This is a genomic window from Halomonas sp. NCCP-2165 (genome assembly GCF_023708045.1).
Lineage (GTDB): Bacteria > Pseudomonadota > Gammaproteobacteria > Pseudomonadales > Halomonadaceae > Bisbaumannia > Bisbaumannia pacifica.
Genome location: NZ_BRCY01000001.1, coordinates 169,278 through 216,851 on the forward strand (window position 1 = coordinate 169,278; position 47,574 = coordinate 216,851).

At 61.9% G+C, this 47,574-nt stretch carries 40 protein-coding genes, 2 tRNA genes, 1 rRNA gene, 1 other RNA gene, 1 pseudogene and 1 other annotated feature (1 of these 46 cut by a window edge); of the genes and pseudogenes, 23 read left to right on the forward strand and 22 right to left on the reverse strand.

Annotated features, from left to right (window positions below; genetic code table 11):
- From NFU04_RS00785 to NFU04_RS00820, 8 genes are all read left to right on the forward strand, one after another.
- A protein-coding gene (locus NFU04_RS00785; RefSeq protein ID WP_251307635.1) for a DoxX family protein crosses the window boundary here: on the forward strand, positions 1 to 7 show its end. 440 nt of this gene lie to the left of the window's left edge; only the last 7 of its 447 coding nucleotides appear in the window; its start codon lies off the left edge, out of view; its stop codon occupies positions 5 to 7.
- A gap of 103 nt (positions 8 to 110) precedes the next feature.
- On the forward strand, positions 111 to 716 hold the full coding sequence (gene wrbA / locus NFU04_RS00790) for an NAD(P)H:quinone oxidoreductase (RefSeq protein WP_251307677.1): 606 nt from the start codon (positions 111 to 113) through the stop codon (positions 714 to 716).
- Between the two features lie 166 nt (positions 717 to 882).
- Entirely contained in the window at positions 883 to 1,572 is a 690-nt protein-coding gene (locus NFU04_RS00795; RefSeq protein WP_251307636.1) for a pirin family protein, read from the forward strand.
- Positions 1,573 to 1,857: 285 nt separating this feature from the next.
- A complete protein-coding gene (gene fae, locus NFU04_RS00800; RefSeq protein WP_251307637.1) occupies positions 1,858 to 2,370 on the forward strand; it encodes a formaldehyde-activating enzyme in 513 nt (170 codons plus the stop codon).
- Positions 2,371 to 2,423: 53 nt separating this feature from the next.
- The gene (locus tag NFU04_RS00805) at positions 2,424 to 3,443 is read left to right on the forward strand and encodes an aldo/keto reductase (RefSeq protein WP_251307638.1); all 1,020 of its coding nucleotides are present in this window, start codon (positions 2,424 to 2,426) and stop codon (positions 3,441 to 3,443) included.
- Between the two features lie 22 nt (positions 3,444 to 3,465).
- Entirely contained in the window at positions 3,466 to 4,911 is a 1,446-nt protein-coding gene (locus NFU04_RS00810) for an NAD-dependent succinate-semialdehyde dehydrogenase (protein ID WP_251307639.1), read from the forward strand.
- A 56-nt stretch (positions 4,912 to 4,967) separates the two neighbouring features.
- On the forward strand, positions 4,968 to 6,314 hold the full coding sequence (gene dddP, locus NFU04_RS00815; protein WP_251307640.1) for a dimethylsulfonioproprionate lyase DddP: 1,347 nt from the start codon (positions 4,968 to 4,970) through the stop codon (positions 6,312 to 6,314).
- A gap of 74 nt (positions 6,315 to 6,388) precedes the next feature.
- Positions 6,389 to 7,960 carry a BCCT family transporter gene (locus tag NFU04_RS00820; RefSeq protein ID WP_251307641.1) on the forward strand — a complete coding sequence of 524 codons (1,572 nt, stop codon included), beginning with the start codon at positions 6,389 to 6,391 and terminating at the stop codon, positions 7,958 to 7,960.
- Positions 7,961 to 8,044: 84 nt separating this feature from the next.
- Here the strand turns inward: NFU04_RS00820 and NFU04_RS00825 are convergent, their stop codons facing one another.
- Complete coding sequence (locus NFU04_RS00825; RefSeq protein ID WP_251307642.1) at positions 8,045 to 8,908, reverse strand: LysR substrate-binding domain-containing protein; 864 nt, start codon at positions 8,906 to 8,908, stop codon at positions 8,045 to 8,047.
- Between the two features lie 526 nt (positions 8,909 to 9,434).
- Here NFU04_RS00825 and NFU04_RS00830 point away from each other — a divergent pair.
- A protein-coding gene (locus NFU04_RS00830; RefSeq protein WP_251307643.1) for an IS3 family transposase occupies positions 9,435 to 10,660 on the forward strand; the annotation gives its coding sequence in 2 pieces (ribosomal slippage) (positions 9,435 to 9,720 and positions 9,720 to 10,660; 1,227 coding nt in all).
- Positions 9,713 to 9,829: a sequence feature (AL1L pseudoknot), on the forward strand. It overlaps the preceding gene by 117 nt.
- 132 nt (positions 10,661 to 10,792) lie before the next feature.
- Here the strand turns inward: NFU04_RS00830 and NFU04_RS00835 are convergent.
- From NFU04_RS00835 to NFU04_RS00850, 4 genes are all read right to left on the reverse strand, one after another.
- On the reverse strand, positions 10,793 to 11,542 hold the full coding sequence (locus tag NFU04_RS00835) for a transporter substrate-binding domain-containing protein (RefSeq protein ID WP_251307644.1): 750 nt from the start codon (positions 11,540 to 11,542) through the stop codon (positions 10,793 to 10,795).
- Positions 11,543 to 11,635: 93 nt separating this feature from the next.
- Positions 11,636 to 13,036, reverse strand: a complete 1,401-nt coding sequence (locus NFU04_RS00840; RefSeq protein ID WP_251307645.1) for an FAD/NAD(P)-dependent oxidoreductase — start codon at positions 13,034 to 13,036, stop codon at positions 11,636 to 11,638.
- Complete coding sequence (locus tag NFU04_RS00845; RefSeq protein ID WP_146803621.1) at positions 13,033 to 13,320, reverse strand: (2Fe-2S)-binding protein; 288 nt, start codon at positions 13,318 to 13,320, stop codon at positions 13,033 to 13,035. The genes NFU04_RS00840 and NFU04_RS00845 overlap by 4 nt, the downstream gene beginning before the upstream one ends.
- Positions 13,301 to 14,416 carry an NAD(P)/FAD-dependent oxidoreductase gene (locus tag NFU04_RS00850; RefSeq protein ID WP_251307646.1) on the reverse strand — a complete coding sequence of 372 codons (1,116 nt, stop codon included), beginning with the start codon at positions 14,414 to 14,416 and terminating at the stop codon, positions 13,301 to 13,303. The genes NFU04_RS00845 and NFU04_RS00850 overlap by 20 nt, the downstream gene beginning before the upstream one ends.
- A 94-nt stretch (positions 14,417 to 14,510) precedes the next feature.
- Here NFU04_RS00850 and NFU04_RS00855 point away from each other — a divergent pair, with 94 nt between their 5' ends.
- Positions 14,511 to 15,413: a LysR substrate-binding domain-containing protein gene (locus tag NFU04_RS00855; RefSeq protein ID WP_285835097.1), complete on the forward strand. Its 903-nt coding sequence runs from the start codon at positions 14,511 to 14,513 to the stop codon at positions 15,411 to 15,413.
- A 146-nt stretch (positions 15,414 to 15,559) separates the two neighbouring features.
- Here the strand turns inward: NFU04_RS00855 and nhaC are convergent, their stop codons facing one another.
- The 7 genes from nhaC to NFU04_RS00890 form a co-directional block, all read right to left on the reverse strand.
- Complete coding sequence (gene nhaC / locus NFU04_RS00860; RefSeq protein ID WP_251307647.1) at positions 15,560 to 16,966, reverse strand: Na+/H+ antiporter NhaC; 1,407 nt, start codon at positions 16,964 to 16,966, stop codon at positions 15,560 to 15,562.
- Positions 16,967 to 17,031: 65 nt separating this feature from the next.
- Complete coding sequence (locus NFU04_RS00865; protein WP_251307648.1) at positions 17,032 to 18,351, reverse strand: NAD(P)/FAD-dependent oxidoreductase; 1,320 nt, start codon at positions 18,349 to 18,351, stop codon at positions 17,032 to 17,034.
- Positions 18,352 to 18,978: 627 nt separating this feature from the next.
- Positions 18,979 to 19,650 (reverse strand): GntR family transcriptional regulator, encoded by a 672-nt coding sequence (locus tag NFU04_RS00870; RefSeq protein WP_146803626.1) that lies wholly within the window; start codon positions 19,648 to 19,650, stop codon positions 18,979 to 18,981.
- Positions 19,651 to 19,759: 109 nt separating this feature from the next.
- Positions 19,760 to 21,337 carry an aldehyde dehydrogenase (NADP(+)) gene (locus NFU04_RS00875; RefSeq protein ID WP_251307649.1) on the reverse strand — a complete coding sequence of 526 codons (1,578 nt, stop codon included), beginning with the start codon at positions 21,335 to 21,337 and terminating at the stop codon, positions 19,760 to 19,762.
- Between the two features lie 70 nt (positions 21,338 to 21,407).
- Positions 21,408 to 22,412: an Ldh family oxidoreductase gene (locus NFU04_RS00880; RefSeq protein ID WP_251307650.1), complete on the reverse strand. Its 1,005-nt coding sequence runs from the start codon at positions 22,410 to 22,412 to the stop codon at positions 21,408 to 21,410.
- Between the two features lie 124 nt (positions 22,413 to 22,536).
- On the reverse strand, positions 22,537 to 23,484 hold the full coding sequence (locus NFU04_RS00885; RefSeq protein WP_251307651.1) for a dihydrodipicolinate synthase family protein: 948 nt from the start codon (positions 23,482 to 23,484) through the stop codon (positions 22,537 to 22,539).
- A 120-nt stretch (positions 23,485 to 23,604) separates the two neighbouring features.
- Positions 23,605 to 24,540, reverse strand: coding sequence for a 4-hydroxyproline epimerase (locus NFU04_RS00890; RefSeq protein WP_251307652.1), 936 nt, complete (start codon positions 24,538 to 24,540; stop codon positions 23,605 to 23,607).
- A gap of 387 nt (positions 24,541 to 24,927) precedes the next feature.
- Between NFU04_RS00890 and NFU04_RS00895 the strand changes: the two genes are divergently transcribed.
- The 5 genes and pseudogenes from NFU04_RS00895 to NFU04_RS16460 all read left to right on the forward strand — a co-directional run.
- Positions 24,928 to 25,962 (forward strand): Ldh family oxidoreductase, encoded by a 1,035-nt coding sequence (locus tag NFU04_RS00895; protein WP_251307653.1) that lies wholly within the window; start codon positions 24,928 to 24,930, stop codon positions 25,960 to 25,962.
- Between the two features lie 375 nt (positions 25,963 to 26,337).
- Positions 26,338 to 27,390, forward strand: coding sequence for a TRAP transporter substrate-binding protein DctP (gene dctP, locus NFU04_RS00900; RefSeq protein ID WP_251307654.1), 1,053 nt, complete (start codon positions 26,338 to 26,340; stop codon positions 27,388 to 27,390).
- 58 nt (positions 27,391 to 27,448) lie between these two features.
- Positions 27,449 to 27,958: a TRAP transporter small permease subunit gene (locus NFU04_RS00905; protein WP_251307655.1), complete on the forward strand. Its 510-nt coding sequence runs from the start codon at positions 27,449 to 27,451 to the stop codon at positions 27,956 to 27,958.
- Positions 27,958 to 29,277 (forward strand): TRAP transporter large permease, encoded by a 1,320-nt coding sequence (locus tag NFU04_RS00910; RefSeq protein WP_251307656.1) that lies wholly within the window; start codon positions 27,958 to 27,960, stop codon positions 29,275 to 29,277. The genes NFU04_RS00905 and NFU04_RS00910 overlap by 1 nt, the downstream gene beginning before the upstream one ends.
- A 199-nt stretch (positions 29,278 to 29,476) precedes the next feature.
- A pseudogene (locus NFU04_RS16460) lies at positions 29,477 to 29,609 on the forward strand (IS481 family transposase); the annotation flags it as partial.
- Positions 29,610 to 29,711: 102 nt separating this feature from the next.
- Here the strand turns inward: NFU04_RS16460 and NFU04_RS00915 are convergent.
- The gene (locus NFU04_RS00915) at positions 29,712 to 31,202 is read right to left on the reverse strand and encodes a CoA-acylating methylmalonate-semialdehyde dehydrogenase (RefSeq protein ID WP_251307657.1); all 1,491 of its coding nucleotides are present in this window, start codon (positions 31,200 to 31,202) and stop codon (positions 29,712 to 29,714) included.
- Positions 31,203 to 31,238: 36 nt separating this feature from the next.
- The gene (gene aptA, locus NFU04_RS00920; protein ID WP_251307658.1) at positions 31,239 to 32,573 is read right to left on the reverse strand and encodes an omega-aminotransferase AptA; all 1,335 of its coding nucleotides are present in this window, start codon (positions 32,571 to 32,573) and stop codon (positions 31,239 to 31,241) included.
- Between the two features lie 161 nt (positions 32,574 to 32,734).
- Between aptA and NFU04_RS00925 the strand changes: the two genes are divergently transcribed.
- Together NFU04_RS00925 and NFU04_RS00930 are read left to right on the forward strand one after the other, a co-directional pair.
- Complete coding sequence (locus tag NFU04_RS00925) at positions 32,735 to 33,658, forward strand: LysR family transcriptional regulator (RefSeq protein ID WP_251307659.1); 924 nt, start codon at positions 32,735 to 32,737, stop codon at positions 33,656 to 33,658.
- 71 nt (positions 33,659 to 33,729) lie between these two features.
- Positions 33,730 to 34,155, forward strand: coding sequence for a DUF3617 domain-containing protein (locus NFU04_RS00930; RefSeq protein ID WP_251307660.1), 426 nt, complete (start codon positions 33,730 to 33,732; stop codon positions 34,153 to 34,155).
- A 249-nt stretch (positions 34,156 to 34,404) separates the two neighbouring features.
- On the opposite strand, the gene NFU04_RS00935 is transcribed toward NFU04_RS00930, so the two are convergent.
- Both NFU04_RS00935 and NFU04_RS00940 read right to left on the reverse strand, forming a co-directional pair.
- Positions 34,405 to 37,512, reverse strand: a complete 3,108-nt coding sequence (locus NFU04_RS00935) for an efflux RND transporter permease subunit (RefSeq protein ID WP_251307661.1) — start codon at positions 37,510 to 37,512, stop codon at positions 34,405 to 34,407.
- Positions 37,512 to 38,612: an efflux RND transporter periplasmic adaptor subunit gene (locus tag NFU04_RS00940; protein ID WP_459382054.1), complete on the reverse strand. Its 1,101-nt coding sequence runs from the start codon at positions 38,610 to 38,612 to the stop codon at positions 37,512 to 37,514. The genes NFU04_RS00935 and NFU04_RS00940 overlap by 1 nt, the downstream gene beginning before the upstream one ends.
- A 207-nt stretch (positions 38,613 to 38,819) precedes the next feature.
- On the opposite strand from NFU04_RS00940, the gene NFU04_RS00945 reads away from it, so the two are divergent.
- The gene (locus NFU04_RS00945) at positions 38,820 to 40,001 is read left to right on the forward strand and encodes a BaiN/RdsA family NAD(P)/FAD-dependent oxidoreductase (RefSeq protein WP_251307662.1); all 1,182 of its coding nucleotides are present in this window, start codon (positions 38,820 to 38,822) and stop codon (positions 39,999 to 40,001) included.
- An 80-nt stretch (positions 40,002 to 40,081) separates the two neighbouring features.
- Positions 40,082 to 40,318 carry a GDCCVxC domain-containing (seleno)protein gene (locus NFU04_RS00950; protein WP_251307663.1) on the forward strand — a complete coding sequence of 79 codons (237 nt, stop codon included), beginning with the start codon at positions 40,082 to 40,084 and terminating at the stop codon, positions 40,316 to 40,318.
- Here NFU04_RS00950 and NFU04_RS00955 read toward each other — a convergent pair.
- The 5 genes from NFU04_RS00955 to NFU04_RS00975 form a co-directional block, all read right to left on the reverse strand.
- Positions 40,315 to 40,611: a YqjK family protein gene (locus NFU04_RS00955; protein WP_251307664.1), complete on the reverse strand. Its 297-nt coding sequence runs from the start codon at positions 40,609 to 40,611 to the stop codon at positions 40,315 to 40,317. The genes NFU04_RS00950 and NFU04_RS00955 overlap by 4 nt on opposite strands.
- Positions 40,612 to 40,656: 45 nt before the next feature.
- Positions 40,657 to 41,061 (reverse strand): phage holin family protein, encoded by a 405-nt coding sequence (locus NFU04_RS00960; protein WP_251307665.1) that lies wholly within the window; start codon positions 41,059 to 41,061, stop codon positions 40,657 to 40,659.
- Positions 41,061 to 41,393, reverse strand: coding sequence for an ElaB/YgaM/YqjD family protein (locus NFU04_RS00965; RefSeq protein WP_251307666.1), 333 nt, complete (start codon positions 41,391 to 41,393; stop codon positions 41,061 to 41,063). Before NFU04_RS00965 ends, NFU04_RS00960 begins: the two co-directional genes overlap by 1 nt.
- Positions 41,394 to 41,463: 70 nt before the next feature.
- A complete protein-coding gene (locus tag NFU04_RS00970) occupies positions 41,464 to 42,486 on the reverse strand; it encodes a phospholipase A (RefSeq protein ID WP_251307667.1) in 1,023 nt (340 codons plus the stop codon).
- Positions 42,487 to 42,576: 90 nt separating this feature from the next.
- Positions 42,577 to 43,341 (reverse strand): TlyA family RNA methyltransferase, encoded by a 765-nt coding sequence (locus tag NFU04_RS00975; RefSeq protein WP_251307668.1) that lies wholly within the window; start codon positions 43,339 to 43,341, stop codon positions 42,577 to 42,579.
- 488 nt (positions 43,342 to 43,829) lie between these two features.
- Between NFU04_RS00975 and ffs the strand changes: the two genes are divergently transcribed.
- An RNA gene (gene ffs / locus NFU04_RS00980) (signal recognition particle sRNA small type) lies at positions 43,830 to 43,926 on the forward strand.
- A 106-nt stretch (positions 43,927 to 44,032) separates the two neighbouring features.
- Here the strand turns inward: ffs and NFU04_RS00985 are convergent.
- Complete coding sequence (locus NFU04_RS00985; RefSeq protein ID WP_251307669.1) at positions 44,033 to 44,692, reverse strand: DUF2201 family putative metallopeptidase; 660 nt, start codon at positions 44,690 to 44,692, stop codon at positions 44,033 to 44,035.
- Positions 44,693 to 45,375: 683 nt separating this feature from the next.
- Here NFU04_RS00985 and NFU04_RS00990 point away from each other — a divergent pair.
- From NFU04_RS00990 to NFU04_RS01000, 3 genes are all read left to right on the forward strand, one after another.
- Positions 45,376 to 46,913: ribosomal RNA gene (locus NFU04_RS00990) — 16S ribosomal RNA — on the forward strand.
- Between the two features lie 181 nt (positions 46,914 to 47,094).
- A tRNA-Ile gene (locus tag NFU04_RS00995) sits at positions 47,095 to 47,171 on the forward strand.
- A gap of 91 nt (positions 47,172 to 47,262) precedes the next feature.
- A tRNA-Ala gene (locus tag NFU04_RS01000) sits at positions 47,263 to 47,338 on the forward strand.
- Positions 47,339 to 47,574: the final 236 nt, after the last annotated feature.

Here is a 47,574-nt window from a genome sequence, read left to right on the forward strand (position 1 = left end):
GCGTTAAGCCCCGAACTCTCCGGAGACGCTTCATGACATCACTGATCGAGGCAGTTGCGCGTTGGTTCGGGAGATCGAAAGCCCACAACACCCCACAAGAGGTACAGCCCATAACCAAGGTACTGGTTGTTTATTACTCCATGTACGGCTACATCGAGACGATGGCGAACAGCATTGCCGACGGTGCACGTCAGGTGGAAGGCGTCGAGGTGACCGTGAAGCGCGTACCGGAGACCATGGATCCCGACGCGCTTAAGGCCGCCGGCGGCAAGTCCGAGCAGGCGGCCCCGGAGGCCTCTCCCAAGGCGCTGGCCGACTACGATGCGATCATCTTCGGCACGCCCACGCGTTTCGGCAACATGGCCGGCCAGATGCGCACCTTCCTCGACCAGACCGGTGGCTTGTGGGCCAGTGGCGGCCTGGTGGGCAAGGTGGCCAGTGTCTTTACCTCCACCGGTACCGGAGGGGGCGAGGAAATGACCATTGCCTCGACCTGGACCACTCTGGCCCATCACGGAATGATCATCGTGCCAATCGGCTATGCCACCCCGGAGCTGTTCGATATCTCGCAGGTCGGCGATGGCACGCCCTACGGGGCATCCACCATCGCCGCGGGCGATGGCTCTCGCCAGCCCGATGATCGCGAGCTGACCATTGCCCGCTTCCAGGGCGAAACCGTGGCCAGGGTCGCGGCCCGCCTCAAGACCAACGGCTGAAGCTGTTATCACGCCCCGATAACACGCTGAGCTAACGAATCGGCAAGGCCCTGTCCCGTGATGGGCGTTGCCGATTTTTCTGAACACTCACTTTCTCATCCACCCGTGAGAGCGTGCCTTGTCGTGTCATGGCAAGGCGAAGCCCGCACGCTGGAAAGGAGGCAACATGATCCTGCGACGCGCCAATGAACGTGGCCATGCCGATCACGGCTGGCTGCGCTCCCGCCACACCTTCTCGTTTGCTCACTACTTCGACCCTGAGCACATGGGGTTCAGGAAGCTTCGTGTCATCAACGAAGACCGTGTCCAGGGGGGCGCAGGGTTCGGCACCCACCCGCATCGGGATATGGAGATCATCTCCTATGTCCTGTCGGGCGCTATGGCCCACAAGGACAGCATGGGGCATGGGGCGGTCATGCGTCCTGGCGATGTGCAGCGCATGTCGGCGGAGACCGGTGTCCTGCACAGCGAGTTCAATCACTCCTCCGACGAAGAACTCCACTTCCTGCAGATCTGGATTGAGCCGAAGCTACAGGGCATCGCGCCCAGCTACGAACAGAAGCGCTTTCCGGCAGCACAGCGGCAGGGAGAGTGGCGCCTGGTCGTTTCCGCGGAAGGCCGTGACGGCTCGGTCAGCGTCAACCAGGACGTCAACCTCTATACCGGGCTGTTCGATGCCGGCGAGCAGGCGAAGGTGCCGGCCCTCCGCCATGCCTGGCTGCACGTGGCGCGGGGAGAGGCTAAGGTCAATGGCCAGCGGCTCTCGGCTGGTGATGCGGCTGCCTTCCAGCCGGGTGAGCCCATCGACGTGATCGGCGTCGAGGCCTCGGAGATTCTCTTGTTTGATATGGCTTAAGTGGAGCAGGTATAGCGCAATATCTAGGCTTGGGTGGCCTCAAATTCCGAGTGACCCTTCTTTGCGCCTTTCCTTCGGAACTCGATCCATCGCCGATGTGACCAGCCACGTTTTCAATAAATCCAGTCTCTCTAAAGATTATGAGAGAACGCTGATGTCGCGGTTGGCGATTATTAGATAAACTAATAGAAAAATTAGATTATCTCGCTTTTCTGCCTGCCTATCGTGCTGCCACAGTTGGCTCTGTGATGAGGTCATCATAAATCCAACCATCAGGAGCTAGCGATGAAAGCCATGAATATGTATATCGGCGAAGGTTTCGAAGGGCCCGGGGTCAATGCTGCGCACATCAATATCCTCATCGGTCCCAAGGATGGCCCGGTGGGCAATGCGTGGGCAGGCAGCATCACCTCGCCTACTCGGGGACACAGTCCTTTCATGGTGATTGCTCAACCTAATGTGCCCGTAAAACCGGTCACGCTCTTCACCAATAAGGCGGAAATCGAAGGGGAGCTCCATGGAAAGGCCACTTGGGGCGCAGCCCAGGCAGGTATCGCCAAGGCCGTGACCGAGGCATTGCTGGACGGCACTCTGCCCGAAGAGGCTGCAGAGGAGTGGTGTATCCTGACAGCCAACTGGGTCAACCCGGCGTGCGATGATCTGGATGCCGTTTACGCGAACAACTATCGCGCCTGCACCAATGCCATCAAGGCTGCACTGCAGGGCACGCCTAACAAACAAGATCTGGAGCTCGCTGTCGGTAGCATCAGCAACCCCTTCTACAGCGTAAAGAATTAACGATACCTCAAGATCAATAGCCCGCTCACATAATCTGCTTCAGGAATAACAAAATGCAGTACGTCAAGCTCGGCAATTCCGGATTATCCGTCTCTCGGCTGTGCCTCGGTACCATGAACATGGGCTCTAAGGAATGGAAGCCCTGGATTTTCGATGAAACGGAGAGCGAGCCTATCGTCCGGCATGCTATCGACAACGGAGTCAATTTCATCGACCTGGCGGATTTCTATTCCACCGGTGCGGGTGAGGAGGTGGTCGGGAATATCCTGCGCCGAGTCGCTCGCCGCGACGAGTTAGTGGTCACCACCAAGGTCGGCTATGCCATGAATGGTGACATCAATGGTCAAGGCCACTCGCGCAAGCACATCATGGAAGGTATCGATGCTTCGCTGCGCCGGTTGCAGATGGACTATGTCGATATCTACATGCTGCATTTCTTCGATACTGGCACGCCGGTCGAAGAAACGATGTGTGCGATGAACGACATCGTGCGCTCCGGCAAGGCCCGATACATTGGGGTGTCCACGATGTATACCTGGCAGCTCGCCAAGATCTTGCAAGTCTGCGACAAGCATGGCTGGGTTCGCCCCATCAACATGCAGCTTCAGCTCAACTGTGCATACCGTGAGGAAGAGCGGGAGATGATCCCCTTCTGCATGGATCAAGGCATTGGGGTCTCCGTGTTCAGTCCCCTCGCTCGCGGCATCCTGACCAATGACTTGACCTCGACGCGCAACCAGACCGATTTCTTCACCACCGGCATGTACAGCGACAAGATCTGCAAGGAAATTGCCCATTCGGTGGCCAAGGTTGCCGATGCACGGGGGTGCTCACCGGCCCAAGTGGCTCAGGCCTGGGTGCTGAGAAAGCCGGAAGTCAGCAGCATGCTGGTGGGAGCCGACACCCAGGAGCAGTTCGGCAGCGCCTTGGCGGCTCTGGAGATGCAGCTGAGCGACGAGGAAGTGTACGAGCTAGAGCGCAATTATACCCCTTGCGACGTCATCAATGACTATACCGCCGGTCGACGTATCCCTCGCGAATGTCGGCCGGCTCAGGCGCCCTTCCTGGACTAATCATCTGCCATAGAGACAGATCATGAACTTGAAGAAGACTGCACTGCTCCAGACCGGCTTGTACATCAACGGTCAATGGCAACAAGCGAGTGAGCATTATACGGTCACGAACCCGGCCACTGGATCCGTCATCGCGGATGTCGCCAGAGCCGGAAAAGCCGAGACCCAGTCCGCCATCGATGTCGCCCACGTCGCCTTCAAGACGTGGCGTCGCAAGACGGCCAAGGAACGCAGCAAGGTCGTGCGCCGCTGGGGAGAGCTCATGATGGAGCATCAGCATGACCTGGCGACGATTCTTACCACGGAGCAGGGCAAGCCTTTTACGGAAGCGCTCGGTGAAGTCGCCTATGCCGCCGGTTTCCTGGAGTGGTTCGCCGAGGAAGCCAAGCGCGTCTATGGTGACGTGGTTCCGAGTCATAAGGCCGATGCGCGTATCGTGGTCACGAAGGAAGCCATTGGCGTGGTTGGTGCCATCACGCCCTGGAACTTCCCCTTGGCGATGATCACCCGCAAGGCAGGCCCAGCAATTGCCGCCGGCTGCAGCATGGTATTGAAGCCCTCCGAGGAAACGCCGCTTTCTGCCCTGGCCCTCGCCGTGCTGGCCGAGGAAGCTGGCGTACCTGCTGGCGTCTTCAATGTGGTATCGGGCGATGCGCCTGCTATCGGTGGCGCCATCATGGAGTCCAAGCTGGTTCGCAAGGTTTCCTTCACCGGCTCTACCCGGACCGGCAAGCTTCTCATGCGGCAAGCAGCCGATACGGTCAAGAAGTTGTCGCTGGAGTTGGGGGGCAACGCTCCTTTCATCGTCTTCGATGATGCCGATATCGATGCCGCGGTACAGGGGGCGATGGCATCCAAGTTCCGCAACACCGGCCAGACCTGCGTCTGCGTGAACCGTTTCTATGTTCAGGATAGCGTGTATGAAGAATTTACACGGAAACTGGTCCAAGCCGTTTCGCAGCTCAAGGTGTCGGAAGGTTTCCGTGAGGGAGCGAGCCAGGGTCCGCTGATTAATGCCATGGCCCTCGACAAGGTCGAGACCCATGTTGCCGATGCCGTTGAGAAGGGAGGTGAGATCCTCATAGGAGGCAAGCCAAGCGAGCTCGGCGGCACCTTCTATCAACCCACGGTGATCGGTAATGCCAACGCCGAGATGATGGTCACGGACGAGGAGACCTTCGGGCCTGTGGCCGCCTGCTATCGGTTCAGCAGCGAAGAGGAAGTGTTGAGCATGGCCAATGATACCGATTATGGGCTGTCGGCATACTTCTATTCCCGCGATATCGGCCGAATCTGGCGAGTCGCCGAAGAGCTGGAAGCCGGTATCCTGGGCATCAACGAAGGGATCATCTCTACCGAAGTGGCACCCTTTGGTGGCGTCAAGGAGTCCGGCCTTGGCAGAGAAGGGTCCCGTTACGGGATCGAAGACTATGTCGAAATAAAGTACATGTTGATGGGCGGCATCTGAAGCATTACCAGCGCCACCTTCAGGGTGGCGCGCTTACATTCCTGCGGAGTTGACAAATGCAACAAGCAAATCCTTTTTCCGTTTCGTCATCCAATAGGAAAATTGATCCCAGCCGCAGAAGGGGTGGTCAATATAAACCCGACGGCTCCCCCAATGATAACGACAGAGTCGAAATAGGGCCGACTGACTTGGCCTTTAATGAATGGGAATCGCTTGGTCTGACAACCCCAAACCTCGCCAGGATGCGCGAATTTCGCTTGCAAAGAATTACAAGCGAATTGCAAAAGCGTGATTTGGCTGGCGTCCTACTCTTCGACCCACTAAATATTCGCTATGCGACTGACTCCACCAATATGCAGTTGTGGGTCACGCATAATCATGCTCGTGCCTGCTTCGTCTCGGCAAGTGGCCATATTATTTTGTGGGACTTTCACAACTGCGATCACTTGTCTGCCCACTTACCCTTGGTAAAGGAAGTCAGGGGTGGCGCATCCTTCTTCTATTTCGAGACAGGAAATCGAACTAACGAACACGCTGAACATTTCGCTTCCGAAATTCAGTCCATTCTTCGCCATCACTCGGGTTCTAACAAAAGGTTAGCTGTCGACAAGATTGAGATCGCGGGTCTCAGGGAGCTGGACAAACTCGGTATCTCGACGTTCGATGGCCAGGAAGTAATGGAATTAGCCAGAGCAATCAAAGGGGAAGATGAGATCAATGCGATGCGTTGCTCAATCGCCTCCACCGAGATCGCAATGAAGGCAATGCAGGAGGCCACTCGTCCCGGAGTGACAGAGAATGATATCTGGTCGGTATTGCACGCAGAGAACATTCGCCGTGGTGGAGAATGGATCGAATGCCGTATTTTATCCTCTGGGCCTAGAACCAACCCTTGGTTCCAGGAGTGTGGTCCACGTATCGTGAATGAGGGCGAATTGCTGGCCTTCGATACCGACTTGATTGGACCATATGGAATGTGCGCCGATATTTCCCGGACCTGGATGATTGGCAGCCAACCACCCACCAAGACCCAGAAACATCTTTATCGAGTCGCCTACGAACATATTCATCACAATATGGATATCCTGGCTCCAGGCATGAGTTTTCGTGAGGTTACCGAAAAAGGGATAAGGCTGCCTGAAGAATTCCGTCATCAACGGTATGGCGTCATGATGCATGGTGTCGGACTGTGTGACGAGTATCCGTCCATTCGGTACCCCGAAGATCAAGAGTGTCATGGGTATGACGGAGTGATCGAGCCAGGCATGGTTCTCTGTGTAGAAGCATACGTTGGCGAAGTAGGTGGACAAGAAGGCGTAAAGCTCGAGGATCAGGTGCTAATTACCGAGGATGGATACGAAAACCTGACAAGTTACCCTTTTGAAGAGGACCTTTTGAGCTAACAAACCAGAAAATATTGAGTGGGGAGGTTCCTGGGTTCCCCACTCAATTCCATAAACTACAAAACAAAGGTGGTATGATGTTTTCTTTAGACGCTAGCTCCAAAAGCCACAAGAGAAGAGTGGGCCTGCTATCAATAGCAATATTGTCGATGTTCATAACTTTTGTGTTCATAAACCCAGAGGGAAGCACTAGCAGCCTAGAGGCAGCAAAGAACTGGATATCCATCAACTTCAGCTGGTTTTATATGTCGGCTGTCGTTGTCTTCGTTCTAATCCTTGCTTATTCGGCCTTGAGTCGGGCAGGCAACCTTCGCTTGGGAAAGGAGCACGACCGGCCTGAATTCAGCCACTTCGCCTGGGGGGCCATGCTGTTTTGCACAGGCATGGGCATCGGACTTGTTTTCTTCGGCGTTGCCGAACCTGTCATGCATTACACATCACCTCCGGTCGGTGGAGGAGAAACCGATGCGGCAGTTCGAAATGCGATGGAAATTACTTTCTTTCATTGGGGAATCAGTGCTTGGGCAATCTATGCGATAGTTGCACTTGTTATCTCATATGCCGCTTACCGTAAGGGCCTTCCCATCGAAATGCGGTCTGCTCTCTACCCCATCTTCAAAGAACGTATCTATGGCCCCGTCGGAGACATGATCGACACCTTTGCGGTCCTGGCAACGATTGTCGGAATCGTCACTCCTCTGGGCTTTGGTGTGATGCAAATCAACTCGGGGTTAAGCTATCTTTTCAACATCCCCGACAGTACAATTGTGCAAATCGCACTCGTACTGGGCATCAGCGGTGTCACTTGCACTTCGCTGCTTCTCGGCCTCAAGAAAGGCATCAAGCGGCTCTCCTTGATCAATATGGCCGTGGCTATCGGCCTTATGGTCTTCGTCTTCCTTTTCGGAAAGAGTGCATACATCCTGAATGCCACCGTCGAGAATATTGGGGATTATGCATCTAGCCTGGTTCCGTTGAGCTTTGAAACCTATTCTTTCACCAACCCGGAGTGGTTTCGAGGCTGGACGCTCTTCTATTGGGCATGGTGGATTGCCTTCGCTGCTCCGACCGGGATCTTTATCGCTCGTATTTCCAAAGGCCGCACGATTCGAGAATTCGTATTCGGAGTGCTTGTCATTCCTGTCGGTTTCTCCTTTGCCTGGCTTTCTGTGTTCGGAAACACGGCTCTCGACTTGATTCATAATAGTGGCCTTGAAAGTCTTCAGGCGGCTGTCATGGCCGATTCATCTACAGCTTTGTTCCAGTTCTTTGATATCTTCTCAGAATGGAAGATTCTCAGCTACATTGCTCTTTTCTGTATTTTCGTGTTCTTTATCACGACAGCTGACTCAGGGACGATGGTGGTCAACATCCTGACTTCTCCAAAAGAGGATCAAGCCCCCGGCCATGAAAGGGTTTTCTGGGTGCTAGTAGAGGCCGGCATCACCTCTCTTCTTCTTCTGATCGGGGGGATGGCAGCAATTCAGTCCACCTTGATAATTCTTGGCTTTCCGTTTGCCTGGATGATTGCAGTCATGTGCGCCGGCTTTGTAAAATCCATCTCCGAAGAACTAAAGGATCCTCGCATCGGAAGAACCAAGGAATCCGATCTCTCCACCAGCAGCCTCCGTGAAAGCATCCAGTAATCTTAATTCCTATATTACAGTGTCTTTCAGCCCTGTCTGAGACAGGGCTTTTTCTGGCCAATAACGACTAGCGACTGTAGGTCTTCATCTCACAATTTCTCGAAGCCATTCAACGAAGTGAACAACTTTGGCAAGCCCCTGCTTATCCGTGGAGATGTCCAGCCAGTAGCCATAAGGGCCTTGTACTTCCACGTCACTGAAGATCATGAGTGCTTGAGCTTCCAGCTCTCGCTTAATCATTCGACGGTCGATCAGGGCAACCCCAGCGCCCGAGACCGCCGCATTGATGACTTGGTCAAGCGTACTGAACTCCGTCCCTTGACGCGGATCGATAGATGCGTTCGTTTCCCGAACCCAGTCGTCCCAGACGGGGAGTCGTTTACCATGGTGCAGGATATGCAAGAGATTCTGATCGGAAATATTCAGATTCCCCGAAGGAGGCAGCAACTCAGGTGCACAGACGGCAACGTGCTTCTCCAGCATCAACATTTCACTAAAGTAGCGGGCCCGAGCGGTGCGCCCAAAACGGATGGAACAGTCATAGCTTACCCCCTCCGCCTCATGATCGTTGATCGTGAGCTGTAATTCGGGAAAACGCTTTCTGAAATCGGTTAGACGAGGCACCAGCCATCGAGTCGAGAAGGTGGGGGGGGCCAGAATACTCAGCTTCTGGCGCTGGTTAGGATCTCGCACTCCTTCAATCGACATCTCCAGGAGATTAAAAGCCTGATGCAGCTGTGGTAGTAGCTGGCGTCCTGCATCACTCAACTCAAGGCGTCGGCTTGTCCTAACGAACAACGGTGTACCCAGATAATCTTCCAACAGCTTGATCTGTTGGCTCACGGCTCCCTGAGTCACGTGTAGCGTTTCGGCTGCTTTGGTGAAGCTCAAGTGGTTACCAGCTTCTTCGAATACTCTTAATGATTTGAGTGGAGGGAGGAGGCGCATGTTGATGGCATTCTCTTGTTAACGGCTGTTCTCAGATTAGGTCTGGATAAGTTCCAAATTTAATGCTATCGAAGGGTGCTCAGGCCACCGACGAATTTCTTGAGGATCATGGCGTCAACGTGCAGTGGCGTTTGCCATTCCAGTATCTTCCGCTTCCGCGAGCTGCAGTTAACCGGTTGTCTTGTCAAGTCCTTCCTGCCGAGGACTGCTAGGTTTGTTCCCCCGGCAGGCACTGTCGCGACAGCCCGTGGGTTTTCTCGTCAGAGCCTCGCTGCCAAGGGCTATACGGGCCAGCAAAGTAGAGCGTCGTAACGGTATTCTGAGTCATCTCGGCATGCTTCACCATATGCCTACCTTGATCGTAGCTCATGGGCCGGCGTTGCCGCTGGTAAGGGCGAGCCGTGTGGAGAGCCAGCTTAGGAAACGCTGCACAAATCCCGCCGCAGCTGCCTGATCGCCACCGGCCGGGTAGAATCTGAACCGTACCAGGATTCCCGGAGGCTCCAAACCTTGAGAGGATGGAGCCATGAATACTTCCAAACGATATGCCCCTGAGGTCCGTCAGCGGGCCGTCCGCATGGTCTTCGACCATGAGGCCGACTACCTCTCCCAATGGGCGGCTATCGGCGCCATTGCCCCCAAGATCGGCTGCACACCGGAGACGCTGCGTAGCTGGATCCGTCAGGCCGAACGTGATGCAGGGCGTCGGGAAGGCGCGACCACTACTGAACGCGAGCGAATCAAGGCCCTGGAGCGCGAGAACCGCGAGCTGAAGCAGGCCAACGAGATCCTGCGCAAGGCCTCCGCGTATTTTGCCCAGGCGGAGCTCGACCGCCGCGGCAAGTGATGATCGAGTTTATCGATGATCACCGAGAGTCGTACGGGGTCGAGCCGATCTGCCGTATCCTGCCGATCGTCCCGTCGACGTATTACGAGCACAAGGCCCGTGAAATCCGGCCCGACCGAGCGCCACCTCGTATTCAGCGTGATCACTGGCTGAGTGCCGAGATCCAGCGTGTCTGGCACGAGAACTTCGGCGTCTACGGCATCCGCAAGGTATGGCGGCAGCTACACCGCGAAACCATCCCGGCAGCTCGGTGCACGGTCGAGCGGTTGATGCGCCGGATGGGGTTGCGCGGCGTGGTGAGAGGCAAGCCGGTCCGTACGACCGTGCCAGATCCCAACAAGGCCTCTCCGGCGGACCTGGTGCGACGGCAGTTTCAGCCAGCTCAGCCTAATGCGCTGTGGGTGTCGGATTTCACCTATGTCGCGACTTGGCGGGGTTTCGTGTACGTCGCCTTCGTCATCGATGCCTTTGCCCGCCGGATCATCGGCTGGCGAGTCTCACGCTCTCCCCGCACCGACATGGTGCTCGATGCGCTGGAGCAGGCGCTTCATGAACGCCCTCAGGGAACTGACAGCGACTTGATCCACCATAGCGATAGGGGCGTTCAATATGTCTCGATTCGATACACCGAGCGCTTGGAGGACGCCGGCATCGCCCCGTCTGTCGGGAGTGTCGGCGACTCATATGACAACGCGCTGGCCGAGACGGTGATCGGATTGTTCAAGACGGAGGTAATCCGCCGATGCGGGCCATGGCGGCACCTGGAAGCCGTTGAGTTCGCCACCCTGGAGTGGGTCGACTGGTTCAACCATCGACGACTCCTGGAGCCGATCGGCAACATGCCGCCGGCCGAGCGAGAAGCGCTGTATTATGAGCAACAGGGTCAGGCCAAGAAGGTGGCCTGACTCAAGCCAACGGGTCTCCGAGAAAGCCGGTACGGTTCAGGTCGTTTCCTGCGGGATCGGGGTGCCGGTTATGAAGACGCTTCGATCGGGGCGAGGAGGGCCGGGGCAGCGCCCCGGCGAGACACTCCGGCATCATTCTCCAAAGTATTGCTGTTGCAGTCGCTCGAAGGTGCCGTCGGCCTTGACCTCGGCCATGGCCGCGTTGAATTCCTCGACCAGTTCCTGATCACGGGTGCGGAAGGCAGCACCGACACCAGGGCCATAGATCGATTCCGGCTCGGTGATCAGCGGGCCCCGGCGAGAATAGGCGTCTTCATCCAGGAGGGCCTCTTGGGCCAGCGGGAAGGCAGTGAATACCAGGTCCAGGCGACCGGAGTGCATATCGCTGATCACGCCGCCCGAGTTGCTATAACGGCGTATATCGGCCTCGGGGTGGAACTGGGTGACGTAGCGGTCTTGGATGGTTCCCTGCTGCACCCCTATGGTGACGCCGGCGAGGGTGTCTTCGACGTCCACCTCCTGGTCCGACCGGCCGACCCAGACCGAGGGTACCTGATAGTAGGGCTCGGAGAACTGGACCTGACGGGCGCGGTCCTCGGTGATGTTCATCGCCGAGGCGATGAAGTCGTATTTGCGGGCGAGCAGTCCGGGGATAATGCCGTCCCAATCCTGCTTGATCCATTCACACTCGCGCTGCATCTCGGTGCAAACGGCATTGATCAGTTCGACTTCAAACCCGGTGATGGTGCCGTCGGGCTGCTGATACTGATAGGGCACATAGGGCACGTCCACGCCGATACGCAGCGGACTCTCGTCCGCTATTGCCGGAGACGTCGACAGGGCCGTGGCGATCAGCAGGCCAGAAAACAGGGAAGCACGCATGGGATGACACCTCTTGTGGTTGTGTGATGCAGAAATGGCCGTACAGTCAGGTTGCTGGCGATGCCCGGGTCGGTCATGACGACCGACTCAGGATCAGGGAGCGGGCGGCGCGGCCGAGTCCGCCAGCTCCCCCAGGGTGATCGAGTGCAGCGGCGGACGAACCTGGTAGTAGCCCGCCGCGTTCATGGAGGTGCCCGAGTGTCCCGCCAACAGACGGGTGACGCTCTCGCCGCATAGCCGTCCCTGACAAGGCCCCATGCCGCAGCGGGTGAAGGCCTTGAGCTGGCCGGGACCGGCGGCACCCTGGGCCATGGCGGCGTCGAGCTCACCGAGGGAGACGGCCTCGCAGCGACACACCAGGGTCGTTTCGGGCTGGGCGGCGAGCCATCCATCGGGGACTCGGAACAGCGCCTCGAGCAAGGCTCGGGCACTTAGCTCGCGACGTCGGGCCTGCACAAGTGGTGTGCGCTCGTTCTCTACCGGCTCGCCCTTGGCGGCGAGAATCGATAGGGCCGCGAGATGACCCTCGCGCTCGGCGTTGAGTGCCCCGCCAATACCGGCGCCGTCGCCGGTCAGCCAGATGCCGGGCGCGGCAGCCAGGCTGGCCTCTTCGCGATGGGGGACAAAGGCCTGCTGGCTAGGATGCCAATCAAAGGGCAGGCCTAGGCCCCGGCTCAGTTGGGGCTCCGGCACCACGCCGAAATGCGTCAGCAGCATGGAGGCGTCGACGCTCTGCCAGCGGCCCGCTCGTCGGTAATGCACCGCTTGCAGGTGGGGATTTCCCTCGGCCCTGAGACCTTCGATGCCGTGCACTACTTTCACGCCGGCACGCCGCAGCGTGGTCAGCATGCCGAGTCCCTTGAGCAGGTAGTGGCGGCCATGCCAGGTGCTCAAGGGGCGACGCAGCATGGTCGCGTAACGTGAGCGTGGGGCCGCATCCAGGATCAGGCGAGGCGGACACCCGGCACGCAGATACTGCCAGGCCAGCAGATAGAGCAAGGGCCCGGTCCCGGCCAGTACCGGCGGCACGTCAGGGATCAGGGCGCCCTGCTTGAGGAGAATCTGGCCGGCCCCGGCCTGCATGACGCCGGGCAACTGCCAGCCTGGAAATGGCCAGCCACGCTCCATTGCGCCGCTAGCAACGATCAGTCGCCTTACCTGCCAACTCTCGCTGCGCCTGTCCACCAGCACCCCAAGGGTCGTGCCTTGGCCCTCGCGTTTGGCCCACCACACCCGGCTGCCCGGCCGGTAGTCGATTCGAGCCCGTTCGAAGCGCTCCAGCAGGCGTCGGCCGCGCAAATAGTCGCGGCCCATCACGTCTTCTCCCAACTGGGGGGCGGTGAGCTGACGGTAGATCTGGCCCCCGGGGCTGGGCGCCAGGTCGAAGACCACCGGCACCTGGCCGGCCTCGGCCAGGCGGCTGGCGGCGGCCATGCCGGCGGGACCGGCGCCAATGATCGCCACGTCGGCGTGATGTGTGCTCGCGTCGCTCATGCCGGCCTCCGTTGGCGCTCGAGGCGCATGCCCTCGGCCACCGGTACCAGGCAGCCCTGTCGGTTGGGTTGACCGTCGATCGTGATGAGACAGTCATGGCACACCCCCATCATGCACAGCGGCGCTCGGTGGCCGCCGGCGGCATGGTCGCGATATCCCGTGGCGCCGACGAGCCACAGCACCGCCGCGGCGGCGCTGAGGGTGGCCGGCACTGAATGGGGTTGCCCCTCCAGCCAAATCGTGACCATCGCCGCGGGGGCGGCATTATCCAGTCGTTTGAACATCGAAACGGGCTCCAGAAAAGTCACCGTGGATTGTCGCCAGGCGATCGGTATCGATGGCCTCGGCGAGCTCCCGAGCATGAAAGGCGGCCAGGGTGATGCCACTGTGGCAGCTCAGGTTGTAGGCCCCTGGGCAGCTACGGGAAGCCTCGTAGAGTGGGCTGCCGTCCGGGGTCATGACCCGCAGCGCACCCCAGCTACGCACCAGTCGCGCCTGGGCCAGCTCGGGGTAGATCTGCACCGCCCTCTGGCCAAGGCGATGGATGGTCTCCAGCGTCACTCCGGTGTCGTAGCCGGCGTCTTCCAGCACATCGCCGATCAGGTAGCCGCCGCTGGCGGTCTGGCGAAGCTGGGGAGTCGGTAGCCGCCCGCTCGGAGGGAAGCGCTCGGTGACCAGCACCTGGCCGCGAACCGGGTGTACCTGGCCGGAGAGCCCCAGTGGGGGGGCCAGGGTACGTGCCCCCAGCCCCGCGGCAAGGATCACCCGTTCGGCAGAGAAACTGCCTTGCGGACTATGTGCGGTGAAGCCAGTAGTGGAAGCCTCGATCCCAGTGACAGGCGTGGCAGGGTGATAGTCGACGCCCAGCGTCAGGCAGGCGGCATACAGAGCACGCAGTAGGTAGAGGGGGTTGCACTGGCCGTCGTGGGGCGAAAAGGTGCCGCCATGGACCCTCTCGCCGAGACCTGGAAGTTGCTCGCGAAGCGCCTCTCGGTCGAGATATTCCCAGCGTACGGCCGTCAGCGAAGGGGTGGCAGCATACAGTGTCCTGTATTCGGCCTGACGTGCCTGGGCCTCTTTGGCATCGAAACACAGATCCACGCCGCCGCAATGCTCATACTCGAGGTCGATGCGGGTGCGTTCGGTAAGCTCCTCCGCGAACTCTGGCCAGGCCATGCTCGAGTGCAGCGACAGTTCGGCATAGCGCGGCATGGCAAGCCCCTTGCCTTGCACCCAGACCAGTCCGGCATTGCCCCGCGAGGCGCGCAGTGAATCGTCGTGCCCATCGAGCACGGTGACGCTTCGACCACGGCGAGCCAACCCATAGGCCACGGCCATTCCAACCACGCCGCCGCCGATGATAAGGAAGTCTTGAGGCATCCGCTTCGCTCCGTCACTGCGATATGTCTCGACGATAGATCAGCCAGGTCATACGATCTAATATCAATACTTGGTCATCCCATATGGTAATGTTATGGACTCACCGCGACTAAGCGATCGTCAGTTGCAGGCCTTCCAGCAGGTAATGGACTGCGGGACCGTCTCGGGAGCAGCCCAGCGCATGCTTATCGCGCAGCCCGGCGTGACTCGCCTGCTCAAGCAGCTCGAACATGATCTCGGCTTCGCCCTGTTTGAGAGGCGGCGTGGACGCTTGGTGCCGACCCCCGAGGCACGACTCTTTCACCGCGAGCTGGTTCGCGTATGGAGCGGGCTGGAGGAGTTGCGCACCACGGCCAGGCGCATCAGAGAGCGTGAGATGGGCGGGCTACGCATCAGTGCCATGCCGCTACTGGGCATGACCTTCTTGCCAGATGTGCTTGCGGCTTTCACCAAACAGCACGGAGAGGCCCAGGCCGAACTCGCTACCTTCCGTTCCGAGCAAGTGCTGGAGGATGTGGTGACCCAACGCGCCGATCTTGGCTTTGCCATGCTGGGTGGAGGCGACGAACGCGTGGAGAGTGAGGCGTTTCGCCTCGAGAGTGTCTGTCTGTTGCCCGCGGATCATCCGCTGGTGGCACAGGCGAAAGTGAGTATCAAGGATCTACACGGCCAACCACTGATTTCCTATGAGCCGCGGGATCCGACTCGACAGGCCCTTGATCGGCTGATCGAGGCGGCAGCTGTGCGTCCACAGCGACAGCTGCAAGTGTCTCTGGCCTTGCAGGCGGCTCGCCTGGTGGCGCAGGGTGCTGGCATCGCGATCATTGACCCCCTGAATGCTCGCGGATTCGAGGGCCAAAACATAGCGATCCGTCCCTTCGAGGCCGATCTGGGCGATACGTTTTATCTGCTGACGCCCCGAGAGCAGCCCCTCTCGAGCCTGGCGAAGGATTTTATCGAGGCCTTTCGAGCTCAATTTCTCGCCATGCGCGTCTGAGCCAGCGTGTTCTGTTTCGGTCTTTTGATTTAAAAGGTGAGCCTGAGCTTCGTAAAAAACAAAACTCAGGCGTTGGATTTTCTTGATATAAGGGTTAGTGACGCTCGGTATCGCTGGTTAAGGCCTAGCCGTACGAGTACAGGCTGTTATGTTGCACTCGCATGGCGGCTTTTCGCCAATTCCTGGTCAGCCTTAGCTGTCGGTGGTGTTCTCCAGATGGCGATATTGGCGTAGCCGTAGAAGAGGGCGAGCGCAAGCACCAGCATGTGATACCAGAGGAAGGGCAGGTAGGTCAGCGTCGAGACCCCAAGCGTAGTGGCCATAAAGACGCCGCCATCTGTCCAGGGGACCATCGGGGTCGTGATGGTACCACCGGCCTCGGCGTTGCGCGACAGCACGCGCCGGTCCACGCCCTGGTCGTCATAGTTCTTTTCGGTGATGGTGCTGGCCGTGATCAACGAGACATAGGCGGCACCGCCGAAGAAGTTCCCGAAGAAGCCGCCCAGCATGGTCGAGAGCGTCAGGCGGCCCGAGTTGTTGGCCCAGCGCAGGAAGCCGTTGCTGATAGCCTTGAGAATGCCGACCCTCTCCATCAGGCCACCCAGTCCCAGGGCGAACAGGATGAGGGCGACTACCCCGAGCATGGACTGGATGCCCCCCCGGTTGAGCAAGGTATTGAGGAACTCGACGTCGGATTGCATGGCGTTGCCGACGTAGGCGATCCGGATGGCTTCGATCGGGCTGATATCCTGGGCCCACCAGGCGCAGATGCTCCCCAGCATAGCACCGAAGGTGATAACCGGGATGGCGGGATAGCGTCGTGTCAACAGCAGGATAACGATGGCGGCCGGTAACAGCAGCCAGGGGCTGATGATGAAGTGTGTTTCCAGTGCCTGCATGGCGATGGTCGCACGACTCGTATCCACATCGCCGCTGATATAGAAGAAACCGACGATCAGGAACAGCACCGACGCGATAGCGATAGCCGGCACACTGACCCACATCATGGAACGGATATGATCCACCAGGTTGACCTTGCACAGTGAGGCGGTCATCACCGTAGTGTCGGAAAGCGGTGACATCTTGTCGCCCACATAGGCGCCCGAGATAACGGCGCCGGCCACCAGGGGCAGCGGAATGCCAAAGCTGTGGCCTATGCCCATCATGGCGACACCGGCGGTGCCGACGGTCCCGAAGGAGGTGCCGGTGGCCAGCGAGGTCAGGGCGCAGATGATAAAGGCCGCGAAGAGGAAGATCTGAGGATTCATCACCGACAGGCCGTAGTAGATGATACTGGGCACGATGCCCCCGGCAATCCAGGTGCCAATCAGGGCGCCAACGGTGGTGAGAACCAGTACGGCCTCCATGCCATTATGGATACCGTTGATAAGACCATCCTGCATGGTCTCATAGTCGATCTTTAGCTTGAGCCCCAGGGCCATGACCAGGAACCAGGAGGCAAAAAGCGCGAGCTGTATGGGGAGCTGAAGTACATTGATGCTGAGAAACATGATGGCGATGAAGCCGATCATGATGGCAAGGACCTCGGTCATGCTAGGTAGCCTTGCAGGCGTCATTGCAGTGGACATGATGTTTCCTCTGGAATTGTTCTACCGATTTATTCTGAGGGGTATGAAGAAAAACGGGTGAGTCGATAGGGCTTGTGATCGGGTTGGTAATGCGGGGTCGAAGAAGTGGGGCTGTCTCCTTGTATGGCCAGGTTTGCGATAAGCTCTGCCGTCACCGCCGCTTGGGTGAGGCCGAGGTGGTGATGCCCGAAAGCCAGCAGGACCTTGCCGTCTTTCGCGCTATCGATGATGGGTAGCGAGTCCGGAAGTGACGGCCGAAAGCCCATCCATGGCCTAGCGTCGGCCGTGTCGAGATCGCTCTCGAACAGCCCCTGACTCAGTCGATGCAGCTGCCAGGCTCGCTGCATGTTGGGCGGTCGATGGAGGCCGGCAAACTCGACGGTGCCCGCCAGGCGCAGGCCTTCGTCCATCGGCGTCATGATGAAGCGTCGCTCCAGCGAGGTAATGGCCACCGGCAGGCGCTCTTTCTCGCGGGGCAACATCAGGTGGTAGCCCCGCTCGGTATCGAGAGGCACCCTGGTGCCGGTGAGGGCTGTGGTGAGAGGGGCCGAGTGGGCGCCACATGCCACCAAGACCTTGTCGGCCCGGATAGCGGAAGAGTTCGCCATTTTCAGGTTGACGCCTCGATCGTCGACCTTTCCCGTGAGCACCTCGTCTCGCTGAAACCGCACCCCATTGGCCTTGGCAGCCTTCGTCAGGGTGTCGACTACCTGCCAGGGGTCCACGACATGGGCGGTTTCCGGGAAGAACAGGCCACCCTTGATGCGCTTGGAGAGTTGCGGTGCGATTGTTCGGACGGCGTCTCCCTGCCAGTACTCTGTCGCCACCTGCTGGGCATCCAGGCGTGACTCGAGGACGTCGATCGCCTCCCGAGAGCGCTCGTCTTCATAGATCAAGAAAGAGCCTTCTTTTTTCAGCAAGTGGCCGCCATTCACCGAGTCGAGTAGCCTGTGCCATGCATAAAGACTGGCCTCGTTGAGAGACCGAATGCCGGCCACGCTGGCCTGATAGGGCGCCGGACGAAGGTTCCAGAGCAGTTGAGCAAACCAGGGCAAGGCCTTGGGAAAGTGCCGCCAGTCGAGGCGGAGCGGCCCCATGGGATCCATCAACATCTTGGGAAGGCGCATCAGGATTGATGCATCGGCAATGGGGAAGACCTGCTCGGTTGCCATGTGCCCGGCATTGCCATATGAGGCCCCCATGCCGGGTTCTTGCTTGTCCAGCACCAGCACACGCCAGCCCAGTCGACTCAGGGAAAGGGCACAGGCAATACCGATGATGCCGGCACCAATGACGACGATGTCGCAATCAGGTTTGGCGTTGCCGGCTGCTGGATCCTGTGAGGCCATGGGCATTCCTTACTTCCTCTTTGTCGATTGTATAAAATATAAGTTATGGCGCTGGCACCTGCAATACGGGTGTCGACCAAAGTCTATGGCTCGAGGAAAGAAAATATCGTGGGCGTGCCAAGGGACCATCGACACCATGTCACCGCCGATGGTGGGGCTGACTAAGAGACGGCGGGGCTGAGCCTGCATCGATGCAGGGATGTCGGGTACCCTGAGCCGCTGATCACTGCCCGGCAAGGTGTGGCAAGGAGGGCAGGTTCAGCATGACTAGGGGGGCTTTAGCCAGTCCACTCGAAGGCTGGAAATGGCAAGAAGAACATCACTGAGAGCGGCTTATCGTCTATGGGGAGTAATCACGGCTAGGTTTTGTACGAAAAGTCGGCGAGCGATGGCCAGACAAGGCAAAAATCGGCGAAAAGACGGACCGGGCTCGCGTACGAGTTTACGGGGTGTAAATGAGTACTTTGAGCCGACTTTTAACGCCGTATTGGCGAGCGCAGGCAGTTTTCGTACAGAGCCTAGGTATGCCTTTCTCGGCTTGCATTCATATAAAGCCCTGCTGTTACGAGGGCATCTGGCCGGCATTGTCAGGGGAATCACAAACCATGGAGAAGGCGTCGCCGAGGCTCAGGTCTTCTCGGCGCGTCTCGCTCGCTCCTCGAGCAGTTCGACGATTCCCTCACAGGCTTCCTGGATATGCGTTTTCAGGAGATCGCATGCCTTGTCGGCGTCGCCCTGGCGAGCCAGATCCAGCAGTTTATGGTGCTCTCGTTCGGCTTTTTCGATCTCTTGGGTATAGAGAAGCTGCATGCGGATGTAGCGATCCGACTTGGTATTCAGCTGGCTGATGAGTGAGAGCGTCTCGGGCAGCTCGGCGGGTTCGTAAAGTGCCAGATGGAAGGCGTAGTTGTACTCGCTCCAGTTATCGATTTCTCCGCCAGAATTGAGCGCCTCGTCGTATTTTCGGAGAATCTCCTCGGCTTTTTTGAGGTCTGCGTCGCTGAGCCTGGTAATCGCATGCCTGAGAACATATGTCTCCAGTAGCGTACGTAACTCGAAAAGCTCTCGAATCTTGCTGACGGAAAGTTCCGTGGTGAAGGCACCACGGTGGGCGTAAAACTCTACCAGCCCTTCGGATTCGAGGGTCAGCAAGGCCTCTCGTACGGGGATACGGCTGACATCGTAATCCTTGGCTAGCGCATCTTGTCGCAGCTGAGTGCCGCCCTTGAACTCACCGCCAAGGATTCGCTTGCGCAAATCGTCGGCCACGAATTGGGCGCGTGTCTTGAATGTCGCCATGGCTTGCATTTACCTAACAAGTGTTATCGCACATTTTATACAAGCCACATTGAAAGTCCATGACTGTAGGCCGCTCTCTCACCGAGAGAGCGGCCCGGCCAGCAAGGAATCAGGCTTCGCGCTGCCCATCAACCAGCCGTTTGAGGGCCAGAGGGTTGCTCGCCTTGAGGGCCTCGGGAAGCAGTGCATCCGGCAGGTCCTGATAACAGACGGGGCGCAGGAAGCGCAGGATGGCCGCGGTACCCACGGAGGTGGTGCGGACATCCGACGTCGCCGGGAAGGGACCACCATGAACCATGGTGTCGCAGACTTCGACCCCGGTGGGCCAACCATTGACCAGGATGCGGCCGGCCTTGCGCTCGAGCACCGGCAGCAGGGCGCGTGCGGCATCCAGATCGGCGTCATCCATCAGCAGGGTGGCGGTCAGTTGCCCTTCCAGCCGCTCTGCGACCCGCTGGAGTTCTTCGGCATCGCTGCACTCTACCACCAGAGAGGTGGAGCCGAAGACCTCCGCCTGTAGCGACTCATCGCCGAGGAAATCGGATGCCGAGGTCACGAAGAGGGCGGTTTGGCACTGGTTTGGGCCATCGCCTTGCCGGCCGCGGGCGATTTCCCGGGCCTTATCGCTGTTGGCCAATTGCTGCATGCCATTCTCATAGGCCTGATGGATACCGGGCGTGAGCATGGTCTGCGAGGCACTAGTCTCGACGGCCTGTCGCGCAGCGGCGATGAAGTCATCCAGCGCCGGCCCCTTGATGGCGACCACCAGCCCGGGATTGGTACAGAATTGCCCGGCGCCCATGTTCAGCGATTCCACGAAAGCTTCACCCAGGTTGGCGCCGCGTGCCTCGAGGGCCGCCGGCAGCGGGAAGACCGGGTTGATGGAACTCATCTCCGCATAGAAGGGAATCGGCTCGGGGCGAGACTGCGCGATGTGCCAAAGTGCCAGGCCGCCGCTGCGTGAGCCGGTGAAACCGGCCGCCTTGATGCGGGGGTTCGCCACCAGCGCCTGACCGACTTCACGCCCGGAACCGAAGATCAGCGAGAACACGCCCTCGGGCAGTGCGCAGCGCCTGACCGCTGCCTGGATCGCCCGACCAACCAGCTCGCTGGTGCCCGGGTGGGCAGAGTGAGCCTTGACGATGACCGGGCAGCCCGCGGCCAGGGCCGAGGCGGTATCTCCGCCGGCCACCGAGAAGGCCAGCGGGAAGTTGCTGGCGCCGAAGACCGCGACCGGACCCAGCGCGATGTGGCGCTGGCGAAGATCGGCCCGCGGCATGGGCTGGCGTTCCGGCATGGCCGGATCGACCCGCACATCGAGCCATTCGCCGGCGCGCACGGTCTTGGCGAACAGCCGTAGCTGGTTGCAGGTGCGCCCACGCTCCCCTTGGATGCGGGCCTGGGGAAGGCCGGACTCGGCGACCGCGCGCTCGATAAGGGCGTCGCCCAATGCTTCGATTTCATCCGCGATGGTTTCGAGAAAGCCGGCGCGTGCTTCCAGCGCAGTCTCTCGGTAGCCGTCGAAGGCGGCCCAGGCCAGTTCGCAGGCCTGCTCGACGTCTTCCCGAGTGCCGCCGAAATAGGCGGGCTCGAGTGGCGCGTTGGTCGCCGGATTGATGGCGTGGATCGCATCGCGCTGGCCTGGAACGGCTTGCTGGCCGATCAGCATCTTGCCTTCCAATGTCATGCTCATCTCCTTGGTTTGAGGGGAGAACCTTGAGGGTTTAGAAACGGGATGGAGGAGGCGATCATCGCGCTCACATCAGCTGCACCAGCTCCTGATAGAGAGCCTCCGGTATGGCGATCCCCTCCTTGCGTGTGCGTTCGCGAGCCTCGTAGCGCCGCTGAGAGGGGAGGCGGGCGCCCTGGTCGATGATCGACGAGAACAGGGTCTCGGCCTTGGCCATGTGCTGGGCGGTGTGCTCGCCGAGAAAGCGAGCGGGATCCATCGCCAGGATCAGCTCACCGTGATAGGGCGAGGCGCCGGCGCCGTTGTCATGGGCCAGGGATTCGGCGCTGGTAAGGTCCCCGATCAGCGGTCCGGCGATCAGCTCGATCATGGTGGCCAGGGCCGACCCCTTGTGGCCGCCGAATGTGAGCATGGCGCCGTCCAGAACGGCGGCGGGATCCTGGCTGGGCTGACCCGTGCGGTCGATGCCCCAGCCCTCGGGAAGCGGCTTGCCTGCGCGTCGATGCAGCTCGATATCGCCGCGCGCCACCGCACTGGTGGCGAAGTCAAAGATAAACGGTGGCTTGCCATCCGGGCGCGGCCAGCCGAAAGCCAGGGGATTGGTGCCGAGCAGAGGGCGACTGCCGCCGGCGGGGGCGACCCAAGCGTGGCTGGGGTTACATGCCAAGCCGACCAGGCCGAGGTCGGTGATTGCCTCGATCTCGACCCACAGCGCCGAAAAATGCACGCAGTGATTGATCGCCAAGGCGGCGATGCCCTGCTCCCGAGCCTTGGTCGCGAGCACCGGCAGGCCCGCCTCGAAGGCGAGCTGTGAGAAACCGCCCCCGGCATCCACGCGCACGATCCCGGGGGCCTGGTCGTCGACCTTCGGGGTCGCGTCCGCGACAACCTTGCCGGCGGCCAGGGTAGAAGCGCAGTTCAGTAGGCGATATAGGCCGTGAGAATGGCATTCGTCGCGTTGACCCGCGATGACCGCCTGGGTCAGGACACGGGTCTGATCGTCACTGAAGCCCTGGCCTTTCAGCACGGCCTCGGCCAAAGCGGTGGCATCTTCCAGACTCATGCGACGCATGAAGGACTCCTAGCGAGTGATGGGAATACCTCGGCCCGCTATCCGGGCCGAGGTGAGACACGAGCGGTCAACGCCGTGTGAGTGTCTGCGGCGTGCCCTCGTGGAACCTGTTCGGACCGTCGCTTCAGGCGTTATCGAGCGAGGCGGACCACTGGGCATACCAGGTACGGAACAGGTCGTACTGTGTCTCTACATAGTTGCGCTGAGCGTCGCTGAGCACGTCGGTTTCGTTGAAGTGCAGCGCGTATTCGCTATCGCCGTTGAGCACCATCAGGTGCTTGTAGTAGAGGACCAGGTCGGCACCCTCGTCGAAGGAGGACAGAACGCCCAGAGCCTCTTCGAGCTCCAGTGCCTGGCGGCGTGCCTTGGCATCCCCCTTGGCGGCCTTCTTGCTGAGCGCGACCAGTTGCAGCACTTCGCGAGGCAGGGCATTGCCGATGCCGGTGATGGCACCGGTGGCGCCGCAGTTGACGAATCCGTGATAGACGGTGGTGTCGACGCCGACCATCAGGGTGACGTCCTCGTCCTGAGAGGTGATGTTTTCGGCCGCATAGCGCAGATCGTCGGCGCCCCCGAACTCCTTGAAGCCAATCAGGTTGGGGTACTGATTGCGGAGCTCGAAGAACAAGTCGGCTCGCGTAGCAAAGCCGTAGTAGGGGCTGTTGTAGATCACCGCAGGCAGGTCGGGGGCGGCCTCGAGAATGGCGGCAAAGTGCGCCTTCTGGGCGGCAATAGAGCTGCCGCGGGAAAGCACGCGGGGAATCACCATCAGCCCGTGGGCGCCGACCTTGGCGGCATGAGCGGCATGAGAGACGGCCTCTTGGCTATTGACCGCGCCGGTGCCGACAATCGTCGGTACTCCGGCTTCCACCAGGCGCGCGACGCCCTCCTGGCGCTGTGCTTCGGTCAACAGCGGCCAATCTCCCATGGAGCCGCAGTACACCACACCGCTCATGCCGATTTCGATCAGTTCGCGGCCCTTGGCGACCAGGGCATCGAAATCCGGCTGGCGATCGGCGGTGCAGGGGGTCATCAGTGCGGGAATGCAGCCTGTGAAGATGTTGTCGCTCATCGTATTTCCTTTCGGTTGGTCTCTTCTGTCTCTAGGGGACAGCCCGCTGGCCTTCGATGGCGCTGGACGGGCTGAGGTGTAAAAAGTGGATACCGGCACATCTCAAGCGGGTGTGAATCGTCAGGACGCCGCGATGCCCCAGGCAAAGGGATCCTGCTCATCGATCAATAGCGTGCTGTCGGCGCTCAGGTGGGCGCGCCCCTTGATGTAGGGGCGAATGCGATCGCCTTCCCATTCGTAATATCCCTCGAACCGCCCCCCGCAGATGCTGGCTTGCAGCCACGTTTCTCCGGGGGCCAGCTTGCCGTCCGCTGCCAGGCAAGCCAGTTTGGCGCTGGTGCCGGTGCCGCAGGGCGAGCGGTCATAGGCCTTGCCGGGGCAGAGCACGAAATTGCGGCTGTCCGCCTCGGGGTCATCGCAGAACAGCTCGATATGATCGATCGGCTCACCGTTCTCGCCGGTGATTGCCTGGTTCTCCAAGGCTTGGCGAATGGCCCAGGTGAAGCGGGTCAGTGACTCGACATGCTCGAGTTCCAGCGATTGACCGTGATCATTGACGAGAAAGAACCAATTGCCTCCCCAGGCAATATCGCCGTGTATCACCCCGTGGCCGGGTACCTCGACGGCCACCTGCTTGCGGTACCGGTAGGAGAGGACATTGCGTACGGTCACGGCCCCGTCGTCATGAAGGAGGGCGTCGACGGGGCCCACGGGGGTGTCGATCCTGTGCGAGCCCGGTGACATTTGGCCGAGGTGGTGCAGAGAGGCGACCAGGCCGATCGTGCCGTGGCCGCACATGCCCAGATAGCCGGTGTTGTTGAAGAAGATGACACCGCATGTCGCTTCCGCTGATGTCGGTTCGCAATACAGTGCACCCACCAGGACGTCATGGCCTCGCGGCTCGAGCATGCTGGCGCGCCGCCACGCATCATGCGACTCGCGAAGGGCATCGCGCTTCTCCGCCAGGGTGCTCCCCGGCAGGGAGGGGAAGCCGTCCAGGATCAGTCTCGTCGGCTCACCCGCGGTATGGGAATCGATGACGTGTACGCGCTTCATGGGGGCACCTTTACTTGTCTTTGCGTGGTGATCGTCGTCCAGACCATCGCGGTTGCGAGCGTCGATCACGTCTGGTTTTATATTTTATACAATCTTCGAGCCGCTTTGTGAAGCCATGTTTCCTGGCGAATCGAGCGGCTCACGGACGAAGGCATGAGGTGCCGGTTTGGGGCGCCCGATCTGACGCGGCCTTGCGCCGAGGGGTGGGCCAGACCGGGATAGCAGGGATTAGACCAAGGTCTATGCCGCCTCGCGGGGCGGGCCGCGGGTTTCTGCTTAAGCCAAACGCCCGGCGGCGAATGCCGGCAATTTGGGATACCTGCCACGGTCGAGGAACAGGGCATCCGCTTGTTGACTGCCCGAATGGGCGCAAGGAGAGGAATCACCATGACGACAATCACGATGGCCATTGCCGAGCTGGAAGCGCGCATCAGGCGAATTTTCACAAACTGCGGCGTTCGCGCCGAGACGGCGGGGGCGGTGGCGCGGGTCATTGCCGCCGGCGAGCGCGATAACTGTAAATCCCATGGGATCTACCGGGTCGAGGGGTGCCTGCGTGTATTGAAAGCCGGCAAGGTGGCGCCAGATGCGATACCCGAGGTGCGCCCAGGAGAGGGCCCCATCATTCGCGTGGACGCCGGCGGCGGTTATGCGAGCCCGGCCTACGAGGCGGCTCGACCGACCCTGATAGAGCGGGCCCGCCGACAAGGGCTCGCGGCCCTGGTGATCAACGACTGCGTGCACTTTTCGGCACTCTGGTACGAGGTCGAAGATCTGGCAGGCGAAGGGCTGGCGGTGCTCTCTATGTGTCCGAGCCATGCCGCGATGGCGCCCTCGGGCGGCCGGGCGCCGCTGTTGGGAACCAATCCCTTCGCCTTCGGGTGGCCGCGTCCTGGGAAGGACCCCTACGTCTTCGATTTTGCCACCACCCTGGTGGCCCGTGGCGAGATCGAACTGCATGAGCGCGAAGGCAAGGCGTTGCCGGAAGGCTGGGCCGTGGACCCTGATGGACAGCCCACCACCGATCCGAGTGCCGCCCTGGCCGGGGCGATGCTGCCTTTCGGCCAGCACAAGGGGTCGGCGATCGCCACCATGATCGAGCTGCTGGCCGGGGCGATGCTGGGCGATTTCATGAGTCAGGAGGCGCGCGAGTTCATGGAGGGGACCCGTTTGTTGCCGCGCCACGGCGCGCTGATACTCGCCTTCGACCCGAGCGCTTTCTCGCAGGGCCGCGATCGCGATCCGCTCGCCGACGGGGAGAGACTCCTGCAGGGCATCGCGGACCAGGGGGCTCGATTGCCGTCACAGCGTCGCTATGCCGCGCGACGCCTAGCCAGAGCCGAAGGCATTCGGCTGAGCACGGAGGAGGTGGCGCTCCTGGATCGGTTGGAGGCCCAGGGGCTAGGGGCTGTTCGTCGCTGATCGTTTTCGGCCGCCTGGCACGGCTAGGGGTGGGGAGGCAAAAAAGCTTGCGTGGAAAAAATATATTTTATACATTCTTCGAGGTCGCCGAATCTGGCCTTCGAAGAGGTGCGTCTTCAATAACTGCCAGCGGAGAAGCCCGCGGGCAGTGGACGCTGAACGCGGATAACGATGTCGTGACCCTGGTGGTCAGGGTCATCAAGGCATGGCGTGATTATCGGGGGGCTAGGCACTCTAGGGTGCCAAGATATCTGGCTTTCCAATAATGAAGAAGCTATTGATTTTTAGTTGCTTGGTGCATCAAAAAGTGCTGGGTGATACCTATCCGGCACACTTCATGCGTGCCGAAAAAACCACAAGAAAGGGGAGTCTTACATGACCCAAAAACAACGTTTGGCTGCGGTATTAATCAGCGCTTCTATGGCTTCGCCAGTTATGGCTGCCGAGATCGAGTGGCGGATTCCTACCTCAGTTCCAGATGGTTCACCTATCTTCGAGAACTTTCTCGAACGCTTCGCCGTCAATGCGTCGACCCTGACGGAGGGGCGGGTTGAGATTTCCCCCTTCGGTGCAGGAGTTCTGGTCCCGGCGCTTCAGGTCTACGAGGCAGTGAAGGAAGGTACCGTCGATGCGGGGCACTCCACCCCTAGTTACTTGGTTAACCAAGACCCAATCAATGCTATCTTTGCCGGCTTCCCCGGTGGCATGGGACCACAAGCCTATATTAACTGGATCTACGAGGGGGGCGGTCTAGAAAGGCTTCAGGAGATTCGCGCCAGTGAAGGCCTCCACTCCCTCGTTGTTGGAATTGGCTCGACCGAGGTGTTCGCGCACTCGAATGTTCCCATTCACGGCCCCGAGGACCTTGATGGCATTAAGTATCGTACTTCCGGTCCTTGGGCCGAGGTCATGCGGGAGTACTATAATGCCGTTCCGACGGTGGTTCCGCCCGGCGATACGTATACATTGCTGCAGCGAAACGGGGTGGATGCCGTGGAGTGGGCAACGCCTTCCAGCAATCAGCCGGAAGGCTTCCACGAAGCGGCTCGTTATATCGTGGTGCCTGGCGTTCATCAGCCTACGTTCCTCTGGGAAGTGGTAACCCGACAGGAGACCTGGGATCAGGTACCCGACGATCTAAAACCATTGATCGAAGCGGCCGCCAAGCTGACCACCTACGAGGGGCTGAGTAATTTTTATCATCACGACCTTCAGGCAATGGAAACTTATCGCTCAGGCAGGAATGAAGTCATTAGCCTCGATGATTCCTTCGTCGGGGAGCTTGCCGAAAACGGTCGTGAGTGGATGACTAACCAGGCGACAGAGCGCAGCCAGGCAGGGGACACTCGTATGACCGATATCCTGGAAGGGTACAATGAGTATCAGGAGCGCTGGAGTGCTCAGCAGGATTATTTGATCACCAACTGACCCCGGTGGCAGGGGACCCATCTAAGGGTCCCCTTATGCGCTGTCTACTGGGAAGGAAATGAAAATGATCCTAAATTTGATCGATAAAATTTCTTGGCTGTCTGCCTGGGTTAGCAAGGCCCTTCTGATCGTTCTTACAGGAGCGATGTTGTACGAGGTGGTGGCGCGCTATGCCTTCAATGCCTCTACTATCTGGGCGTTCGATATCTCTTATATGGTCACGGGCGCTGTGTTTCTCCTGGGTGTGGCCTGGACCGCTCGCGAGGATGGTCACGTACGGGTCGATGTGGTCAGTAATCTGATGCCAAAGCACATCTCCGCCACTATCAATGGTGTGGCGTATATGATGCTGATGTGTCCAATTGTTTCGCTTATGGCTTGGCATGGCTGGAAGAAGTCATGGAAGGCTTTTGTGACCGGGGAAGTCGATATGGTGAGTATATGGGCACCCAAGATGTGGCCATTTTATGGAATTATTGCCGTCGGGTTAACCCTCCTGGCGCTTCAGCTTTTCGCCCAGGGTGCCAGGTACTTCATTGAGAAAAACACGCTCGGGGAGAAAGGGTAATGGATCTGTTGATCTCGGCTTTGATGTTTCCCGGGCTCTTCTTGCTGATTTTCTTGGGAATTCCTGTCGCTTTCTCGCTGGTCATCGTCTCGGTGGTGGCGGGCTGGTTTGCCTTCGGCCCACTGGTCTTTCAGCAGTTGTACGGTAGTATCTATAGCGCCGCTTCCAACTATGTGCTGGCATCTATCCCCTTGTTTGTAATGATGGGTGCCATACTGGAAAAGTCTGGGATTGCCAAGAACCTTTTTAATGCTATCCAGATGTGGATTGGTCGCCTGCCGGGTGGTTTGGCGTTGACGACGATCGCCATGGCGGCAATCTTTGCCGCGGCTTCTGGTGTCGTAGGGGCCGTGGAAATAATGATCGGGCTGATGGCCATTCCGGCCATGCGCGCCTATAAATATCACAACTCCCTGATTAGTGGCACTATCTGTGCGGGTGGCTCGCTGGGAACGATTATTCCGCCCACTGTCATCGTGGTGGTCTATGCCGCTCTTGCCCAGTTGTCGATTGGTGAGCTTTTCGCCGCAATTATTGTGCCCGGCGGGATCATGCTTACGCTGTTTGTCGTCTATATCGTTGGGCGTTGCTTGCTACGCCCTGAAGACGGCCCGGTGCCTGCGCAAGCGGAGGACCCCTACCCTCTTAGCAAGAAGTTGGCAATTACCATGAAGGCACTGGTTCCGCCACTCCTGCTTATGCTCTCTGTGCTGGGTTCACTGCTGGGTGGGATTGCCTCTCCCACTGAGGCTGCCGCCGTGGGTGTGGCTGGCGCAGTGATTCTGGCGGTGATCAATGGTGGGGTTTCACTGAAATCCATGACAGATTCTCTCGGGCTCACGGTGCGCATTACTGCGATGATCTTGATGATCGTAGCCGGGGGAACCATGTTTACGGGTATCTTTGCTGTGAATGGTGGCGGAGATATGGTCAGCGCGATTGCCACCGGGCTAGGCGGTGGTACGACGGGTGTCATTCTGTTCTTCTTGGCTGTCACCTTCTTGCTGGGCTTCGTGCTTGACTGGACCTCCATCGTGTTAATCTGCGTGCCTATCTTCACGCCGATCGTCAGGCAGATGGGGATTGATCCTGTGTGGTTCGCCACCCTGGTGTTGGTGACTATTCAGACCAGCTATTTGACCCCGCCGATGGCATCTTCAATTTTCTACCTGAAATCAATCGCACCGAAAGACATTACTTACGGTCAGATGTGCCGAGGCGTGCTTCCCTTTATTGCCGTTCAGTTGATTACTTTGCTGATCGTGGCATTGTTTCCAGTTACGGCGACCTGGCTACCAGACAAGATAGTTGGTTTCTGATTTTCCTTTCCTCTGTTTGAAGTATGTCTGGGTCACCAAAAGTGGCCCAGATTTTTAAGTTTTTCGCGCTCTGGCGTGAATGCCATCGATCGGTTGAGTGCTTGGCCATAAGTTCTGATGTCGACACCTGATCAAATCGTCAAGGCGCTGTACTCAGACATCCTGTCTGCCCATGAGGATATGGCGCCCCGGGCGATGGCATCCGGGTATCAAGACGCTCGACCGTTTCGCGGGCCCGGGACACCGCGTGACCGGCGATCGTCGGCAGAGCACTGGCGGTGCCGGGGGAGTAGGTCCACATCGCCATCGATGATCACCCGCGGGTGGCCTTTGACCGATGTATCAACCACGAACCCCGGATACCCTCAACACCGGATCGGGTCGCCCCGATCCGGTGTTATCAATACCGCGATGTTAGTCGAGTATTCTGTTTATCAGGAGGGGAAGGAGAACTGGGCGCCTTCGCGCACCCCGGCCGACGGCCAGCGCTGGGTGATGGTCTTGCGCTTGGTGTAGAAGCGCACCGCATCCGGGCCGTAGGCGGCCAGGTCACCGAACAGCGAACGCTTCCAGCCACCGAAGCTGTGGTAGGACACCGGCACCGGCAGCGGCACATTGATGCCCACCATGCCGACCTGGATGTGATCGCTGAAGTAGCGGGCCGCCTCGCCGTCGCGGGTGTAGATGCAGGTGCCGTTGCCGTATTCGTGGTCGTCGATCAGCGTCATGGCCTCCTGCATGGTGTCGACCCGCACCACCAGCAGCACCGGGCCGAAGATCTCTTCCAGGTAGCAGGTCATCTCCGGGGTCACCCGATCGATCAGGGTGCCGCCCACGTAGAAGCCGTTCTCGAAGCCCGGCACCTGGACGCCGCGGCCGTCGACGACGATCTCGGCGCCCTGGGCCTCGGCGCTGTCGATATAGCCGCAGACCTTCTCCTGGTGGGCCTGGGTGATCACCGGGCCGAAGTCGTTGCCCCCGTCGAAGTGGGGGCCCACCTTGAGGGTCGCCAGGCGCTCACGCATCTTGGTGACCAGGGTATCGGCGGCGGCGTCACCCACCGCCACGGCCACCGACAGCGCCATACAGCGCTCGCCGGAGGAGCCGAAGGCGGCGCCGGTCAGGGAGTCGACCACGTTGTCCATATCGGCGTCGGGCATGACGATGGCGTGGTTCTTGGCGCCGCCCAGGGCCTGACAGCGCTTGCCGTTGGCGCTGGCCCGGCCGTAGATATACTCGGCGATGGGGGTGGAGCCGACGAAGCTGACGGCCTGCACTCGCGGATCGTCGAGCAGGGTGTCCACGGCCTCCTTGTCGCCATTGACCACGTTCAGCACCCCGGCGGGCAGTCCCGCTTCCAGGGCCAGCTCGGCGATATAGAGGGTCGAGGTGGGGTCGCGCTCGGAGGGCTTGAGCACGAAGGTGTTGCCGGTGGCGATGGCCATGGGATACATCCACAGCGGCACCATGGCCGGGAAGTTGAAGGGGGTGATGCCGGCGACCACCCCCAGCGGCTGGAACTCGCTCCAGGAGTCGATATTGGGGCCGACGTTCCTGCTGTGCTCGCCCTTGAGCAGCTCCGGCACGCCGCAGGCGTACTCCACGTTCTCGATGCCGCGCTGCAGCTCGCCCTTGGCGTCATGGGTGATCTTGCCGTGCTCGAGGCCGATCAGCCGACAGATCTCCTCGGCGTGATCCTCCAGCAGCTGCTTGAAGCGGTACATGACCCGGGCGCGCTTGGCGGGCGGGGTGTCGCGCCAGGCCGGGAAGGCGGCCTGGGCGGCTTCGATGGCGGCCTCCACGGTGGCTTGGCTGGCCAGGCTGACCTGGCTTGCCACCTCGCCGGTGGAGGGGTTGTAGACGGCCTGGGTGCGGGTGGCGTCGTCGACGCGGACGCCGTTGATCAGGTGGCCGAGAGTGGTCATTGCAGTACCTCTAGCTAACAGGTGGGTCGGTCGTGTTCAGTCCAGTTCGCCGAGGGCGTCGCCCAGCACATTGATCAGCCGGTCGATCTCCTCGGGCTCGACGATAAAGGGCAGGCCGAGCTGGATGGTGTCGCCGCCGTAGCGCACATAGACTCCCTTCTCCCAGCACTTCATGGCGATCTCGAAGGGGCGGCGGGCCGGCTCACCGGGGTAGGGCTCGATCTGCAGGGCGCCGGCCAGGCCATAGTTGCGGATATCGCTGACGTAGCGGCTGCCCTTGAGGGAGTGCAGGGCGTGTTCGAAGCGCGGGCTCATCTCGCGCACCCGCTCGATCAGGCGGTCGCTCTCGAGCACCTCCAGGGTGGCCAGCGCCGCGGCACAGGCCACCGGGTGGCCCGAGTAGGTGTAGCCGTGGGGCAGCTCGAGCATATAGTCGGGGCCGCCCTGCTCCATAAAGGTCCGGTAGATCTCGCCCTGGACGATCACCGCGCCCATGGGCACCGCGCCGTTGGTGAGCTGCTTGGCGACGTTCATGATGTCCGGCACCACGCCGAAGGCGTCGGCGCCGGTCATGGCGCCCATGCGCCCGAAGCCGGTGATCACCTCGTCGAAGATCAGCAGGATCTCGTGGGCATCGCAGATCTCCCGCAGCCTTTGCAGATAGCCCACCGGGGGCGGAATCACCCCGGCGGAGCCGGCCAGGGGCTCGACGATCACCGCGGCGATATTCGAGGCGTCATGCAGGGCGATCAGCTCGAGCAGCTCCTCGGCCTTGTCGGCGCCGCGCTCGGGCAGGCCGCGGGTAAAGGCGTTCTCGGCGAGCAGGGTATGGGGCAGGTGGTCGGCATCGACGCCCTGACCGAAGAGGGCGCGGTTGGCGCCGATGCCGCCCAGGCTGATGCCGCCGAAGTTGACCCCGTGGTAGCCCTTGGTGCGGCCGATCAGCTTGGTCTTGGTGGGGCGGCCCTTCTTGCGCCAGTAGGCCCGGGCGATCTTCAGGGCGGTGTCGGCGCTCTCCGAGCCGGAGCCGGTGAAGAAGGCGTGATCGAGGCCCTCGGGAGTCAGCTCGCGCAGGCGGTGGGCCAGCTCGAAGGCCTTGGGGTGGCCGAACTGGAAGGCCGGCGCGTAGTCGAGCTCGGCGAGCTGGCGGCTCACCGCCTCGGTGATCTCCGGGCGGCCGTGGCCGGCGCCGCAGGTCCACAGTCCCGAGAGGCCATCGAAGATCTGGCGGCCGTCGGCGTCGGTGAAGTAGCTGCCCCGGGCGCCGACGATGATCCGCGGGTCGCGCTTGAACTGGCGGTTGCCGGTGTAGGGCATCCAGTAGGCATCCAGCTGCTCGGGGCTGGGGAAGGGAAGATCACGCTCTGACATGGCCGCATCCTCGGTTGGCATTGCCATTGGTGGGGGGTATGAGTCGCAGGCTAGCCCCGGCAGGTGATAAGTTAAATCCAGATTTTTTTACGTTTATGAAAGTATCTGATTAACTTTGTGGGGCGGGGCGATGCCGCCCCCTCACCGGGAGGAGGGGACTTATGTCGCGGCACAGGGAAGTCTTGGGGGGGCGGCTCAGCGATACCGATCTGCGCCTGCTGCGGATCTACCGCAAGGTGGTGGAGTGCGGCGGCTTCTCCGCCGCCGAGGTGGAGCTCAATATCAGCCGCGCGGCCATCAGCATGGCCATGAACGACCTGGAGACGCGGCTTGGCCTGCGGCTCTGCCAGCGGGGGCGCAGCGGCTTTTCCCTCACCGACGAGGGCGCCGAGGTCTACGAGGCGGTATTGCAGCTGCTGGCGGCGGTGGAGGGCTTCCGTACCCGGGTCAATGGGCTGCATGCGCGACTCAAGGGCGAGCTCAATATCGGTATCACCGATAACCTGGTGACCATGCCGGAGATGCATATCACCCATGCCCTGAGCGCCCTCAAGGAGCGCGGTCCGGAGGTACGCATCAATATCCGCATGATCCCGCCCAGCGATATCGAGCTGGGGGTGCTCGACGGCCGCCTGCATACCGGCGTGGTTCCGGCCCTCAAGACCCTGCCCGGGCTGGAGTACCTGTCGCTCTATGAGGAGACCTCGCGGCTCTACTGCGCGACGGGGCATCCGTTATTCGCGGCCGAGGCGGTCGACGAGGCGGCGCTCGGCGAGTGCGATGCGGTGGTGCCGGCCTATGCCCAGACGGCGGAGATCAAGGCGTGCCATGCGCCCCTGCGGGCCACCGCCTCCGCCACCGACCGGGAGGGCATCGCCTTTTTGATTCTCTCGGGGCGCTATCTTGGCTACCTGCCGACCCACTATGCCGAACGCTGGGTCGGCGAGGGACGCATGCGTGCCCTGAACCCCGAGCGCTGGCACTACCTCACCCACTACAGTGCCATCACCCGCAAGGGGGCGCCCCCCAACCTGGTGGTGGAGCAGTACCTGGAGGCGCTGAGGCGCCTGGTGGCGGCGGCCTGACGCCGCGATTTCCCCTCGACGCCGCCATGGCATAAGCTGCGATGTACATTCATTACGTCCGGAGTCCTTCCATGCTGCCGCGCGCTCTGCTCCTTTCCGCCGTCCTGGCCCTGCCCCTGGCCGCCCAGGCCGAGGCCCCCGATCTGCTGCCCGGTCAGTGGGAGTTCACCAGCACCACCACCGTGGAAGGCGATATGCCGATCCCCGAGCAGAACGAGACGCACCAGGAGTGCCTGACCCAGGAGGAGATCGATGAGGCGCCCATGACCCTGATCGAGGAGGAGGAGGGCTGCGAGCTGCTGGAGCAGAATGTCAGCGCCGCCGGCATGGACTACCGCATGCGCTGTACCGGGGAGGGCGGCGAGGCCGATATCGTCGGGAGCATGAGCTATCTGCGCGATCGCGCCGAGGGCACCATGCGGGTGGAGATGACCACGCCCATGGGCGAGATGGTGATGAACACCGAGATTCAGGCCGAGCGCCTGGGCGACTGCTGACCACTCGCCAGCCACTCGGGAACAACGCCGCGGGGCCGGATCCAGGATCCGGCCCCGTGCTTTTTTTGGCTCATCGCAGATCAGCGTGAAGGCCTGGTTGGCCCACTGGGGTTGTGGGAGTCCGGATTCCGGACGATTGGGCGACGCAGTCGCCCTTGGTGCCGGCCAGGATCGCCCTTCGGGCGATATCGCGCAGAATCTGCGCTCCCACAATGGTGTTCACGCTTGAAAGCGTTGAACTTTTTTCGGTTACCTCGCCTCTGCCTCCATTTCCGCCGCCAGGCGTCGCGCCACGTCGCCGGGGGAGCCGGTCTTGCGCGCCAGCAGGTCGTAGGCCACCGGCACCACGAACAGCGTGAAGAGGGTGGCGGCGGCCAGCCCGCAGAGGATGACGGTGCCGATCACCAGGCGGCTCTCGGCACCGGCGCCGCCGGAGACGATCAGCGGCACGGCGCCGGCCATGGTGGTCGCCGCGGTCATCACGATGGGCCGCAATCGGGTCACCGAGGCCTCGATCAGGGCGTCGTGGAAGGCGTGACCCGCATCGCGCAGCTGGTTGGCGAACTCGACGATCAGGATGCCATTCTTGGCGGCCAGCCCCACCAGCATCACCAGGCCCACCTGGCTATAGATGTTCAGTGACTGTCCGCTCAGGTAGAGCCCCAGCAGGGCACCGCAGATCGCCAGGGGCACGCTGAGCATGATCACCATTGGGTGCACGAAGCTCTCGAACTGGGCGGCCAGCACCAGGAAGACCACCAGGATGCCCATCCCCAGCAGGAAGGCGGTAGCGCCGCTGGCCTCCTGGTAGTCGCGGGAGGCGCCCTTGAGGTCGGTCTGGGCCTCCGCGGGCAGCACCTCGGCCACGGCATTCTCCAGGTAGGCGAGGGCCTCGCCCAGGGGGTAGCCGTCGGCCAGGTCGGCCTGGAGGGTGATGGCGCGCACCCGGTTGAAGCGGTTGAGGGTGCTGGGGCCGGCGAAGTCGGTGAGGGTCACCAGGCTGGCCAGGGGGATCAGCGCGCCGCTGCGCGCCGAGCGCACCCGCAGGCTCTCCAGGCTGGCGGGGCTGGAGCGGGCCCCGGGCTCGCCCTCGAGGATGACGTCATACTCCTCGCCGTCATCCACGTAGCGGGTCACGGTGCGCCCGCCGAGCAGGGTCTCTAGGGTGCGGCCGATCTCGGTGACGGTGACGCCGAGGGCGGCGGCGCGCTCGTAGTCGATCTCCACGCGCAGCTGGGGCTGGCTCTCCTCGTAGTCGCTCTCCAGGCCGATCAGGCGCGGGTTGTCCTCGCGGATATGCGCTATCAGGGTGTCGCGCCATTCGGCGAGCCGCTCGTAGGTGCCACCGCCCAGCACGAACTGCACCGGCTTCTCGACGCGCATGCCGAAGCCCTGGCGCATTACCGGGAAGGCGCGGATGCCGGGCAGGTCGGCGAGCTCCTGGCGGATCTCGTTCATGATGCTCCAGGCGTCGCGGCGGCTACCCCAGTCGGTCAGGTTGACGATCACGAAGCCGCCGTTGAAGTTCTCGATATTGCCCCAGCCCCGCGGCGCCCGCACCACCACGCGCTCCACCTCGCCGGCCTCCACCATGGGCAGCAGTCGCGCCTCGATCTCGTCCATGTAGTCGAGCATGTAGTCATAGGTGGCGCCGGGGGGACCATTGACTAGCACGAAGAAATTGCCGCGATCCTCCTGGGGGGTGTACTCCTTGGCCAGGTTGGCGTTGAGCCACAGCATGCCGGCGATGACCCCGGCCAGCAGCGCCAGCACCAGGACGCGGTGGCGCAGGGCGCCTTCCAGCAGGCGCCGGTAGACGCAGCGACAGTGCTCCAGGGCCCACTGCACGGCCCGGGCCAGGCGGCCCTCCTGCATCTCGGCGGTCAGCAGCTTGGAGGCCATCATCGGCGTCAGGGTCAGGGCCAGCAGGCTGGAGAGGATCACCGCGGCGGCCAGCGTCAGGGCGAACTCCGAGAAGAGCCGGCCGATATCCCCCTGCAAGAAGCTCAGCGGCACGAAGACCGCCACCAGCACCAGGGTGGTGGCGATCACCGCGAAGGCGATCTGGCGGGTGCCGCGAAAGGCCGCCACCAGGGGCGTCTCGCCATGGTCGTGCATGCGCCGGTGGATATTCTCCAGCACCACGATGGCGTCATCGACGATCAGGCCGATGGCCAGCACCAGGGCCAGCAGGGTCAGCAGATTGATGGTGAAGCCCAGCGCCGCCAGGGCGGCGAAGGTGCCGATCAGGGCGATGGGCACGGTCACCGCCGGGATCAGGGTGGTGCGCAGGTTGCCGAGGAACAGGAAGATCGCCACCACCACCAGGCCCATGGCGATAAACAGGGTCTGCACCACCTGGGAGATGGCCCCCTCGACGAACACCGAGGCATCGAAGTTGAGGCGCAGTTCCATGCCCTCGGGGAGGGTGTCCTGCAGGCGAGCCATCTCTGCCTGTACGCCCTCGGAGATCTCCAGCACATTGGCGGTGGACTGCTTCATCATGCCCAGGCCCACCATGGGGGTGCCGTTGCCGCGGAAGATGGTGCGCTCCTCCACCGCGCCGATCTCTACCCGGGCCACGTCGCCCAGGCGTACCAGGTAGCCGTCGTCACCCTCGGTCAGCACCAGGCGGCGGAAGTCCTCGGGGCTGGCGAAGCCGCGCGGCAGGCGCACGATAAACTGGCGGTCGCGGGATTCGATGGCGCCGCCGGGCAGTTCGACGTTCTCGCGGCGCAGGGTGTCTTCCACGTCGCCGGCGGTGAGGTCGCGGGCCGCCAGGGCGTCGGGGTCGAGCCAGACGCGCATGGCGTACTCGCGGCCCCCGCCGACGAGCACCTGGGAGACCCCGGGCAGTACCGAGAAGCGATCCACCAGGTAGCGGTTGGCGTAGTCGGTGAGCTCGGCCATGTCGTAGCTCGCGCCGGAGAGCGATAGCCACAGCACCACATCGGAGCTGGAGTCGGCCTTCTGCACCTCGGGGGGCTCGGCCTCCTCGGGCAGGTTGTCCAGGGCCCCGGAGATGCGGTCGCGGATATCGTTGGCGGCGGCGTCGATGTCCTTGTCGAGGCCGAATTCCACGCCGATGCTGGAGCGCCCATCCTCGCTGGAGGAGGAGATCACCTGGATGCCGGAGATACCGGAGATGCGATCCTCCAGCACCTGGGTGATGCGGGTCTCCACCACGCTGGCCGAGGCCCCCGGGTAGCGGGTGTCGATGCCCACCACCGGCGGGTCGATGGCGGGGTACTCCTGCAGTGGCAGGCGCTGCAGGGCCAGCAGGCCGAAGGCGACGATCAGGGCGGCCAGCACCGTGGCCAGCACCGGGCGTTGCACGGAGAGGTCGGAGAGACGCATCAGCCGTTGGCCTCCGCGGCGCCGCGATCCCGGCGCAGCAACTCGGGGATGCTGGTGTTCTCCTCGAGGATGCCCAGCAGGCGGGCCGTCTGGCCATCCCGGACCCGCTCGGTACCGTGGGCCACCACCAGGTCATCGGCGACCAGCCCCTCGATCACCTCCACCTCGCCTTCGCGGCGCGCGCCGATGGTGATTTCGCGTCGCGTCACCCGGTAGTCGTCGGCCTCGTCGAGCACCAGCACATAGTGGCGATTGCCCTCGGGAATCAGCGCCGCTTCGGGGATCACCAGGGCATCGCGGGGGGCGCGCCGGACCACCACGTTCATCAGCATGCCGGGGCGCAGGCGGCCCTCGGGGTTGGCGAGTTCGGCGCGCACCATGAGGCTGCGGCTGACCGGGTCGACGCGACTGCCGAGGCTGGCGATCTCGCCGGCGAAGACCTCGTCGGGGTAGGCGGGGCTGGTGGCGGAGAGCGGCAGGCCCTCGGCGAGCTGGCCGAGCACCGTCTCGGGGAGGGTGAAGTCGAGCCTCATGATATCCAGCTTGTCGAGGGTCACCAGCTCGGTGCCCGGGGTGACCAGGGTGCCGACGCTGATATCGCGAAAGCCGACCCGGCCCGCGAAGGGCGCGCGGATATGGTAGTCGGCGAGCCGGGCCTCCAGGGCCTGAATCTCCGCCTCGGCCTGACGCAACTGGGCCCGGGCATCCTCCACGTCGGCGCGCGGCGCCAGGTTGCGGCTCTGCAGCTGGGCGAGGCGGTTCACCGCATTGCGACGCTCGTCGCGCCGGGCCTGGGCGACGCGCAGGTTGGCCTGGGCCTCGTCATCGGCCAGGCGCACCAGTAGCTGCCCGGCCTCGACGCTTTCGCCGTCGCGGAAGTTCAGCTCGCGGACGGTATCGGTCACCGTGGCCGAGAGGGTCACGCTCTCGTCGGCGCTCAGGGTGCCCAGCGATGTCAACGGATCGGACCAGGCCGAGAGGCTGGCGCGGGCGGCAATCACCGCGCCGGCCTGCTGGGCCTGGACCATGCCGGGTAGCAGCAAGAGCAGCAGCAGCGGCAGCCATGGGCGGGTCGAGACGGGCGAGAGGATCGAGGGCATGGGCAGCAGTCACGGTCGATGAGAAGAAACCGGCGCATCCTGCGCCGGCTGAGTCGGGGCGTCACTTATCAGGCTAATGGCATCGCCAGGCCGAGAGTATGACAAAAAACGGCAAGCACTCCATTCCCTGTACGGAGGTTGTACGGGGTGGGAAAGTTCCCTGGCCCCGGGTAGAATCCGCGGCCCACGCGTCCTCAGGAGTCCCGCATGTCGTCCTCCCCCGATGTGGTGATCATCGGTGCCGGTGCCGCCGGCCTGATGTGTGCCCTCACCGCCGGCTATGCCGGCAAGCGGGTGCTGGTGCTCGACCACGCCAACAAGGCCGGCAAGAAGATCCTGATGTCCGGCGGGGGGCGCTGCAACTTCACCAACCTGGCCAGTTCGCCGGCCAACTTCTTCTCCGCCAACCCGCACTTCTGTATCTCGGCGCTGAAGCGCTACCGGCCGGAGCACTTCGTCGAGCTGGTGGAACGCCATGGCCTGGAGTACGTGGAGAAGGCGCCGGGACAGCTGTTCTGCGCTCACTCCGCCAAGGAGCTGCTGGCGATCCTGCTGACCGAGTGCGACTGGGCCGGGGTGGAGATACGCCTCAAGACCGCCATCGAGCGCGTCGAGCGCCATGGCGAGGGCATGCGCCTGCGGACCTCCGCTGGGGTGATCGATACCGGCGCCCTGGTGGTGGCCACCGGCGGGCTGTCGATTCCCACCCTGGGGGCCAGCGGCTTCGGCTTCGACCTGGCCCGCCAGTTCGGCCTCGCCGTCACCGGGACGCGGCCGGCCCTGGTGCCCTTCACCCTGACCTCCCAGTGGAAGGCGCGGGCCGAGGCGCTCGCCGGGGTGGCCTGCGAGGTGGCGGTACGCTGTCGCGATGGTCACTACCGCGAGCCCATGCTGTTTACCCACCGCGGGCTCTCCGGCCCCGCCATGTTGCAGATCTCCAGCTACTGGGAGGCCGGCGACGAGCTGGCCATCGCCCTGCTGCCCGGTATCGATGCCTTCGAGGCCCTGGTCGCGGCGCGTCGCGAGACTCCCAGGCGTCAACTGAGCACCTGGCTCGCCGAACGCCTGCCCAGGCGGCTGGCTCAGGCCCTGATCGACTGGTATGGCGGCGACGGCATCCTCGCCGAGCGCAGCAATGCCGACCTGGAGGCCTGGGCCCGGCGCCTCGATGAGTGGCGCCTCAAGCCCGCCGGCACCGAGGGCTGGCGAACCGCCGAGGTGACCCTGGGCGGCGTCGACACCCGTGACATCTCGTCCAAGACCTTCGCCGTGGCGGGGCTGCCCCAGCTACGCTTTATCGGTGAGGTGCTGGATGTGACCGGTGAATTGGGCGGTCATAACTTCCAGTGGGCCTGGGCCAGCGGAGTCGCCTGCGGCCAGGCGCTGTGATTCGTCGTGGCGTTGAGTCGCCTTCGGGCCGGCGCGCGAGACCTCGCATAGACTGAGGGTAAGCCGCCTGGGAGGAGAGCATGGGATTGGGAGTCCTGCTGAAATCGACGCTGACCTGTCCGGAGTGTGGCCACCGGGAGGTGGAGACCATGCCCGGCGATGCCTGCCTGTGGTTCTACGAATGCCGCGGCTGCGGACGGCTGTTGCATCCCCTGCCGGGGGATTGCTGCGTGTTCTGCTCCTATGGCAGCGTGGCCTGTCCACCGGCGCAGAGTGCCGCGCCTCGCCAGGCAGGCGATACGGAGTCGGGCGCCTAGCGGCGGATCAACAGGCGTCGGGCACGGCGCCATAACAGGGCCCCGGCGGCGGCGCGTCGCGCCAGGCGCAGCAGGGCGCGCGGGCGCTTGGCACCCCGCCAGGCCAGCAGGCCACCGACGCCATAGAGGGCGCCTCGCCAGTGCCGTAGCGCTCGCCAGCGGGCGTCCAGTTCGCCACTCGCGCCATGCCAGCGTTCGGCGGCCACCAGCAGGTCGATGCGCTGCTGTTCGATCCGCCTTTCCAGCATGGCCCGGCGTCTTGCCCGTTCATCGCGTCGTTCGGCGTGGCTCATGGCATCCGGCGCTCCGTGTCAATACGATCGAGACGCGCCGCCCGCTTATCGCGGTTCATGGGCATCGCCTCCTCTCTCCAGCAGCTCCCGGTCGGTGGCCAGGTGGCGCAGGGTGCCCTTGAGCAGGCTGGGGCGGCGGGCCAGCCGGCGGGCCCAGAGTCCGCATCCCAGGCCGGCGCCGAGTAGCGCCAGGCTGCAGGCGCCCAGCGCCAGCAGGCGATGGCTGTCCCAGAACACCACCACGACCAGCAGCACCAGCACCACCAGGCCCAGCAGCAGCAGTATCAGGCAGAGCCCGATCACCAGCAGCAGGCTGACCAGGCGGGCGCGCTCCTCCTCGAGCTCCAGCACCAGCAGCCGCAGGCGCGTCTCGCCGATGCCCACCAGGCTCTTGAGGAGTTGCTTGGCCGCCGCGAAGAGGCGTCCCGCCGGTCCCTGGCCATCGCTCATCAGCGCCGCCCGATCAGCAGCCCGATCACCACCCCCACGGCGGCGCCGATGCCGACGCTGGTCCAGGGGTTGTCGTGGACATAGCGGTCGCAGCTGTCCACCTGGTCGCGGACGCTGTCCCGGGCCTCGCTATAGAGGCGCTCGCCGCGGGCCTCGAGGCGATGGCGAGTCTCCTGCAGGCGCTGCTCGGCCTGCTCGCGCAACTGCTTGATATTGCTTCGGGAGTCGTCGGCGGTGGCACCGACCAGTTCCTCCAGGGTCTGGGTCAGGTGCTCCAGGTCGGCCTTGAGCTGCTCGGTGCCGGCATCGGTCCGGGGGGTACGACTGGCCATCGGGTCTTCCTCTGACGATAAATGACAGGCTCAGCATAGCAGCCGCCGATGGCAGTGCAATCGGCGGCGCTCACTCCGGATGGGTGCTGAACAGGGGGTTGATGCTGAAGCCGAGGCTGACGCGCTGCACCCGGTGATCATAGTCGATCAGGCTTTCGCCATAGCCCTGGTAGTACTGGAGGTGGCCGCGGATTCGTCCGAACAGGGGCCAGGAGTAGTCGAGCTGGGTCCCCAGGTGGCCGGTGCCGGGATTGCCCCGGAACAGCAGGCTGGCCTCGTGGTCGCCGGCGAAGCGACGGGCGATGCCGATATCGCCATACCCCAGGTAGTGCTCGAGACGGGGGTTGTCATCGTCGCTGGTGGCTTCGGGGATGCGCCAGTGGGGGGTGAGGCTGACCGCCCAGTCGCCATGCTGAAAGAGCAGGTCCGCATAGAGGCGATTCCAGCTGCGGGAGACGGGATTGGAGCGACCATTGGACTGGTGGCTGAAGCCCAGGCGGTTACGGGTATTGGTCCAGCCCAGCAGGGTCCAGGCGTTATCGAAGCTGAGAAAGAGCTCCGGCTCGTAGTTGGTCTCCCGGAAGGGGGAGGAGGCCTCGGTATTGTAGGCCTGCCACCAGCTGCGCTGGGTAAAGGCGAAGAAGAGGTCGCCGTTGTCGCCGACCAGGTCCTCCATCAGGTTGACCTTGACGCTGAACTGGAACTTGACCTCGGTATCGCTGGGGCCATTGGCCTCGGTGATGGCGCGGAAGGCATCACGGTTGGGGCGATTGTTGAAGCTGACCGGCAACAGATAATTGCGCCGATAGGCGGTGATCGCCAGCGGGTTGCGGGTCGACTCCCGTTCCAGGGTGCGGCGCTGGCGGATCTCGCTGAGCACGGCCTCGCCGGCGACTCGGCCCTGGTCCGCCGCCGCCTCCTCGGCGGGGGCCTCGGCCAGGCGTTGTCGCAGGCTATCGAGTTCGACTTCGAGAGAGTGGATGCGGGCTTCGATGTCGCGACGCTCGGCGTCACTCAGGCTGGCGGCGGCCGGAGTGGCCAGGACCAGCATGCCCAGGACGCAGAGCGAGGTCAGGCGGGAAGTCGCGATCATGGTGGCTATCCATAGCTGGAGTCATGAGGCGTTTCTACCATGCTACCCGACCAAGTCAACGCCGGATACTGGCACTCGAGTGAGCCCGGCTCAGCGGCGCCGGGCGTAGAGCAGAAACTCGCGGTTGCCGTCGCCGCCGAGGATCGGGCTATCTCCCCAATGGCGGACCTCGAAGCCTAGCTCGTCGCAGCAGTGCCGTATCCGGGCCTCCACGTCCGCATAGAGACTGGGGTCGGCCACCACGCCCCGGGCATTGACGCGCCCGGGGCCGACCTCGAACTGCGGCTTGACCAGGCTGAGCAGCTCGCTCCCCGGAGGCAGCAGGCATGCCAGGGCCGGGAGGATCAGCGTCTGGGAGATAAAGGAGACATCCATCACCGCCAGGTCCGGGCCGCTGGCGCCTTGCGCCGCCAGGGCCGCCGCCAGCTCCGGGGCGCTATCCATGTGCCTGGCGTTGAGCCCCTCCAGGCAGGTCAGGCGGGGGTCGGCGCGCAGGCCGGAATCGAGCTGATCATGACCGACCTCCACGCCGATCACATGGCGGGCGCCATGCCGCAGGGCGCAGTCGCTGAAGCCGCCGGTGGACTGGCCCACGTCGAGAACCAGGCGTCCGGTCAGGTCGAGCCCCAGGGCCTCGAGCAGCGCCTCGAGCTTGAGGCCGGCCCGGGAGACGTAGCGCTCCTCCGGGTCCTCCTCCACTCGCAGCCGGCTCTCCAGGGGCAGTTTCTCGCCGGGCCTGGTAAGCACCCGGCCGGCGTCGACCAGGCTGACACGGCCGTGGCGAATCAGGCGCTGAGCGCGGGAGCGGGAGCGGACCAGGCCCTGGGTAACGAGCAGTTGGTCGAGGCGTTGCATGGGCATCATCGACAAGGCATCGCAGGTATAGGGGCAGGCAGTATAGCGCCGCCCCGGGGCCTGAGGCGATGGCTTGGGCGTCCGTAGTCGCGTAGCCCGGGCCGGCGTGGAGCTCCCCCGCGGGCCGGTGGTTTGTCCCCCAACTGCGCATCAGGTAATCGAGGGCCTCGTCCAGGCTGGTCCGACAGGCGTTAGAAGCCATAGGCCCGCTCGAGCCACTCCATGGCGACGGTCGAAGGTTTCCTCAACCTCGATGGCATTCAGGCTCCAGCCGAGCCGCGCGATATAGCCCTTCTCAGGGGCTTCTTCACCGGAAAGTGCCTCTGCGTCGATGGGCGGCTACCCCTTAGCCATGGGCGCCGGGTCGGGGAATTGCCACTGCCCTTGCGGGGGCTGCGGGCCGCTGTTATAGTGCCCCGCGTCGAGCCGAGTGGCTGTTCCAGCCTGGCTCTTCGCGAGGCTCAAGAGGCCCTCCGTTATGGTGGCCCCGTCGGTCCTCCCGCAACGCTAAGCCGCAAACCCCGCCAGGCCCGGAAGGGAGCAACGGTAGTGGTGGTCGCGTGTGCCGGGATGTGGCTGTCGGGGCCGCCTCCATTTCTAGCCGCCCTTTTTCGGCTTGCCTACCATTCCTTTCTATACGTGTTTGCTCTCCCTTGATGCCCGTCAGGGGCCGGCTCGTGGTGCCCGTTCGTCAGCGACTGAACAGGTAGTCATGGAGTGGTCCGGCCTGGATCTCCCTGTTGGCCTGCTTTTGCCATAGGCCGGCCAGGGCCGCATCCGCTTCGAGGGGAGCATAGTCCGGGTCCACGCGATGGATCTCGTCAGGAGGGTAAGGGGTGTCCAGGGGGTGGCCATCGAAGTGATGATCCTGCTGGGGGTGGGGATGAGCGGCCAGCCAGTCGTAGACCTGGCCGCTATGGCGCCCGGCCTGGGAGAAGTAGAAGACCGCATCGCGGGGGAGGTTCAGGCCCTCGAGCAGCACCAGGTAGTTGGCCTCGTGCTCACAGGCCAGGTTCCAGCGCTGGGTGTCTCGGTGTGGCTGTGCCACGATATGTCCGCAGACGCAGTGCCACACCAGGTGAGCCGTGATAAAGCGACGCTCTTCCGGTGTCAGCATGGCGGCAAAGGCGGCATGAAAAAACAGATGGCGCCCGTCGGTGGTCACCGTGTCGAGGCGATCGTCCATGACCGCGACCGGGGTCAGGTAGCGCGCTAGACGCGCCGAGGCCCCGCCCCGCCCGATCCACGAGCGAATATCTTGCGCCCATTGCCGCTGCTGCGAGGCCTTTTGCGGATAGTGGTCAAGAGCCGACTCCCGCTGTCGTGGGCGCAGCGCATCGATCAAGGACATGGCGGACTCCTCCATGAGTGTGGCGAGGTCGTGAATGCTACTGGTCAGCCTATGACGGGGAGCGGGAGGCCGCCGTCGGCTTTTGTTGACGGTGTGGGTAAGTCACTCCCGTGAAGGTCGGGCGAGTGGCGGCTTGGATGGGCGGCTGAAAGTTTTTTACCAAAGTCCTTGCAGGGGCGGGGGGAAATCCGTAAAGTACGCATCCGCTGCCGGCGACGGACATCGTGGCCAGCGGCAATGAGTGGCAAAAGTGCTTGTTTCTGTTGGGTTTTTCGAAACCCTCTCGAGAAAAGCGAGATTGACAGAGCGGCCAGATGCAGTAGAATGCATCGCCACGCCGACCGGCCAGTCGCCGGCTCGGATGATCGGAAGTCGCTGCTTCGTCGCACGCTTCAGGGTCGCCGAGCAGGGCTTGACAGTCACGGTCGAATCGGTAGAATGTCGCTTCCTCGCAGCGGCGTCGCAACGGCCTCCGGGTCGCGACCAAAGCGAGACGCTCCACTCCTTAGAGAGCTCGGAGCCGCTCTTTAACAATCGATCAGGTAATTCATGTGGGCGCTTGTCGGTGAGGTGGTGCGAGTCACCAAATCATCAAGGCAAGCGACTCGTCAAACGAGACGTTTGAACCTTGAGCCAAGATTGGTTCGCTTCCTCCCTCGGGAGGGCAAGAACCGCACTGATTTAAACTGAAGAGTTTGATCATGGCTCAGATTGAACGCTGGCGGCAGGCCTAACACATGCAAGTCGAGCGGAAACGATGGAAGCTTGCTTCCAGGCGTCGAGCGGCGGACGGGTGAGTAATGCATAGGAATCTGCCCGATAGTGGGGGATAACCTGGGGAAACTCAGGCTAATACCGCATACGTCCTACGGGGGAAAGCAGGGGATCTTCGGACCTTGCGCTATCGGATGAGCCTATGTCGGATTAGCTAGTTGGTGAGGTAATGGCTCACCAAGGCGACGATCCGTAGCTGGTCTGAGAGGATGATCAGCCACACTGGGACTGAGACACGGCCCAGACTCCTACGGGAGGCAGCAGTGGGGAATATTGGACAATGGGCGAAAGCCTGATCCAGCCATGCCGCGTGTGTGAAGAAGGCCTTCGGGTTGTAAAGCACTTTCAGCGAGGAAGAAGGCCTGGGGGCTAATACCCTTCAGGAAGGACATCACTCGCAGAAGAAGCACCGGCTAACTCCGTGCCAGCAGCCGCGGTAATACGGAGGGTGCGAGCGTTAATCGGAATTACTGGGCGTAAAGCGCGCGTAGGTGGCTTGATAAGCCGGTTGTGAAAGCCCCGGGCTCAACCTGGGAACGGCATCCGGAACTGTCAGGCTAGAGTGCAGGAGAGGAAGGTAGAATTCCCGGTGTAGCGGTGAAATGCGTAGAGATCGGGAGGAATACCAGTGGCGAAGGCGGCCTTCTGGACTGACACTGACACTGAGGTGCGAAAGCGTGGGTAGCAAACAGGATTAGATACCCTGGTAGTCCACGCCGTAAACGATGTCGACTAGCCGTTGGGGTCCTTGAGACCTTTGTGGCGCAGTTAACGCGATAAGTCGACCGCCTGGGGAGTACGGCCGCAAGGTTAAAACTCAAATGAATTGACGGGGGCCCGCACAAGCGGTGGAGCATGTGGTTTAATTCGATGCAACGCGAAGAACCTTACCTACCCTTGACATCGTGCGAACTTGGTAGAGATACCTTGGTGCCTTCGGGAGCGCACAGACAGGTGCTGCATGGCTGTCGTCAGCTCGTGTTGTGAAATGTTGGGTTAAGTCCCGTAACGAGCGCAACCCTTGTCCCTATTTGCCAGCGATTCGGTCGGGAACTCTAGGGAGACTGCCGGTGACAAACCGGAGGAAGGTGGGGACGACGTCAAGTCATCATGGCCCTTACGGGTAGGGCTACACACGTGCTACAATGGTCGGTACAAAGGGTTGCAATACCGCGAGGTGGAGCTAATCCCATAAAGCCGGTCTCAGTCCGGATCGGAGTCTGCAACTCGACTCCGTGAAGTCGGAATCGCTAGTAATCGTGAATCAGAATGTCACGGTGAATACGTTCCCGGGCCTTGTACACACCGCCCGTCACACCATGGGAGTGGACTGCACCAGAAGTGGTTAGCCTAACTTCGGAGGGCGATCACCACGGTGTGGTTCATGACTGGGGTGAAGTCGTAACAAGGTAGCCGTAGGGGAACCTGCGGCTGGATCACCTCCTTAAACGACAAGCGCTGCCTGCCGGCAAGTGCCCACAATGAATTACCTGATCGACCAGAGCAAATGACTGTTGGTGCAAGCCATGTCTGTCGCGAAGTTGGTTGGAGCGCACCCCCTGACCTTAAATGGAAAGCGGGTGAGGTCGACCGGCAAAACGCCAGCTAGCCTGCATAGGTACAGTGCCGGGTCTGTAGCTCAGTTGGTTAGAGCGCACCCCTGATAAGGGTGAGGTCGGCAGTTCAAATCTGCCCAGACCCACCAATTTCGCCGGATACGGCGTTGCTTTGATCCTCGCATAGCAGGCTATGCGTCGGCCCAAGGCGTCTTGTCTCCGACAAAATTATGCATTATCGGGGCCTTAGCTCAGCTGGGAGAGCGCCTGCCTTGCACGCAGGAGGTCAGCGGTTCGATCCCGCTAGGCTCCACCATCTCCCTCACTACCCATCTAACAGTCACTCACTGATCGGATCCGCAGTCATAAGCCATCATCGCCAGACACGATGACCGGTTTATGACTGTCGATTGACAGTCGCTCTTTAACAATATGAATCATGCTGACAAATTGACGATACGTCTCAAGCGTATCCGGCAATTATCGTACCAATCGCGACCAGACCCTTTCGGGTTATATGGTCAAGCGATTAAGCGCATACGGTGGATGCCT

Excerpts from the sequence above, each read along its gene's own strand:
- NFU04_RS00930 (WP_251307660.1), top strand. The coding sequence starts at position 33,730 with ATGCTGCCGCGCGCTCTGCTCCTTTCCGCCGTCCTGGCCCTGCCCCTG.
- dddP (WP_251307640.1), top strand. The coding sequence starts at position 4,968 with ATGCAACAAGCAAATCCTTTTTCCGTTTCGTCATCCAATAGGAAAATT.
- NFU04_RS00950 (WP_251307663.1), top strand. The coding sequence starts at position 40,082 with ATGGGATTGGGAGTCCTGCTGAAATCGACGCTGACCTGTCCGGAGTGT.
- dctP (WP_251307654.1), top strand. The coding sequence starts at position 26,338 with ATGACCCAAAAACAACGTTTGGCTGCGGTATTAATCAGCGCTTCTATG.
- NFU04_RS00970 (WP_251307667.1), bottom strand. The coding sequence starts at position 42,486 with ATGATCGCGACTTCCCGCCTGACCTCGCTCTGCGTCCTGGGCATGCTG.
- NFU04_RS00925 (WP_251307659.1), top strand. The coding sequence starts at position 32,735 with ATGTCGCGGCACAGGGAAGTCTTGGGGGGGCGGCTCAGCGATACCGAT.
- NFU04_RS00880 (WP_251307650.1), bottom strand. The coding sequence starts at position 22,412 with ATGCGTCGCATGAGTCTGGAAGATGCCACCGCTTTGGCCGAGGCCGTG.
- NFU04_RS00910 (WP_251307656.1), top strand. The coding sequence starts at position 27,958 with ATGGATCTGTTGATCTCGGCTTTGATGTTTCCCGGGCTCTTCTTGCTG.
- NFU04_RS00960 (WP_251307665.1), bottom strand. The coding sequence starts at position 41,061 with ATGAGCGATGGCCAGGGACCGGCGGGACGCCTCTTCGCGGCGGCCAAG.
- NFU04_RS00890 (WP_251307652.1), bottom strand. The coding sequence starts at position 24,540 with ATGAAGCGCGTACACGTCATCGATTCCCATACCGCGGGTGAGCCGACG.
- NFU04_RS00885 (WP_251307651.1), bottom strand. The coding sequence starts at position 23,484 with ATGAGCGACAACATCTTCACAGGCTGCATTCCCGCACTGATGACCCCC.
- NFU04_RS00845 (WP_146803621.1), bottom strand. The coding sequence starts at position 13,320 with ATGTTCAAACGACTGGATAATGCCGCCCCCGCGGCGATGGTCACGATT.
- NFU04_RS00940 (WP_459382054.1), bottom strand. The coding sequence starts at position 38,612 with ATGCCCTCGATCCTCTCGCCCGTCTCGACCCGCCCATGGCTGCCGCTG.
- nhaC (WP_251307647.1), bottom strand. The coding sequence starts at position 16,966 with ATGACCGAGGTCCTTGCCATCATGATCGGCTTCATCGCCATCATGTTT.
- NFU04_RS00965 (WP_251307666.1), bottom strand. The coding sequence starts at position 41,393 with ATGGCCAGTCGTACCCCCCGGACCGATGCCGGCACCGAGCAGCTCAAG.
- aptA (WP_251307658.1), bottom strand. The coding sequence starts at position 32,573 with ATGTCAGAGCGTGATCTTCCCTTCCCCAGCCCCGAGCAGCTGGATGCC.
- NFU04_RS00820 (WP_251307641.1), top strand. The coding sequence starts at position 6,389 with ATGATGTTTTCTTTAGACGCTAGCTCCAAAAGCCACAAGAGAAGAGTG.
- NFU04_RS00850 (WP_251307646.1), bottom strand. The coding sequence starts at position 14,416 with ATGCCTCAAGACTTCCTTATCATCGGCGGCGGCGTGGTTGGAATGGCC.
- NFU04_RS00895 (WP_251307653.1), top strand. The coding sequence starts at position 24,928 with ATGACGACAATCACGATGGCCATTGCCGAGCTGGAAGCGCGCATCAGG.
- NFU04_RS00825 (WP_251307642.1), bottom strand. The coding sequence starts at position 8,908 with ATGCGCCTCCTCCCTCCACTCAAATCATTAAGAGTATTCGAAGAAGCT.
- NFU04_RS00835 (WP_251307644.1), bottom strand. The coding sequence starts at position 11,542 with ATGCGTGCTTCCCTGTTTTCTGGCCTGCTGATCGCCACGGCCCTGTCG.
- NFU04_RS00905 (WP_251307655.1), top strand. The coding sequence starts at position 27,449 with ATGAAAATGATCCTAAATTTGATCGATAAAATTTCTTGGCTGTCTGCC.
- NFU04_RS00975 (WP_251307668.1), bottom strand. The coding sequence starts at position 43,341 with ATGCAACGCCTCGACCAACTGCTCGTTACCCAGGGCCTGGTCCGCTCC.
- NFU04_RS00865 (WP_251307648.1), bottom strand. The coding sequence starts at position 18,351 with ATGGCCTCACAGGATCCAGCAGCCGGCAACGCCAAACCTGATTGCGAC.
- NFU04_RS00915 (WP_251307657.1), bottom strand. The coding sequence starts at position 31,202 with ATGACCACTCTCGGCCACCTGATCAACGGCGTCCGCGTCGACGACGCC.
- NFU04_RS00805 (WP_251307638.1), top strand. The coding sequence starts at position 2,424 with ATGCAGTACGTCAAGCTCGGCAATTCCGGATTATCCGTCTCTCGGCTG.
- NFU04_RS00840 (WP_251307645.1), bottom strand. The coding sequence starts at position 13,036 with ATGAGCGACGCGAGCACACATCACGCCGACGTGGCGATCATTGGCGCC.
- fae (WP_251307637.1), top strand. The coding sequence starts at position 1,858 with ATGAAAGCCATGAATATGTATATCGGCGAAGGTTTCGAAGGGCCCGGG.
- NFU04_RS00810 (WP_251307639.1), top strand. The coding sequence starts at position 3,466 with ATGAACTTGAAGAAGACTGCACTGCTCCAGACCGGCTTGTACATCAAC.
- NFU04_RS00945 (WP_251307662.1), top strand. The coding sequence starts at position 38,820 with ATGTCGTCCTCCCCCGATGTGGTGATCATCGGTGCCGGTGCCGCCGGC.
- NFU04_RS00875 (WP_251307649.1), bottom strand. The coding sequence starts at position 21,337 with ATGACATTGGAAGGCAAGATGCTGATCGGCCAGCAAGCCGTTCCAGGC.
- NFU04_RS00855 (WP_285835097.1), top strand. The coding sequence starts at position 14,511 with ATGGACTCACCGCGACTAAGCGATCGTCAGTTGCAGGCCTTCCAGCAG.
- NFU04_RS00795 (WP_251307636.1), top strand. The coding sequence starts at position 883 with ATGATCCTGCGACGCGCCAATGAACGTGGCCATGCCGATCACGGCTGG.
- NFU04_RS00935 (WP_251307661.1), bottom strand. The coding sequence starts at position 37,512 with ATGCGTCTCTCCGACCTCTCCGTGCAACGCCCGGTGCTGGCCACGGTG.
- NFU04_RS00870 (WP_146803626.1), bottom strand. The coding sequence starts at position 19,650 with ATGGCGACATTCAAGACACGCGCCCAATTCGTGGCCGACGATTTGCGC.
- NFU04_RS00955 (WP_251307664.1), bottom strand. The coding sequence starts at position 40,611 with ATGAGCCACGCCGAACGACGCGATGAACGGGCAAGACGCCGGGCCATG.
- NFU04_RS00985 (WP_251307669.1), bottom strand. The coding sequence starts at position 44,692 with ATGTCCTTGATCGATGCGCTGCGCCCACGACAGCGGGAGTCGGCTCTT.